50 protein-coding genes and 1 other RNA gene are annotated in these 57,671 nt (G+C 53.0%); 36 read left to right on the top strand and 15 right to left on the bottom strand.

Annotation, left to right across the window (positions count from 1 at the left end):
- From ACZYTD_RS15955 to ACZYTD_RS15965, 3 genes are all read left to right on the top strand, one after another.
- Nucleotides 1-1,853: calcium-binding protein (locus ACZYTD_RS15955; protein ID WP_463893533.1), on the top strand; the 1,853-nt coding region annotated here is incomplete at its 5' end.
- Nucleotides 1,854-2,002: 149 nt separating this feature from the next.
- Nucleotides 2,003-2,590 (top strand): hypothetical protein, encoded by a 588-nt coding sequence (locus ACZYTD_RS15960; protein WP_463893535.1) that lies wholly within the window; start codon nt 2,003-2,005, stop codon nt 2,588-2,590.
- Nucleotides 2,591-2,609: 19 nt separating this feature from the next.
- On the top strand, nt 2,610-3,311 hold the full coding sequence (locus ACZYTD_RS15965) for an SIMPL domain-containing protein (RefSeq protein WP_463893537.1): 702 nt from the start codon (nt 2,610-2,612) through the stop codon (nt 3,309-3,311).
- Between the two features lie 70 nt (nt 3,312-3,381).
- Here ACZYTD_RS15965 and ACZYTD_RS15970 read toward each other — a convergent pair whose 3' ends face one another.
- From ACZYTD_RS15970 to ACZYTD_RS15980, 3 genes are all read right to left on the bottom strand, one after another.
- Nucleotides 3,382-4,224, bottom strand: a complete 843-nt coding sequence (locus ACZYTD_RS15970; protein WP_463893539.1) for a tetratricopeptide repeat protein — start codon at nt 4,222-4,224, stop codon at nt 3,382-3,384.
- Between the two features lie 109 nt (nt 4,225-4,333).
- A complete protein-coding gene (locus tag ACZYTD_RS15975; RefSeq protein ID WP_463893541.1) occupies nt 4,334-6,208 on the bottom strand; it encodes a DUF3413 domain-containing protein in 1,875 nt (624 codons plus the stop codon).
- Between the two features lie 16 nt (nt 6,209-6,224).
- Entirely contained in the window at nt 6,225-6,455 is a 231-nt protein-coding gene (locus tag ACZYTD_RS15980) for a YejL family protein (protein WP_463893542.1), read from the bottom strand.
- A gap of 68 nt (nt 6,456-6,523) precedes the next feature.
- Between ACZYTD_RS15980 and yejK the strand changes: the two genes are divergently transcribed.
- The 5 genes from yejK to ACZYTD_RS16005 all read left to right on the top strand — a co-directional run bounded on the left by yejK (nt 6,524) and on the right by ACZYTD_RS16005 (nt 12,916).
- Nucleotides 6,524-7,549: a nucleoid-associated protein YejK gene (gene yejK / locus ACZYTD_RS15985; protein WP_463893544.1), complete on the top strand. Its 1,026-nt coding sequence runs from the start codon at nt 6,524-6,526 to the stop codon at nt 7,547-7,549.
- 366 nt (nt 7,550-7,915) lie between these two features.
- Nucleotides 7,916-9,097 carry a maltose/maltodextrin ABC transporter substrate-binding protein MalE gene (gene malE / locus ACZYTD_RS15990; protein ID WP_463893546.1) on the top strand — a complete coding sequence of 394 codons (1,182 nt, stop codon included), beginning with the start codon at nt 7,916-7,918 and terminating at the stop codon, nt 9,095-9,097.
- 67 nt (nt 9,098-9,164) lie between these two features.
- Nucleotides 9,165-10,799 carry a maltose ABC transporter permease MalF gene (gene malF / locus ACZYTD_RS15995; RefSeq protein ID WP_463893548.1) on the top strand — a complete coding sequence of 545 codons (1,635 nt, stop codon included), beginning with the start codon at nt 9,165-9,167 and terminating at the stop codon, nt 10,797-10,799.
- Nucleotides 10,800-10,809: 10 nt separating this feature from the next.
- Nucleotides 10,810-11,700 (top strand): maltose ABC transporter permease MalG, encoded by an 891-nt coding sequence (gene malG, locus ACZYTD_RS16000; protein WP_463893549.1) that lies wholly within the window; start codon nt 10,810-10,812, stop codon nt 11,698-11,700.
- A 79-nt stretch (nt 11,701-11,779) separates the two neighbouring features.
- A complete protein-coding gene (locus ACZYTD_RS16005) occupies nt 11,780-12,916 on the top strand; it encodes an ABC transporter ATP-binding protein (RefSeq protein WP_463893551.1) in 1,137 nt (378 codons plus the stop codon).
- Nucleotides 12,917-13,036: 120 nt separating this feature from the next.
- Here the strand turns inward: ACZYTD_RS16005 and ACZYTD_RS16010 are convergent, their stop codons facing one another.
- Nucleotides 13,037-13,639, bottom strand: coding sequence for a peroxiredoxin C (locus ACZYTD_RS16010; RefSeq protein ID WP_463893552.1), 603 nt, complete (start codon nt 13,637-13,639; stop codon nt 13,037-13,039).
- A gap of 132 nt (nt 13,640-13,771) precedes the next feature.
- Between ACZYTD_RS16010 and ACZYTD_RS16015 the strand changes: the two genes are divergently transcribed.
- The 11 genes from ACZYTD_RS16015 (at nt 13,772) to ACZYTD_RS16065 (ending at nt 27,387) form a co-directional block, all read left to right on the top strand.
- Nucleotides 13,772-14,695 (top strand): LysR substrate-binding domain-containing protein, encoded by a 924-nt coding sequence (locus ACZYTD_RS16015; RefSeq protein WP_463893554.1) that lies wholly within the window; start codon nt 13,772-13,774, stop codon nt 14,693-14,695.
- A 332-nt stretch (nt 14,696-15,027) separates the two neighbouring features.
- Nucleotides 15,028-16,074 (top strand): tRNA preQ1(34) S-adenosylmethionine ribosyltransferase-isomerase QueA, encoded by a 1,047-nt coding sequence (gene queA, locus ACZYTD_RS16020; RefSeq protein ID WP_463893556.1) that lies wholly within the window; start codon nt 15,028-15,030, stop codon nt 16,072-16,074.
- Nucleotides 16,075-16,120: 46 nt separating this feature from the next.
- On the top strand, nt 16,121-17,245 hold the full coding sequence (gene tgt / locus ACZYTD_RS16025; protein ID WP_463893558.1) for a tRNA guanosine(34) transglycosylase Tgt: 1,125 nt from the start codon (nt 16,121-16,123) through the stop codon (nt 17,243-17,245).
- Nucleotides 17,246-17,280: 35 nt separating this feature from the next.
- Nucleotides 17,281-17,616: a preprotein translocase subunit YajC gene (gene yajC, locus ACZYTD_RS16030; protein ID WP_463893560.1), complete on the top strand. Its 336-nt coding sequence runs from the start codon at nt 17,281-17,283 to the stop codon at nt 17,614-17,616.
- 21 nt (nt 17,617-17,637) lie between these two features.
- Complete coding sequence (gene secD, locus ACZYTD_RS16035; protein ID WP_463893562.1) at nt 17,638-19,491, top strand: protein translocase subunit SecD; 1,854 nt, start codon at nt 17,638-17,640, stop codon at nt 19,489-19,491.
- 9 nt (nt 19,492-19,500) lie between these two features.
- Entirely contained in the window at nt 19,501-20,451 is a 951-nt protein-coding gene (secF, locus tag ACZYTD_RS16040) for a protein translocase subunit SecF (RefSeq protein ID WP_463893564.1), read from the top strand.
- Nucleotides 20,452-20,737: 286 nt separating this feature from the next.
- Nucleotides 20,738-21,652 carry a lipoprotein NlpI gene (nlpI, locus tag ACZYTD_RS16045; protein WP_463893566.1) on the top strand — a complete coding sequence of 305 codons (915 nt, stop codon included), beginning with the start codon at nt 20,738-20,740 and terminating at the stop codon, nt 21,650-21,652.
- Between the two features lie 201 nt (nt 21,653-21,853).
- Nucleotides 21,854-22,438 carry an HAD family hydrolase gene (locus ACZYTD_RS16050; protein WP_463893567.1) on the top strand — a complete coding sequence of 195 codons (585 nt, stop codon included), beginning with the start codon at nt 21,854-21,856 and terminating at the stop codon, nt 22,436-22,438.
- 416 nt (nt 22,439-22,854) lie between these two features.
- On the top strand, nt 22,855-24,066 hold the full coding sequence (locus tag ACZYTD_RS16055; protein WP_463893569.1) for an acetate kinase: 1,212 nt from the start codon (nt 22,855-22,857) through the stop codon (nt 24,064-24,066).
- A 491-nt stretch (nt 24,067-24,557) separates the two neighbouring features.
- Nucleotides 24,558-26,228, top strand: a complete 1,671-nt coding sequence (locus ACZYTD_RS16060) for a PglL family O-oligosaccharyltransferase (protein WP_463893570.1) — start codon at nt 24,558-24,560, stop codon at nt 26,226-26,228.
- Between the two features lie 148 nt (nt 26,229-26,376).
- Nucleotides 26,377-27,387, top strand: a complete 1,011-nt coding sequence (locus ACZYTD_RS16065) for an MraY family glycosyltransferase (protein ID WP_463893572.1) — start codon at nt 26,377-26,379, stop codon at nt 27,385-27,387.
- A 60-nt stretch (nt 27,388-27,447) separates the two neighbouring features.
- Here the strand turns inward: ACZYTD_RS16065 and rpiA are convergent, their stop codons facing one another.
- From rpiA to zapA, 4 genes are all read right to left on the bottom strand, one after another.
- Nucleotides 27,448-28,107, bottom strand: a complete 660-nt coding sequence (rpiA, locus tag ACZYTD_RS16070) for a ribose-5-phosphate isomerase RpiA (RefSeq protein WP_463893573.1) — start codon at nt 28,105-28,107, stop codon at nt 27,448-27,450.
- Nucleotides 28,108-28,174: 67 nt separating this feature from the next.
- On the bottom strand, nt 28,175-28,762 hold the full coding sequence (locus tag ACZYTD_RS16075; RefSeq protein WP_463893575.1) for a 5-formyltetrahydrofolate cyclo-ligase: 588 nt from the start codon (nt 28,760-28,762) through the stop codon (nt 28,175-28,177).
- Nucleotides 28,763-28,764: 2 nt separating this feature from the next.
- A non-coding RNA gene (gene ssrS, locus ACZYTD_RS16080) (6S RNA) lies at nt 28,765-28,947 on the bottom strand.
- Nucleotides 28,948-28,971: 24 nt separating this feature from the next.
- Complete coding sequence (zapA, locus tag ACZYTD_RS16085; RefSeq protein WP_463893576.1) at nt 28,972-29,289, bottom strand: cell division protein ZapA; 318 nt, start codon at nt 29,287-29,289, stop codon at nt 28,972-28,974.
- Nucleotides 29,290-29,464: 175 nt separating this feature from the next.
- On the opposite strand from zapA, the gene ACZYTD_RS16090 reads away from it, so the two are divergent.
- The 3 genes from ACZYTD_RS16090 (at nt 29,465) to ACZYTD_RS16100 (ending at nt 32,512) form a co-directional block, all read left to right on the top strand.
- A complete protein-coding gene (locus ACZYTD_RS16090) occupies nt 29,465-30,028 on the top strand; it encodes a UPF0149 family protein (protein ID WP_463893577.1) in 564 nt (187 codons plus the stop codon).
- 103 nt (nt 30,029-30,131) lie between these two features.
- Nucleotides 30,132-31,325: a 2-octaprenyl-6-methoxyphenyl hydroxylase gene (gene ubiH, locus ACZYTD_RS16095; RefSeq protein ID WP_463893579.1), complete on the top strand. Its 1,194-nt coding sequence runs from the start codon at nt 30,132-30,134 to the stop codon at nt 31,323-31,325.
- Nucleotides 31,322-32,512: an FAD-dependent monooxygenase gene (locus ACZYTD_RS16100; RefSeq protein WP_463893580.1), complete on the top strand. Its 1,191-nt coding sequence runs from the start codon at nt 31,322-31,324 to the stop codon at nt 32,510-32,512. Before ubiH ends, ACZYTD_RS16100 begins: the two co-directional genes overlap by 4 nt.
- Before the next feature lie 19 nt (nt 32,513-32,531).
- Here the strand turns inward: ACZYTD_RS16100 and ACZYTD_RS16105 are convergent, their stop codons facing one another.
- A complete protein-coding gene (locus tag ACZYTD_RS16105; RefSeq protein WP_463893582.1) occupies nt 32,532-34,922 on the bottom strand; it encodes a putative bifunctional diguanylate cyclase/phosphodiesterase in 2,391 nt (796 codons plus the stop codon).
- 263 nt (nt 34,923-35,185) lie between these two features.
- On the opposite strand from ACZYTD_RS16105, the gene gcvH reads away from it, so the two are divergent.
- Nucleotides 35,186-35,578 (top strand): glycine cleavage system protein GcvH, encoded by a 393-nt coding sequence (gene gcvH, locus ACZYTD_RS16110; RefSeq protein ID WP_463893583.1) that lies wholly within the window; start codon nt 35,186-35,188, stop codon nt 35,576-35,578.
- A 263-nt stretch (nt 35,579-35,841) separates the two neighbouring features.
- Here gcvH and ACZYTD_RS16115 read toward each other — a convergent pair whose 3' ends face one another.
- The gene (locus tag ACZYTD_RS16115; RefSeq protein WP_463893584.1) at nt 35,842-35,976 is read right to left on the bottom strand and encodes a hypothetical protein; all 135 of its coding nucleotides are present in this window, start codon (nt 35,974-35,976) and stop codon (nt 35,842-35,844) included.
- A gap of 433 nt (nt 35,977-36,409) precedes the next feature.
- Between ACZYTD_RS16115 and purL the strand changes: the two genes are divergently transcribed.
- Complete coding sequence (gene purL, locus ACZYTD_RS16120; RefSeq protein WP_463893586.1) at nt 36,410-40,300, top strand: phosphoribosylformylglycinamidine synthase; 3,891 nt, start codon at nt 36,410-36,412, stop codon at nt 40,298-40,300.
- Between the two features lie 86 nt (nt 40,301-40,386).
- On the opposite strand, the gene ACZYTD_RS16125 is transcribed toward purL, so the two are convergent.
- A complete protein-coding gene (locus ACZYTD_RS16125; RefSeq protein WP_463893587.1) occupies nt 40,387-40,869 on the bottom strand; it encodes an NlpC/P60 family protein in 483 nt (160 codons plus the stop codon).
- A 23-nt stretch (nt 40,870-40,892) separates the two neighbouring features.
- Nucleotides 40,893-41,441 carry a YceB family lipoprotein gene (locus ACZYTD_RS16130; RefSeq protein WP_463893588.1) on the bottom strand — a complete coding sequence of 183 codons (549 nt, stop codon included), beginning with the start codon at nt 41,439-41,441 and terminating at the stop codon, nt 40,893-40,895.
- Between the two features lie 110 nt (nt 41,442-41,551).
- Here ACZYTD_RS16130 and cls point away from each other — a divergent pair, with 110 nt between their 5' ends.
- Both cls and ACZYTD_RS16140 read left to right on the top strand, forming a co-directional pair.
- A complete protein-coding gene (cls, locus tag ACZYTD_RS16135) occupies nt 41,552-43,027 on the top strand; it encodes a cardiolipin synthase (RefSeq protein WP_463893590.1) in 1,476 nt (491 codons plus the stop codon).
- Between the two features lie 184 nt (nt 43,028-43,211).
- On the top strand, nt 43,212-44,489 hold the full coding sequence (locus tag ACZYTD_RS16140; RefSeq protein ID WP_463893591.1) for a DUF945 family protein: 1,278 nt from the start codon (nt 43,212-43,214) through the stop codon (nt 44,487-44,489).
- 70 nt (nt 44,490-44,559) lie between these two features.
- Here the strand turns inward: ACZYTD_RS16140 and ACZYTD_RS16145 are convergent, their stop codons facing one another.
- From ACZYTD_RS16145 to ACZYTD_RS16155, 3 genes are all read right to left on the bottom strand, one after another.
- Nucleotides 44,560-45,279 carry an SIMPL domain-containing protein gene (locus ACZYTD_RS16145; protein WP_463893593.1) on the bottom strand — a complete coding sequence of 240 codons (720 nt, stop codon included), beginning with the start codon at nt 45,277-45,279 and terminating at the stop codon, nt 44,560-44,562.
- 205 nt (nt 45,280-45,484) lie between these two features.
- Nucleotides 45,485-46,321 carry a formyltetrahydrofolate deformylase gene (gene purU / locus ACZYTD_RS16150; protein ID WP_463893594.1) on the bottom strand — a complete coding sequence of 279 codons (837 nt, stop codon included), beginning with the start codon at nt 46,319-46,321 and terminating at the stop codon, nt 45,485-45,487.
- 232 nt (nt 46,322-46,553) lie between these two features.
- Nucleotides 46,554-46,877: a hypothetical protein gene (locus ACZYTD_RS16155; RefSeq protein WP_463893595.1), complete on the bottom strand. Its 324-nt coding sequence runs from the start codon at nt 46,875-46,877 to the stop codon at nt 46,554-46,556.
- A gap of 481 nt (nt 46,878-47,358) precedes the next feature.
- On the opposite strand from ACZYTD_RS16155, the gene nifH reads away from it, so the two are divergent.
- The 10 genes from nifH (at nt 47,359) to ACZYTD_RS16205 (ending at nt 57,371) form a co-directional block, all read left to right on the top strand.
- Nucleotides 47,359-48,240 carry a nitrogenase iron protein gene (gene nifH / locus ACZYTD_RS16160; RefSeq protein WP_463893597.1) on the top strand — a complete coding sequence of 294 codons (882 nt, stop codon included), beginning with the start codon at nt 47,359-47,361 and terminating at the stop codon, nt 48,238-48,240.
- Between the two features lie 60 nt (nt 48,241-48,300).
- Nucleotides 48,301-49,749 (top strand): nitrogenase molybdenum-iron protein alpha chain, encoded by a 1,449-nt coding sequence (gene nifD / locus ACZYTD_RS16165; RefSeq protein ID WP_463893599.1) that lies wholly within the window; start codon nt 48,301-48,303, stop codon nt 49,747-49,749.
- Between the two features lie 71 nt (nt 49,750-49,820).
- Entirely contained in the window at nt 49,821-51,389 is a 1,569-nt protein-coding gene (nifK, locus tag ACZYTD_RS16170; protein WP_463893601.1) for a nitrogenase molybdenum-iron protein subunit beta, read from the top strand.
- A 107-nt stretch (nt 51,390-51,496) separates the two neighbouring features.
- Nucleotides 51,497-51,718: a putative nitrogen fixation protein NifT gene (nifT, locus tag ACZYTD_RS16175; protein WP_463893602.1), complete on the top strand. Its 222-nt coding sequence runs from the start codon at nt 51,497-51,499 to the stop codon at nt 51,716-51,718.
- A gap of 16 nt (nt 51,719-51,734) precedes the next feature.
- Nucleotides 51,735-52,421, top strand: a complete 687-nt coding sequence (locus ACZYTD_RS16180) for a NifB/NifX family molybdenum-iron cluster-binding protein (RefSeq protein ID WP_463893603.1) — start codon at nt 51,735-51,737, stop codon at nt 52,419-52,421.
- Between the two features lie 433 nt (nt 52,422-52,854).
- Nucleotides 52,855-54,228: a nitrogenase iron-molybdenum cofactor biosynthesis protein NifE gene (gene nifE / locus ACZYTD_RS16185; protein ID WP_463893604.1), complete on the top strand. Its 1,374-nt coding sequence runs from the start codon at nt 52,855-52,857 to the stop codon at nt 54,226-54,228.
- Between the two features lie 11 nt (nt 54,229-54,239).
- The gene (nifN, locus tag ACZYTD_RS16190; protein WP_463893605.1) at nt 54,240-55,610 is read left to right on the top strand and encodes a nitrogenase iron-molybdenum cofactor biosynthesis protein NifN; all 1,371 of its coding nucleotides are present in this window, start codon (nt 54,240-54,242) and stop codon (nt 55,608-55,610) included.
- Entirely contained in the window at nt 55,607-56,059 is a 453-nt protein-coding gene (locus tag ACZYTD_RS16195; RefSeq protein WP_463893606.1) for a NifB/NifX family molybdenum-iron cluster-binding protein, read from the top strand. Before nifN ends, ACZYTD_RS16195 begins: the two co-directional genes overlap by 4 nt.
- 80 nt (nt 56,060-56,139) lie before the next feature.
- Nucleotides 56,140-56,436: a ferredoxin III, nif-specific gene (gene fdxB, locus ACZYTD_RS16200; protein ID WP_463893608.1), complete on the top strand. Its 297-nt coding sequence runs from the start codon at nt 56,140-56,142 to the stop codon at nt 56,434-56,436.
- A 185-nt stretch (nt 56,437-56,621) separates the two neighbouring features.
- On the top strand, nt 56,622-57,371 hold the full coding sequence (locus ACZYTD_RS16205) for a substrate-binding periplasmic protein (protein ID WP_463893609.1): 750 nt from the start codon (nt 56,622-56,624) through the stop codon (nt 57,369-57,371).
- Nucleotides 57,372-57,671 lie beyond the last annotated feature (300 nt).

The following is a 57,671-nucleotide window of genomic DNA, read 5'->3' on the forward strand; positions in this document are numbered from 1 at the left end:
TGACGATTGCCGGCACCACGTTGACCGTGGCAGCTGGCGACACAGTGGCCGACCTGGTTGGTAGTGTGGTGGATACCCAGTATGGTCAGTTGACGCTGGACAGCTTCGATGCCGCAACGGGCACCTTCACTTACGGCTATCAACTGCTGCACAACGTGGACAACGACTCACAACCGGGTGCGGATACTTACGGCTTCACCGAGACTATCAGCCTGTCTGTGTCTGATGGTACCAGCAGTGCCGATACCAGCTTCGGCGTCTACATTGCTGATGACACCCCTGTCGACATACAGCCCATGTCTGCCGTAGTGGCTAATTCAGGTGAGGCTCTGGGTAGTGGTGCGCTGGATCTGTTTGGCCATAGTGGGGCCGATAAGTTGGGTTCAGTGGTCTTTGTTGGTTCAGATGGCAGCCCATTAACCGGATTCTTTGAAGGTGTGACGAAGAACATAACTTCAGGAGGGGCGAACATTATTTTGACCGGCTTTGGGACCAGCACGCTTGTTGGAACCTCTGCGAAAACTCTCGAGACTGTCCTGACTGTCACGCTTAATCCCGATGCGGATATTCAGAGTTCAGATCGCTATACCATTGAGTTTAAGCATCCCTTGGATGATGGCTCAAAAATGGCATTTGATAACTTCAGTACGGCCCCGGCAGGCCAAAACTACTGGATCGGACTTGACTCTGATGGCAATGCGATAGGGGCAGATGCCAACGACAGTACGGATCTGCTGATCACCGCAGCCGGTGGGGCCGCCAAGGTTAATACCTCAAGCAGTGACTTGGGCGCCGATAATCAGCATATTGATGGTGGTGAGGGGGTTCGTCTTGACTTGGTGATCGATGTTGATCGGGCGCCTGGTAAGGATGAAAAAGATAGCGGAGGCTTTGTATACGATCAGCATTACAGCACTCACGATTTCACCTTCAAGTTGATACAGGTGATCCAGGCGCCGTGCGTGGTGCAGTTGGCGGCTTATAACTTTGATGATCTGGCTAACAAGACTGATCTGGCTGCAGGTAGCACAGCTGTGGGCATTGTGGCTTCAAGCATTGAAGTCAAAGATGCGTATGGTGACCCACTAACATTGGGAACGGACTATCAAGTGTTTGAGGATGCAAGCGGCAAGGTGTTCCTTACTAACATGAATGCAGGTTATGAGGTGAGCTTTGCTGGTCAGGATATGTTTGAGGCTGTGGTTATCACTAACGCCGATGGCATGACGAACCCAGCGACTCACGATACCTTTGTCGGCGGTTCGTTTGATATTGGTGGGTTTAGCTATGATGCCTCTGAGGCTGGTAGCAACATTGACTTGAGTTTTGCACTGCAGGTTACAGATGCGGATGGTGATACATCGAGCGGGCAATTGGACATGACGGTTGTGCCGAATGGTAATGTTCTGCTAGGCGATGGCGACGCCAATTTGCTGGTTGGCGATACCAGAGATGAGCGTCTGGAAGGCGCAAACGGTGCCGATACCCTGCTGGGTGGTGAAGGCGATGATACTCTGCTCGGTGGGCAAGGTAATGACATCCTGGTCGGTGGTGACAACAATGACTTATTCGTCTGGAAGAGCGGTGATGCTGATGGTTCAACGGATAGGGTGAGTGACTTCCAGTTGGGGGTCGACCAGTTGGATTTCGCTGATGTACTCGATGGTGGTGTGAGTGCGAGCAATCTGGCCAACTATCTGCAGGTTACCCCCGATGGCAGTGATACCGTGATCAATGTATTCAGTAATGGTGTGGTGGGATCGGTTCCTGATTTGATCGTGGTGTTGGAAGGTTGCTCTGCCGATATTCAGCAGTTAGATGACCTACTGACTAACAATGGGGTGATTTATTGATCGTGTACTGAGTGAGAGGGGCCTCTTATGGGCTCCTCTTTTCTGTGTGTGATCTTCGGCACTATCGGTGGTCAAAAAGGTTTGCTTGTGAGAGCAGATGTTGATTCACTACCATCAATCGGGCTGGATTATTTGATAATGGAGGGGCTATGTCGGCTATTACATGGCTTGAGGTGGAAGGGGTTCGCTATGAAGGTCAGGGGGATACTATCCTGTGCCGGACTGCGATCGGCTTTCACTCCCAACTCCCTGGGCATAGTCTCGAAAATCTGGAGGTTTCTGATAGCCAAGGGCGTTCATTAGGCTTTCTCTCGGTCAACTTTGACTCCGGCGAGATGGTCTTATCTCCTCTGGTAGCTCATCGCGAATTGACCGGCACCGAGCTTGTGTTAGGGGATAGGCAGGGAGTCCATATCCTGGGGCTGGATGAGTTACCGCTTGCAATGGCCGGTGATACTGCTTTGTTAGACGCTGAGCCAGAGTTAATGTATCCAGATAGTTTTAGTGGCTATGTTCATGCCCCCGTTGGTGCGGCTTTACCGTTAGATTGCCTAGTGTCATCGGCTGATGAAACCTTGGATGCTTTTTTCGGTGAAAGTGCACTACCTGCGATATTACCTATTGCGGGTATGGATGAGCTATCTGTCAGCCTCTCTACGCTTTATCTTGAACATGGTACTGAGCCTGGTCTAATGCCCATGCTCCCTGAGCCTATTGATTTACCTCACATCATCTAAGTCACATTAAAGGCGGGTTATGAAGAAAATTTGGTTATGTTTTGCTCTGATTTTCAGTGGCTATCTTCATGCTCAAGAACCCGGAGTGCCGGTAGCTCCCCACCTCATCACCACTGGTAATGCGGAGCTCACGGCTCAGGCCGACATGGCCACACTCCATTTTTCTATTACGGCGCAGGATAAAGACAGCCTGAGGGTGAGACAGGAGGTTGATGTCAAGGTTGCGGCTTTTGTCAACGCTCTGAATAAGGTCGGAATAAAAGCACAGGATTTGGAGGCAGGAAATTTACAATTATCGCCAGAATACCAATATATGACCGATCAAGCCCCAAAATTGAGTGGATATCGGGCCTTGCGGGATGTATCAGTTCGGCTTTACCAATTGGAGCGGGTTAATCAGGTCATTGATAGTGCATTGAAGGCCGGACTAAATGCGGTGAACGATATTTCTTATGGGGTTCGCGAGGAGCAACGCTATGTCGCCAAGGTCCGGCAGTTGGCCATAGAGGATTCCAAGCTGAAGGCCAGTGAGTTGGCCAAATCCTATGGCATGACGCTGGGTAAACTCTATGCGGTTAGCTACGAAGATAAATCCCCCCCTCCTGTGGTGATGGCCAAGATGATTGCCCCTGCATCCCCCAGCGAGGTTGACCCGAATCACTATATAGCGAATCAACTGCGGTTTACCGATAGTATCCGAGTGGTATTTTCGCTGGAATAAAAGAGCGGAGAGATCAGGAGCTGGGGCCTTATGGCCCCAGCTTTTTACCAATTGGATTTAGTTTTCTCAATCAATACAGCAGAGTGTAGAGATGGCGGCGATAGGTGGATGCTTGGGGATCCCCTGCCATGGTAGCCAGTATGTCCAGAAAAATTTTCTTAGCATCCCCAAATGCTAAATCTTGCCGCAGAATAGTCAGTAACAGTTCCAGCGCCTCCTGTTTTCTTCCTGCCTGGCTGTATTGGATGGCCAATTCCTGCTTCAGCATTCCATCCTCTGGAGCTAGGAGCAGCTTGGCTTCGAGAGCCTTGATCTCCGGAGAGTCGGCTGCTTGTTCGGCCAACTGTAATGCGGCGAGCAATCGTTGGTAGTCACCGTCTTGATCGACCATCGGAATAGAGGCAAGTAGTTGGCTGGCCTGAGATAGTTTTTGCAATTCAAGGCAGGCGGTTATCAGGATGAATTTGATATCGCTGCGATTGGGTGCGGCCGTAAGGGCCTGCTGGGCCGTGTCATAAGCTTGTTGGAACGCTTGCTGCTGAAGATGTTGATGAGCTGTCTCCAGCAATAGGTCTTCTTCTTTAGGCAGGTAGGGCGCTAAAAACTGTTGGGCTCCTGCTAACTGCTGTGACCCCATGATGGCATCGACAGGGCGCCCTTCCTTGAATATGACTAGCGCTGGCAGAGCTTGCAGGCCTATCTGTATCGCCAAACTCTGCAACTGAGGGTCGGTTACATCGACCAGAGCAAGGGTAACGGCTGGATTATTATCGCCAACCAACGCCATAACCACTGGGGTGATGGGTTGGCATTCGGGGAGCGCTTCAGCGTAAAAATAAACAGCCACACATTTGTTAAATGAGGCATCGATCAGTTCTGCGCGAACATTTTCCGGTGTGATTTTGATGATCATGGCATGAATGTCTGATGAGGGAATGCGAGTAACGAGTAATATGGTGGCAGTGGATCGTCTTTGCAAGAGGACTGCGACGCTACGAGGTGCAGCGTCGCAGTCAGTGCACTCAGTGTTGAGCGCCCCGAAAGCGATTTAGATCGCTTATTACCTGCAGTAACATAGGCATATTGGCTTTGCCATCCTCTAATTCCTGATAACTATTGCTGTCAAATAACCGGAAATTGCCTTGGCGATCGAACAGCGTAGTCTCTTTGTCGGAATAGATGACAAATTGCCTGTTATCGCCGATGACTAACCAGTCTCGGTGACGTAGATCGAACAGCGATGCTCCGGTAGAAAAATCATGCTCAGGTGAGCTAGCCCCGAGTAGATTCCGCAGTAATGTGGGGACTAGGTCGATGTGCCCTGTCAGTTGCGAACTCTGTAATTGGGATTTACCAGGCCAAGCCAATATCATGGGTACCGCAAGTTGAGGGCGGGAGTAGTTGGAACCAGCTCCCCAACTGCCTCGATTGCTTTCATTAAATTCGAAGCCATGATCGGCTGTGATGACCACCACTGTATCATCCATGTGTCCACTCTGATAAAGCTGATCAAGCAGTAAGCCTAGCTGCTGATCGGCAAAAAATGCCGCGTTTTTATAGCGGTTGATCAGTAACTCCTGCTGGGCTGGGGTGATGCTGGAGAAGGGATCCAGCTGTTTTAGTTCAGGTTGAAATGGCCCAGTAGCATTGGTGGGTAACACCAGATTTCCCGGTGCCGTTAGATTGATATAAGAAAACCAGGGCCTATCCGTCGTCAAAGCATGGAACCACTGACTCCAGGCTTTGACTACGGTGGCGTCATCAGCCAAGTTGATGAGTAGCCGCTTTTTATCCCGGACACCGCTGAAAATGCCGTCATGGTAGAGAGTAGATGCTTGCTGGCTGGCTATAAATGAAGTGATCAAGTAATCCTGCCGTTGTAATTCATCAATCAGCAAGGGAGCCCGTTTGTCGGCCAGCATATCATCAGCGTATTGGCCTGGCAGACCATAAAATAGAGAAAATAGGCTGGTGTCTGACTGATTGTCACCCGCTATATGGTGGGTGAATTGTTGGTGTTGAGCGGCGAATCGGACCAAGTTAGGCATGATGATATTGTTAACCGCATCCTGGCGCAGCCCTCTAAGAGTGATGAGCAATAGGTTCATCTTGGGTTCAATGGGTTGAACCTGCAGCGGTGCCAAGGGATATTGCAGCCTACTATGGGGTTGATGCTCTTGCGTCATGGCTTTTTGCTTGAAGGCCTCGAGATCAAGCCAGCCGTGTTTGGCGAGGAAGGTTCGAGCCGTCATGGGATATGACAATGGAAAGTTGGATTTTTGTGCCGTGATTGGTCCATAGAAGATGGCATCAGCCCAGATATGGGCCAAGTGGGTAATTAAAAAACAGCTTACAAATAGCCCTACGACTACACGGCCTACCCAAGATGGACGACGCTTGAATTGCATGCGCCAAGCTTGAGTTGAAAACAGCAGCTCCAAGAAAAAAATAACGGGGATGGCAATGAACAGAAAACCCCAGTTAATATCCGTATTTTTTTGTGTATGAGCAAAAAGAACATCCCAGACAAACGGGGTGATATGGAACTTCAATAGTTGATAGATCTGAGTATCGATCAACAACAGGGTTAATATGGTGGTGGCGAGAAGAACGGCCAAACCTCGCATCACCTTTTCATTACTGAAGACAAAGGTGAGGGGAAAAATAGTCAATAAGAAGCAGATGAAGCCAATATAGCCAAAGTGGCCAATCCAGCTGACCAGGAGATAGAGTTGCCCAAGTCCTGTGGCTGGCCAGGGATTTGCCATGACGTAGCGTATGGCTATCGCCATAGCCAGCACTATGTTGAATAGTACGAACCAGTGCCCCCAACTGATGAGCCGGGAGACATTCTCTTTGTATCGAGTACTGGTCTGTATTGAAAAAGCATTCACCATCAAGGGGCTCCAGAATCTAGTGTGAAAGCTTGCTCTGCTTGATGGATTGCAGCAATGCAGTCGCAAATGAATTCGCGATAGATTCTTGTTGCGCCACCGGGATCCGCTCAACGATGAGATGAGTAGCCAGGTTGCCAATGGCAAGCAGCGACAGGTCAACAGGCGCCTTGTGCTGTTTCAATACGGCCAGCATCTGCTCAATGAGTTCTTCTATCTGCTGGTTGCTATATTTTGAGACGAGAGGCATGAGTGGGATCCTTTGTGAGTTAAAGCGCTCTATAATACTGCACATTCATTCCTGAAACCACGGCTGCTATGAGTGTACAAACGCAAACCATTATCTTACATACCTTACGTTACACTGAGGGGGAGGGGGTTTCGGCCCTGTTGAGCGGTACAGAATTGGCCGTATCTGAATCTGTGGAGCAGTTAACTGCCGCGCTACATCAGAATTTTCAACTGAAATCCAATCGGAGTTATGCACATTTTTCCGATGAGCCTGATCAATCAGTTGAGTCTGGGTCAGAAGCGTTTGTCAGTTTACTCGAGTCCGCGTTGCTGCAAAAACTGCCCTATCTTGAGTTTTCCAATAAAGCAACTCAACTGTTGGTCGAACAGGTAAATAAATACTCGCTAGTGTGCCAAGGATATCTCTATTTCATCAAGTATAAATATGTTGGTGCTGATTATTTACTGGTTGGTTTATTAGAGCCGCAGGAAAGTGTTAACTTCACCGATGGATTAGATATTCAACGGGTGAGTTATATTGATCTGGAAAAAATGAGTCTGGTTGCTAGGGTAGATATTACTGATTATCAAAAGTCTCCAGAATTACAGCGTTACCTCTCGTTTTTGAAGGGGCGCGCTGGTCGAAAAGTTGCGGATTTTTTCTTGGACTTTTTGTCGGCCAAAGAAGGGGTGAGTCAAAAAGTACAAAACGAGGCGTTGGTTAAGGCGGTCTGCACCTATGCTCAAGCACATGAATTGCCTGCCGATCAACTGCAGGGAGCTAAAAAAGAAATTCTTGGATACTGCAAAGAGCAGATTAAATCGGGAGAAGAGCTCGATACCAAGGCACTAGCCAGCTTTATGCCAGATGCGGACGGCATGGATTTCTACTCATTTTTAACAACGGATGTTGGTTTGCCTGAAAGCTTTCCTCCCAGTCAAACGGCGTTACGTGCACTGACCAAATATGTGGGGTCGGGAGGCGGTTTGACGATCAGTTTTGATGAGAAGTTGCTCGGTGAGCGAATTCACTTCGATGCCGCTGCCGATACCCTGACGGTAGTCGGATTACCGCCCAATCTGAGAGATCAGCTGCTGCGCAACAATCGCTGATATTTATGTAAGCTGTCGGTTGACATACCAATGCTGGAATGCTGTTTCCGACAGCTCAATTTTTAGTTAGCTCATTTTCTCTTCAAAAATGTAGTTAATATAGGATAGACACTCAGTGAAAGCCTTTTCTCGGGGTTGGTTTTCTCTCCTGTTCAATTTAGCAGATAGACATTTGGCTTCTGATAAAATGAAACCGATACCAGAAACTGTTTTCAATGGTTGGTCTAGATGGTTTCTAGCTTAACTTTGCAAAAATGCGAGATCCGTCATAGGAGCAATAGGGGGCTTGCTCTAATATGCACACCGCACACAGGCTTATTACAGCGTGTTCAGCGTGGGACTAACAAACTTAGTAAGGAAAGGCTAATGAAAAAGAAAATTCTCGCGTCTTTTATCGGGCTGGCTACCTTGGGTATGGCTTCTGCTGCTAGCGCAGCGATTGAAGAAGGTCAGCTGACGATCTGGATCAACGGCGACAAGGGCTATAACGGCCTGGCCGAAGTGGGTAAGAAATTTGAAGCAGCTACCGGTGTTAAGGTTACTGTTGCTCACCCTGATCAGGTTGAAGTTAAGTTCCAACAAACCGCTGCTACCGGCAACGGCCCAGACATTTTCATGTGGCCTCATGACCGTTACGGTGAGTGGGCTAAGTCAGGTTTGCTGGTTCCGGTGACCCCGAATGCCGCGACCAAGGCTAAGTTTGTAGACCTGGCATGGGATGCCATGCAGGTTGACGGTAAGTATTTCGGTTACCCGATTGCTGTAGAAGCTGTGGGCCTGATCTACAACAAGAAGCTGATCTCCACTCCGCCGAAGACTTTCGAAGAATTGGCTGCTCTGGATGACAAGCTGAAGGCTGACGGCAAGCGCGCCATCATGTGGGCTTACACCACTCCGTATTTCAGCTACCCACTGGTTGCTGCCAACGGTGGTTATGCGTTCAAGAAAACCGCCGCTGGTTATGATGTGAAAGATACCGGCGTTAACAACGCAGGTGCCAAGGCTGGGGTCAAGTTCATTGTTGACCTGGTTAAGGGCGGTCACATGGAAAAGGGTGTTGACTACGGTGTTATGGATGCCAAGTTCTCCAAGGGTGAAGTGGCTGCCATCATCAACGGCCCATGGTCTTGGAGTAACTACCAAGCCGCTAAGGTTGACTATGCTGTAGCTCCGCTGCCGACTCTGAATGGCAAGCCAGCTAAGGCATTTGTTGGTGTGTTGGGTGCGACTATCAACGCCGCTAGCCCGAACAAAGAACTGGCTACTGAGTTCCTGGAAAACTACCTGCTGACCGACGCTGGCCTGAAGGCGATGAACGACGACAAGCCACTGGGCGCTGTTGCTCTGAAGTCCTTCCAAGTCAAGCTGGAAAGCGATCCGCGTATCCAAGCCACCATGCTTAATGCTAAGAATGGCGAGCCGATGCCGAGCGTTCCTGAAATGATCCGCTTCTGGTCTTCTTTCGAGACCGCACTGAAGAATGCAACCACTGGTCGTCAAACTCTTGACGAAGCACTGGATACTGCAGCACGTCGTATCGTGCAATAAGAGCATGGGAGGCCCCTTACGGGGGGCCTCCACTTTTTTATTTTTGGCGTTTTGAAGGTTTTTGGGCATGGAACAAATCCAGTCTGTCGATAGCAAAGCGGCAGCCACCTCCAAGAGCTCTTGGATAAAGTGGTTAGTTGCAAGCTTGGTAGTACTCCTGAACGGTTATGCCATCATCATGATGTATGCCGGTGGAGAGATCGCGTTTGCGCTGTTAGACCTAGTTCTGGTCGGAACCGGCGTTTATGTGTTTTTGAACAAGACGACTTATGCTCATCGTTACATCTTCCCAGGTGTTGCGGGCATGGTCGCTTTTATTATTTTCCCTTTGGCATATACGATCAGTATTGCCTTTACCAACTACTCAGGTGCCAATCTGCTGTCACTTGAAAATGCGATGAACTATCACCTGAAGAAGTTTTACAAGGTTCCAGGTGGTGAGTTTGATTTCACCTTGATTGACCGAGGTGAAAAGCGTTTTCAGTTGGTGCTCAAGCAAAATGATAAAACATTTGCGAGCAACCCGATCCAGCTCTGGACAAATGGTGACCTACAGAAGTCGAAAGGATTGATTGCGAAATCAGCTATCAATCTGGCGCCTCTGGATGGTGACCTCCCTGGTACTCCAGCTGCAATTCGGGAAATCGTAGATCACAAGGGCCATTTGGCTCTAATGTCGTTGGTGTTGCCGGATGGTACACAACTGAGCATGACGGGTTTGCGTAAGTTCGAAGCGCAGAAGTCGATGTTTACTCGGTTACATGATGGTTTCAATTTGAAATCCGGTATCCATCTGAGTGACCCTTATATTCTCCGTAATAATGAAACGGGTGAACTGCTGTTACCTAACCGTGAAACCGGCTACTTCCAGTATATTAACGAAGATGGTCAGTTTGTGGGGGCGTCTCAAGCACCTGGTTTCGTTGTCGGTGTAGGTTGGAAAAACTTCCTCCGTGTGTTGACTGACCCGGGCATTCAGGGACCTTTTATCCAAATCTTTATTTGGACAGTGATCTTCTCTGCTTGTTCTGTTGGTTTTACCCTCATCATCGGTATGGTTCTGGCTAGCTTGGCACAATGGGAAGAGCTCAAGGGGCGTGGTTTCTACCGGATGATGTTGATCCTGCCTTATGCCGTTCCGGCCTTTATCTCTATTCTGGTGTTTAGGGGCTTGTTCAACCAAAACTTTGGTGAAATCAACATGTTCTTGTCACTATTCGGTTTTGAAAAACCAGAGTGGTACACCAGTCCTATGCTGGCACGAAGCATGTTGCTGACCGTCAATACTTGGTTGGGTTATCCCTACATGATGATCCTGTGCCTGGGGATGTTAAAGTCCATTCCAGAGGATCTTTATGAAGCCTCGGCGATGGATGGTGCAGGCCCCCTGCAAAACTTCTTCAAGATCACCGTTCCCTTGTTGATGAAGCCATTGACGCCGCTGTTGATCGCATCCTTCGCGTTCAACTTTAACAACTTCGTGTTGATTCAGTTGTTGACCAATGGTTCACCCGATATTTTGGGTGCCACGACTCCTGCAGGTACCACTGACCTTCTGGTTAGCTATACCTACCGGATTGCCTTCCAAGGCGCGGGTGGACAGGACTATGGTCTGGCTGGTGCGATTGCAACCGTAATCTTCCTGATTGTGGGTGCATTGGCTCTGCTCAACCTGAAGCTTTCCAAAGTTGAGAAGATTTGAGGATTAGAAAATGGCTATCGTACAACCGAAATCCATTAAATATCGGTTACTCGCGACGCACTTGGTGATGTTGTGCTTTATCATAGTGGTTGCTTTTCCGCTGGTGATGGTTGTGGCTATCTCCTTCCGGACGGGTAACTTTGCGGTCGGTGAGATTATTCCCAGTAATCCAACCCTGGATCACTGGCGTCTGGCCTTGGGAATGAGCATTGTCAATCCAGATGGATCTGTGACCCCGCCACCGTTCCCGGTGCTGCGTTGGTTGTGGAACTCCATCAAGGTTGCTGGCATTTCCTCTGTATTCATTGTGGCGCTCTCAACTACCTCGGCCTATGCGTTCGCTCGTCTGCGCTTTCGTGGTAAAGAGACCATTCTGAAAGGAATGCTGGTATTCCAGATGTTTCCTGCCGTGCTGGCATTGGTTGCCATCTATGCGCTGTTTGACAAGATTGGTAACTACATCCCGTGGTTGGGTTTGAATACCCACGGTGGTTTGATCCTCGGCTATATGGGGGGGATTGCACTGCACGTCTGGACCATTAAGGGTTATTTCGAGACAATTGATCCCTCTTTGGAAGAGGCGGCCGCAATTGATGGCGCAACTCCATGGCAGGCGTTTCGTCTCATTCTGTTGCCGCTGTCGGTGCCCATTCTTGCTGTGGTGTTTATCCTCTCCTTTATCGGAGCGGTCACCGAAGTACCAATGGCATCCATCCTGTTGTCTGACGTTGATAACTTGACGTTGGCAGTGGGTGCGCAACAGTATCTCTATCCGCAGAACTATCTGTGGGGTGATTTTGCCGCTGCGGCTGTAATGTCTGGTTTACCTATCACCATAGTATTCCTGCTGGCTCAACGCTGGTTGGTCGGCGGTCTGACTGCCGGTGGTGTTAAGGGTTAATGAATGTGGGTGAAGGCCTCGGTAGGCCTTCACCATAATGGTTTCCTAATAATTTTTGATTTCCACAGCGGAGCGACTCATGGCTGAAGTAGTTCTGGATAATGTTCGCAAAAACTATGATCCTTCTTCTCTGAAAGACACACTGCGTAACATCAATCTAAATATTAAGGAAGGCGAGTTTGTCGTCTTCGTAGGTCCGTCAGGTTGCGGTAAGTCAACCTTGCTGCGTATGGTTGCAGGTCTGGAAGATATCACCAGCGGCGAGTTGCGCATCGGTGGTAAATACATGAATGATATTCCGCCAGTTGAGCGTAATGTCGGCATGGTATTCCAGTCTTACGCTCTGTACCCACACATGAACATCTATGAGAACATGGCCTTCGGTCTGAAGCTCAAGAAGTTTGACAAAGAGACAGTCCATAAGCGTGTTTCTCGTGCGGCTGAGATCCTCGGTCTGGAGCCGTTGCTGGAGCGTAAGCCCAAGGCGCTGTCTGGTGGTCAACGTCAACGTGTGGCTATCGGTCGTTCTATCGTACAACAACCTTCCGTCTTCTTGTTCGACGAGCCTTTGTCAAACCTGGATGCGGCGTTGCGCGTTAAGATGCGTATCGAAATTGCCAAGCTGCACAAAGAGCTGAACTCTACCATTATCTATGTGACTCATGACCAGGTTGAGGCCATGACGTTGGCTGACAAGATCGTGGTATTGAGTCCATTGAAGGACACTGCTGAGACTAACCTTGAGCAGTATGGTTCACCTCTTGATCTGTATCACAACCCGTCTAACAAGTTTGTTGCTGGTTTTATCGGCTCTCCGAAGATGAACTTCCTGCCTGGTGAGTTGATCGAAATTGGGGAAGACAAGTGTAAGATCAAGCTGAATACTGGCGATATCATCACCGCTTGCGTTGATGCCCGTCGCGGTAAGATCGGTGACAAGGTTGAGTTCGGTATTCGTCCTGAGCATTTGGTACCGGTTGATCACCCGGATGCCGCCGGCCGTCTTTCTGGCCATGTTCAAGTTGCTGAACATTTGGGCGCTGAGTCTTTCGTCTATATGGAAGTGGATGGTCACGACTTCACCGTCAAAGCGGCCAGTGAAATCCCAGTGGATACTGGTGATACTCTGGAAGTGGGTGTACCAGCTCAGGCTTGTTACTTGTTTGATGCCAAAGAACAAGCTTTCCCGCGTACTAGCAAGTACAACCGTACTTAATTAGTGGCGCCGGGTAGACACAAAGCGGGGAATTCCCCGCTTTTTTTATTCCGGGCTCGGATGACGTAAAAACAAAAAACGCCGCATATAGCGGCGTTTTTATTGACCCGCTCGGGGTCTTTACAGCTTATCTGCGTTATTAGCCAAGTAGTTGGCAACGCCTTCTGGGGACGCCTGCATGCCTACTTGCCCTTTTTGCCATTGAGCGGGGCAAACTTCGCCATGCTCTTCATGGAATTGCAGGGCATCCACCATGCGCAGCATATCATCGATGTTACGACCTAACGGCAGATCGTTAATCACTTGGTGGCGCACAACGCCCTCTTTATCGATGAGGAATGAACCACGGAATGCGACACCTGCATCGGGGTGTTCAACATCATAAGCTTTGCAGATTTCGTGTTTTACATCAGCAATCAGTGGGTATTGAACGGCACCAATGCCACCATCGGCAATCTTGGTGTTACGCCAGGCATTGTGCGTAAATTGCGAGTCAATAGAGACCCCAATTACCAGTACACCGCGCTTTTGAAACTCTTCAAAGCGGTGGTCAAATGCGATCAGTTCGGAAGGGCAGACAAACGTGAAATCTAAAGGATAGAAGAAAACAACTGCAGGCTTACCCTTGATAAAGGCTTGCAGGTTGAAGCTGTCGATAATTTCACCATTACCCAGCACTGCAGCTGCTGTAAAGTCGGGAGCAGGACGTCCTACCAGTACCATATGATTCACCTCAGTGTATAAGTGTTGTGCCGTTAAGGCATTACGCCTCTATATATTAGACAAGACTCAGTGTAGAGAGTGTGCTAATTTTGTTAAATTAAAATTAATAGATAAGTGTAATCGTATTTTTCTATGAGCAGATGGCCGAGTTTGAAGCAACTGCACTATTTGGTCGCACTGGCCGAGCATAAGAATTTTAATCGTGCCGCTAAAAGCTGTTTCGTCAGTCAATCAACCCTGAGCACAGGGATCCAGACCCTCGAAGAGTTACTCTCACTGCAGCTTATCGAACGCGATAATAAATCCTTCATCATGACAGTTGCGGGTCTGGAGGTGGTTGAACGGGCCAAACTGATCTTGGCGCAAACCAGAGATTTAATGGAGTTGGCAAGCGCGCAAGCGGGGGGGCGGAATGGGTGTTTACGCTTGGGCTGTATACCCACCATAGCGCCTTTTTTACTGAGTGCCTTAGTTAATCGCTGCAGTGAACGTTTTCCTCACTTGGAGCTGTTGCTACGTGAGGATACATCGGCCAATCTTATCAAACAGCTAGAGGCGGGTGAGCTAGACTTGCTGGTCTTGGCGCTACCTTATGAGATTGGTTTGTTGCACTCCAGGGTGATCAGCCAGGACCCGTTTAAACTTGTTCTGCATCGAAATTTAGCCGCTAGGATGAGTTCTCCGATCGATTATCGCCAGTTACCTGCCCACTCGATTTTTTTGCTGGAGCAGGAGCATTGCTTGACCGGTCATGCACTGGCCGCTTGCCATATGGCCGATAAGAGCAAAATTAATCCCTTCTCAGCCACAACGCTGTATACCTTAGTGCAGATGGTTGTCGCGCGCTGTGGTGCTACTTTTTTACCGCAGATGGCGATCGATGCGGGCATATTGACGCAAACCGATCTACGCGCCATACAGCCCTATGGCGAACATTCATTGCGCGATATTGGCATGGTTTGGCGCCCGAGTTCCACACGGGTAGAGACATTTTATCTCATAGGGGACTTGGTGGCGGAGTGTTTAGATCATGGAAATAAAAGGCTGCCGACTTAAGATCGGATTGTGGGTATGACGCGTCAAACTAACGGAGTTACCAATTTCTAACTGCATGGTTGGTCGCCCCAGGTAGACGAACGATATGTGTTGACGCCGTGTTGGCACGTTATATTGAAAGTTAACTACATTATTTGTGTTTATTGCCGACCAAAGCGAGTGAACAGTCGGCTTTTGATCTGCTTTTATTACTAATTCCTGCTCGGCGTTACAACCTATTTGAATCCGCATTTCATCACATCTTCCGATAACTGAATTGGGCCTGTGTTGGGCGGCTTGATCCCTGACTCAGGGCTCACTAGACTGTTGCCCTTCTTGCTCTAGGGGGATGTATGCAGGTCTCGGATTTTAATTTTGCGTTGCCAGATGAGCTGATAGCTCGCTACCCGATGGCGAGTCGAACGGCCAGTCGTCTGCTGCAGTTAGATGGCAGATCAGGAGAAGTCTCTCATGGCTCATTTCTCGACATCCTGGCCCTGGTGAATCCTGGTGATCTGCTGGTGTTTAACAATACCCGCGTCATCCCCGCCCGCATCTTCGGTCAGAAGGCGAGTGGCGGCCGAGTTGAGGTGTTGATCGAGCGAGTACTGGATCAACACAGGGTGCTGGCTCATGTGCGTGCCTCTAAGGCGCCTAAACCAGGATGTGAGCTGATTTTCGAGCGCGGCATATCGGCCCAGATGGTGGCCCGGCATGATGCCCTATTTGAGCTGGTATTTGCAGGCGAGGAGGGAGTGCTGACCATTCTCGAGCAGATTGGTCATATGCCTTTGCCTCCCTATATCGATCGTCCGGACGACGATGCGGATAAAGAGCGTTACCAGACGGTTTACAATGCCAAACCGGGTGCTGTCGCGGCGCCCACTGCGGGCTTGCACTTCGACGAGTCTTTGCTGAGCGCTTTGCGTGGCAAGGGGGTCGAATTTGCATTTGTTACCCTGCATGTAGGGGCTGGTACGTTTCAGCCTGTGCGTGTGGCGCAGATAGATGATCACCACATGCATCGGGAATATGTTGAGGTATCCGATGAGGTGGTGGCGGCAATTGCTGCTACGCGAGCGCGTGGCGGTCGAGTCATTGCCGTGGGGACCACCTCGGTGCGATCCCTGGAGAGTGCGGCCAGAGTTACTATGGCACAGGGCTTGTCATTGCAGCCTTTCTACGGCGATACCGATATATTCATCTTTCCGGGTTATCACTTTCAGGTGGTGGATGCCTTGATCACCAATTTTCACCTGCCTGAGTCGACCCTCATCATGCTGGTTTCTGCTTTTGCGGGATATGAGCATGTGATGGCTGCTTACCAGGAGGCGATCGATCAGCAATATCGTTTCTTCAGCTATGGCGATGCCATGTTTGTCACGCGCCAAACTAATTGATGGCGTAACTAGAGTCAGACTGTTTCTCTGACAACTTGAGGTACTCATGAAATTTGAACTGAAAAAGCAAGTTGGGCGGGCCCGTCGGGGCCAGTTGGTATTTGAGCGCGGCACGGTAGAGACGCCGGCCTTTATGCCTGTTGGCACTTACGGTACGGTCAAGGGGATGACGCCAGAAGAGGTCAAGGCCACAGGCGCGCAGATCTTGCTGGGCAACACGTTTCACCTTTGGATCCGACCAGGTCAGGAGGTCATCAAAAAGCATGGTGATCTTCATGACTTCATGAACTGGCAAGGACCGATCCTGACTGACTCGGGGGGGTTTCAAGTATTCAGCCTGGGCGATATTCGCAAGATCACCGAAGAGGGGGTCCATTTCCGGAATCCGGTTAATGGCGAGAAGATCTTTCTGTCACCAGAAAAATCCATGGAGATCCAATACGATCTCGGATCAGATGTGGTCATGATCTTTGATGAGTGCACGCCTTATCCGGCTACTTGGGAGGTGGCCAAGAAGTCCATGGAGATGTCGCTGCGTTGGGCTGCCCGCTCACGACAGCACTTCGATCTTCAGGAGAACCCTAATGCTCTGTTCGGGATTATTCAGGGCAGCGTGTATGAAGATCTGCGCGATATCTCTTTGCAGGAGTTAGTGAATATTGGCTTTGATGGTTATGCCATCGGCGGTCTGGCCGTTGGTGAGCCCAAAGAGGATATGCACCGCGTTCTGGAACATGTCTGCCCCCAAATCCCGGCAGATAAACCCCGTTACCTGATGGGCGTAGGCAAGCCTGAAGATCTGGTTGAGGGGGTGCGTCGTGGTGTGGATATGTTTGATTGCGTCATGCCAACGCGTAATGCCAGAAATGGTCATCTCTTTACCACGAATGGTGTAGTAAAAATTCGGAATGCTCAGCATAGAGATGATACATCTCCCTTAGATGCAGAGTGCGATTGTTACACCTGTCAAAATTACACGCGTTCCTACTTGCACCATTTGGACCGCTGTAATGAGATCCTCGGCGCTCGCCTCAATACCATACATAACTTGCGTTATTATCAGCGCCTGATGCAAGGTTTGCGGGACGCGATCGATGCGGGTACATTAGACGCCTTTGTTGAGGATTTTTATCTTCGACAAGGCAAGCCGATGCCGAGTCTGGCGGATTAATACAACATCAACATAAGTAATAATGAGGAAAAAGAATGGATATTATCTCCAAGGCCTATGCTGAAGGCGCGGCGCCAGGTCCAGCGGGTGGTGGTTTGGAAATGATCATCATGCTGGCCGTGTTCGGTCTGATTTTCTACTTCATGATCTATCGTCCTCAAGCTAAGCGCGCTAAAGAGCATAAGAATCTGATGTCATCCCTGAGCAAGGGTGATGAAGTGCTGACCTCAGGTGGTCTGGTTGGCAAGATTAGCAAGATCACGGCAGATAGCGATTATCTGGTGCTGGCTCTCAATGACCAGGCCACTATCACTATCAAGCGCGATTTCATTACGGCTGTGCTGCCCAAGGGCACAATCCAGTCCCTCTAAATATCCACTCAGGAGTTAGCCGTGTTGAATCGGTTTCCGCTGTGGAAGAACCTGATGGTGGCCTTGGTGGTCATCATCGGTATCCTCTATTCAGCTCCCAATCTATATGGTGAAGATCCCGCTCTGCAGGTTTCAGCCGCGCGCGGGATGGATATCAAGGCGTCCAGCCTTGACGATATCAAAAAAATCCTTGATCAGAATGGTATCAAGTTCAAATCAGCGGTCCTGGAGAAGGGGCAGGTCCTGGTTCGTTTCAACAACACCGAAGACCAGCTCAAATCCAAGGAGTTGGTAGCCGAGAAGTTGAGCGAGCAGTATGTGGTTGCGCTTAATCTGGCGCCCGCGACTCCCGCCTGGTTGACGGCCATTGGTGCCGGTCCGCTTAAGCTCGGGTTGGATTTGCGCGGCGGTGTCCATTTCCTGATGGAAGTGGATATGGCTGAGGCAATCAATAAAGCCCAGGATCAACTGGTGCAAGATTTCCGCTCTGAGCTGCGTGAACAAAATATTCGCTATGCGGGTGTCCGTCGTGAGGGGGGCAGTGTGCTGGTGTTGTTCCGTGATGGAGAACAACAGCAGGCGGCTATGGCAGAACTGCGTAAGCGCCACAAAGATCTGCAGTTGAGTGATTCTGAACTCAACGGTCAGTATCGCATCCAGGCCAGTCTCACTGAGGCCAAGCTCAAGGAAATCAAAAGCTACGCCCTTGAGCAAAACATCACCATTATCCGTAATCGGGTAAATGAGTTGGGTGTTGCTGAGCCCTTGGTACAGCGCCAGGGTGCCGAGCGGATTGTGGTTGAGTTGCCTGGTATTCAGGATACCGCCCGTGCCAAGGAAATTCTGGGGGCTACTGCGACTCTGGAATTCCGTCAGGTGGATGATTCGGCTGATCTGGCTAGTGCTGCTGCAGGGCGTGTTCCGCCGAACTCCCAGCTCTACTCGGATCGCAATGGTCGGCCTGTCGTGCTGCAGAAGCGCGTTATCTTGACTGGTAACCATATTGTCGATGCTCAATCTGGTATGGATGAATATAGTCGCCCACAGGTAAGCATCAAGCTGGATAGCCAAGGCGGCAATAAAATTTCAAGCTTCAGTAAAGACAACGTGGGTAAATCAATGGCCACCGTCTTTATTGAGTTCAAGCCAGTTGGTGAACCAGGGCCAGACGGTAAGCGTAAGTTCCGTAAAAATGAGGAAGTGATTAACGTTGCCACCATCCAGTCTCGCCTGGGTAGCAACTTCCGCATCACGGGTATTGATAATGTCCAAGAGGCACACAACCTCTCGCTATTGCTGCGCGCAGGTGCCTTGATTGCCCCTATCCAGATTGTGGAAGAGCGCACCATAGGCCCAAGTCTGGGTCAGCAGAACATCGACAGTGGCTTGCATGCCATGGCGCTGGGGATGGGGATTCTGGTGTTCTTCATGGCGATCTACTACCGGAAATTTGGCCTGGTTGCCAACCTGGCGTTGATTTTCAACGTGGTGTTGCTGATTGGTATCATGTCTCTCATTCCTGGGGCGACCATGACACTGCCCGGGATTGCCGGTATCGTCCTGACTCTGGGGATGGCGGTGGATGCTAATGTGCTTATCTATGAGCGCATTCGTGAAGAGCTACGCGCAGGCCGGAGCCCACAACAAGCCATCAGCATGGGGTACGAGCGTGCATTCGGCACCATTGCTGACTCCAACATTACCACCTTCATCACGGCCTTTATCCTCTTCTCTGTGGGTACTGGCGCGGTGCGCGGTTTTGCCTTGGTGCTGATGATAGGCATTGCTAGTTCCATGTTTACGGCCATCACTGGTAGCCGTGCCGTGGTTAACCTGTTGTGGGGTGGAAAACGCCTCAACGACCTCTCGATCTGAGGTGATCAAATGTTCCAACTATTAAAACCGGGTCATGTTATCCCCTTCATGCGGATGGCTTTCCCTGCAACAGTCATGTCGCTGTGTATCATTGCCTTTTGCATATTTAGCCTGGCGACCCGAGGCCTCAACTGGGGTCTGGATTTTACCGGGGGGACCATAGCTGAAGTAAGTTTTGAGCAACCGGCAGATCTGGATCTGGTGCGTGGGGCCTTGACCAAAGAGGGGATAGATGGCGCGGTTGTGCAGCATTTTGGTTCAACTCGCGATGTTTTGATCCGTCTGGCGCCCAAAGGCGAAGTGGATCAGCAACAGTTGGCTTCTAAGGTAACCCTGGCGGCACAGGCGGTGTCAGCAACGGCCAAACTTAGTCGCCTTGAGTTTGTCGGGCCTGCAGTGGGTGAGGAGTTGGCCCAGAATGGTTTCCTGGCGATAGTGGCTTCATTGGGCTGTATTTTGGCCTATATCGGTTTTCGCTTTGAGTGGCGTATGGCGACTGGGGCTGTTATGTCCTTGGCTCACGACGTGATTGTAACTCTGGGGGCCTTTTCATGGTTCCAAATGGAGTTTGACCTCACAGTGCTGGCTGCTGTCTTGACGGTAGTGGGTTATTCACTCAACGATACGATAGTGGTGTTTGATCGGGTGCGGGAAAATGCGCGGAGACTACGCAAGGGCGATATGCGAGAGATCATTGATATCTCCATGACCGAAACCTTAAGCCGGACCCTGATCACCTCGGGTACGACCCTTGTTACCGTTATTGCGTTGTTTGTCATGGGTGGCCCGTTGATCCACGGGTTCTCTACCGCGCTGCTCATAGGTATCGGTTTTGGTACCTACTCTTCTATCTATGTGGCCAGTGCCTGGGCTATGTACTTGAAGGTGCGCCGCGAACATTTGCTGCCTGCCGAAGTGGAGAAGGAAGGGGCTGAAGAGCAGTACGAGGAGTCCTTATAGCAAGCCCTGTTTGCTTGGGTTCTGTAATTCTTAGGTTGGGTGCCAATGGGCGCCCTATTTTTTTGCATCTTGCGCTATCAGCGGTATTGTTACTGATCACAATCAGTCGTGAACTATGAAGTGGGAGGCGAATTGGGCCCTCGTTGGAGTTGAATTAGAACTGAATGCGAGTTGGCGATATTTAGAGTGACACAATTGCAAATAACTGCGGCAACAGCACATGACAAATGGCACCATCCCCCTTAACATAGCAAAATCAAACCTGTATGGGGTTTTGGAGTTTTCTTTGGATTTCAGGAATCAAGTTACATCTCTGATTGGCACCTTGGTGTTTTTTTCTTTGGTTGGCTGCAGCAGCATGGATGGGCAGGCTAACCTCGGATCTTCCGTGGATAAGCCTGCCGTGGTGTTGGCCACACCGCTCCAGGTTTCATATCAAAATGAGTTGGCCTTGGCCCGCCTTGGGCAACTGCTCTCTACCCGGGATTTGAATCCAGATCAGCGCGCTGAGCTCTATTACGAACGTGGTGTGGTATTCGATCGGGTTGGCTTGCAAACCATGGCTCGGATTGATTTCAATCGTGCCCTGCGTGAGCGTCCTGATTTTGCCGAAGCCTATAATTTTATTGGTGTCTATCTCACGCAGCAGCAGAACTTTGACGAAGCCTATGAGGCGTTTGATTCCGCGCTGGAGTTGGCGCCAGATTATGATTATGCCTATCTGAACCGTGGCATTGCGCTCTATTACGGCCAGCGACCTGGTTTGGCCGCGCAGGATTTGGCGGAGTTTTATCGCCGTCATCCCGAAGATCCCTATCGTGTGCTGTGGCTATTTTTGGCTGAAAGTCAGCTGAATAAAGCGCAAGCGATTAAAGATTTAGAGCGACGTTATAAGCAGCATTCAGGTAAGGAGTGGGGCTGGACCATTGTCTCCACCTATGCCGGCTTGCAGTCAGGCGATGAGTTTCTTGCGGCCGTTGCCAAGCAATCCACCACAAATCGGGAACTAGCCGAACGCTTGTGTGAAGCCTATTTCTATCTCGGTAAGTTAGCTCAAGCCGAGGGTAAACCCGCATTGGCCGAAAGTTATTTCAAGCTCTCTTTAGCCAGCAATGTGTATGACTTCATTGAACATCGCTATGCGCGGCTGGAATTAAGCTTGCTCGCACCAGAGCCGGAAGAGGACGTACCCTCCATCTGATGTTCTTTACTGGGGCCGTTATCCTCTGTTACATCCAACACCGCCACCTAATGTGGCGGTTTTTGTTCTCTGACTTTTGTCTGGGCCTTTTCTATGGTTCTGGCCTCGTTAGGATTAGGATAAGAGAGTTATTCTTTGCGCTGCTAGCAAGACAGCAGAACATTTATCGACAGGGATCCCTTGTCTATTGGAGTATGAAGCGTGAATGTTATTTTTGATCTTGGAAATGTAATAGTTACCTGGGATCCGGTAGCCATAGTACGGTCAGTGATCGAAGGGCCTGGCGCGGTAAGGCTTGCGGAACAGCTGTTTGCGCATGCTGATTGGGTAGAAGTCGACCGCGGTACTTTGACGCTGGATGAGGCGGCTCTGCGTGCTATCGAGAGAACTGATGTTGACGCTGATATTATTCATGCCATCTATCGGGCTGTGGCTCCTTCCCTGCAGCCGCTCCCCCAGAGTGTTGAATTACTGCATAGTCTGAAAAAGCAGGGCCATGAGCTCTATGCTTTATCTAACATGGGGCATGTGAGTGCGGATTATCTGCAGCAACATGGTGCTTTTTGGCCGTTATTTAACGACGTGGTTATTTCCGCGCGAGTGGGGCTGGTCAAACCCGAATTAGCTATCTATCGCCATATGTTGCAGCAGTTTGGCTTGCGCGCAGAAGAGGTGGTTTTTATTGATGACTCATTACCTAATGTTCTGGCGGCTCGAGAGTTAGGTTTACGTGCTATTCACTATCTCTCCCATGCCCAATGCTTGGCTGAGTTGCTGGTCGAATAAGCAAGGATTCATCTCGGATGGGGTGGGCTGATAGCGCTTTCATTTTGTGGTGCTTGGTTCAGCACACTGATCCTAATCAATATAGCCCCATTTCCCTACTATTGCGTGTTTGCTCACTTGGCTGATCTAGTGGTAATTTTACTACGCTTATTTTTACTAGGGCCTTCCCGTGACCCTGGCAAGATATCTCAGTCCACGGACAAACGACTACGCATATCCGGTGCTTAAAGATGAGTCGAATGGCGGAGCATAGACCTTCTCTTATTTTGGTTCATTGTCTGATATGTCAGATGGGTGTCTCTGAACTGTTTTGGGACGCATATATTTAGTGGCCATCGCAGAATGCTCCGGGGGAGCTTCGCCCTGACCTTGAACAGCGCGGTGCCGCCTGAGCACCACAGCAAAGCGAGGAGAGAATGGATACAAGTAACAACCAGACTGTACTGGTACTCAATTGCGGCAGCTCTTCACTGAAGTTTGCCATCATCAATCCGGAAAGTGGTCAACAGTTCCTGTCTGGTTTGGCTGAGGCGCTGACCCTGCCGGAGGCGCAGATCAGTTGGCGTTTTGGTGAGGATGGTGAGAAACAAAAAGCAATGCTGGCCGCTGGGGCAGATCACACAGCGGCTTTGACCTTCCTGGAAGAGCAGGTATTGCACGGGCGGCACGATCTGCTGGAATCGCTGATTGCTGTCGGTCACCGGGTGGTGAATGGCGGTGAGTATTATTCTGAACCTGTGCTGGTTGATGATGAAGTCGAAAAAGTCATCGAGAAGTGCATTCCTTTAGCACCGCTGCACAATCCAGCTCACCTGCTGGGTATTCGTGCTGCGCGCCGCCTGTTCGCATCCTTACCTCATGTGCTGGTGTTCGATACCGCTTTCCATCAGACCATGGCGCCGGCGGCTTTCCGTTACGCTTTGCCGGATGAGCTGTATAAAAAACACGGCGTGCGTCGTTATGGTATGCACGGCACCAGCCACTACTACGTGGCGCTTAAGGCGGCCGAGCAGCTTGGGCAGCCGCTGGAGCAGACCAATGTCATTACGGCTCACCTGGGCAATGGTGCCTCTGTCTGCGCAGTCAAGAATGGCCAGAGCATAGATACCAGCATGGGCATGACCCCGCTCGAAGGGTTGATGATGGGTACTCGATGCGGCAATGTGGACCCATCCATCGTTTTCTTCATGGTCGATGAGCTGGGTTATACCTTGGAGCAGGTCAAGGATGTGCTGAACAAGCAATCCGGGCTGCTTGGCATTTCCGGCAAAACCAGTGATTTCCGCGGCATCACCCAGGGCGTGGAAGAGGGCGATGAGAATTCCATACTGGCGTTTGATATGTTCTGTTATCGTCTGGCCAAGTTCATTGCCTCCTACTATGTGTCGTTGGGACGAGTCGATGCTCTGGTGTTTACCGGCGGGATTGGTGAAAACTCCCTAATGATGCGTAGCCGAGTATTAGAACTGTTGGCTCCCTTTGGCTATGTTGAAGATGTAAAGGGTAATGAGGCGGCGCGCTTTGGTCAGGCTGGTTTGATCACCACCCCCACATCAGCCAAGGCATATGTCATTCCCACCAATGAAGAGTTGGTGATAGCCCGAGGGGCGGCTAAGTTTGCGGGTTGAGCCCGCTTGATCTGCTATTAATGGCTTAGCTAAAACGCCACCTCAAAGCCTGTCGATAGACAGGCTTTGTTTTTGTGCATCAGGCATGGCGCGTTGCGACAGGCGCTTTCGGCTATACGGCAGACGTTGCATTGTAGTCACAGAATCAAGATGAGCCGCCGTGAGCGTCCTTCCTACTCAATACCCGTCGCGTTTGAGTCAGATAGTCGTTATGATCTTTGCACTTTAATTTAAGTAGCAATACATTGCGCTTGTTGTTGTAGGCCTGTTGGCTCGTTATCAGTTGTCGTGCTAACGGTAGTGACGGTGAGTCTGCCGAAGAGTCACCGATATGATGCGCAATGAAGGTTGACGGTTGACGGTAGCACTACGCTATATTCACAACCAATGAATGCAGGGATGGTAAAAGTTCAATGGGTTCCTCGAATCGCTTAACTCAGTTTTTTGTGATTGTCTTTGCACTGTATGTTCTGCTGGGTGCGCATTTTTTCATGCATAACCCAGGCGGTTCGGGGTTATCCCTGCCGTTTAATATGGTGGGCTGGATCTTCGTCGCCATATTGATTGCGACAGGATTTTGGTTGGTGACGCAGCAGGGAGCCTTACGGCTCAGCCACAGCCATCTGCTGCTCTGGGCTGGTGCTTTGCTGCTGATCTTGCCGGTCCTCTATACCCAGCCCCAGTGGCGAGATCTGGCCTTGCCTAAGTTGTTTGCACTGGTTGGTGGCTTGTTATTTTATTTTGCTCTGCTGCAGTGTCGCTTTAGTCGGCAGCAGCGGTATGTCTTGCTCTATCTGGTCGTGGGCTCAGTGTTTATCGAGGCACTCTTTGCCTTGACCCAGTACTACCTGCTGGCAGCCGGGAACTGGATTGGCTACAACACGACAGTAAATCGTCCCTATGGCATATTCCAGCAATTCAATGTGTTGGCCAGTTTCTTGGCTACTGGGGTGGCATTGGCGCTTTATTTGCTGCGTCATGACCCCTTGGTTGAGCGCCATAGCTGGCGATTGTGGCTCTGTCTGGCAACTCTGGTCAGCTGCTCGTTGCTTCTGTTGGTAATTGCTTCGCGGATAGGTCATCTGGGGGCGGTGCTGGCTGCTTTGATACTCTGGCCCATGTTGTGGCGCCACTCTAGCCGGTTGGCTGGTTGGGCGTTGGCTGCGCTGCTGGCCGGAATTATCGTGGCCGTGGTCAGTCAGCATTGGATGGGGGGAGGCCGGGATTTGGCCGCGTATCAGCAGGCGGGGATGCGCTGGGTATATTGGCCGAAGGCTATTGAGATGTTCTTACTCAAACCCTGGCTGGGCTGGGGATATGGTGGCTTTGAATATACGTTCGTACACCATTTCTATGCGCCTGGAAATTGGCATGATGGCATGCCGATTATGGAGCAAAATCTGGATCACCCTCATAACGAGACCCTCTATTGGGCCGTGGAGGGGGGCGTTGTGGCCCTCTTGGGCTTGGTCACCTTGCTCTGTGGTTATGGTCGCTCCCTTTATGTGGCCGGCAGAGGCAAATGGCTGGCGTTGTTGGCCTTGGCGCTACCTATCTTACTGCATACCCAGACCGAGTACCCGCTCTACCACTCGCTGCTTCATTGGGTGGTATTGATGCTTGTGTTTTGGTTTGCCGATGAAGAGGCTGAGGTCGGCATATGCAGTTATCCTTTTCCCTACTGGTTACTGCTCCGGAGTATAGCCATAGGGGTTGTTGTCTTGGTGGTTGGTTATATGGCGACTGGCCTGCAGACAGCTTGGTTGGTGACCAAGTATGAGCGCAGCCAAACGCCCCAACCCCAACTGCTGATGGATGTTCTTAACCCGCTGCCTTGGCTTACTCGAGTTGAATTCGATGTGATGACATTGCGCTTGATACTGGCATTGCAAAGCAACGCAGGCCATGAGCTCGAGGCCTATGTGAATTGGGGGACCGCATTTATCCATACGACACCCAGAGCCAATGTGTATCACAATATGAGGCTGGCGTTGGAGCGGTTAGGGCGCCATGCGGAGGCGGAGCAGTTGTTGATTGAAGCCAAGCGGCTGTATCCTGGCGATCCATTTTTCTACCCTGTTATCCAGCCTAAAACTGGACAGGAGCAGAGTGAGCATGGCTCATCTGGCGCTATCTCAGCTAGCAAGGCAAGTACCCGTTAATAGGATCACCGGCATGGCTGAAGTGGAGGCCATGCCGTTAGCAAGCTTGCGGGTGCAGTCGGCGGTTAAATCACGTAGTATGCAGCTACTTGGCGTTGGTCTGTTATTAATGCTGTTTGTTGAGGCGTGGTGAGTCGATCTTGTTATGATGACCTATTTTCTCTCTTTTTTTGTATTCTGTTTTGCCCTGACGGGGATCGCCCGTCGCTATGCCTTATGGCGCCATGCGTTGGCAATCCCTGAATTTCGGCATCACCATCTTGAACCTGTGCCTCGAGGGGGGGGGATAGCGCTGGCAATTGCCACCATTACCCTGAATCTCGTGATGTATCGCTATCACTTAATTGATATTGCGGTGGCTCGGAGCCTCTGTTTTTCGGGGTTATTTTTACTGCTGGCTAGTTTGGCGAATGATCTTCGTCCCCAGTCTCTATGGGTTCGACTTGGCTTGCAGGTTATTGCCGCCGTATTGGCATTAACTTGGTACAATCGGGACCTGATTGTCATTATCTTTGACGGCTATGTCTATCTCACCGGCTGGTGGTTACCGCTGCTGGTATTATTGCTGGTTGGCTCAATCAATCTGAGCACAGTAATGAATGAGGTGGATGGTTTGGTGGCCTGCCAAGCTTTCATCATGGTATTTGCTGCCGCTTGTCTCTTGGCCATTTCTGACGAATTACAGTGGAGTGTGCCGCTGATTCTCGTTTGTGCGCCTATTTTGGGGTTTCTAGCTTGGAATTGGCCTCCAGCTCGGATCCTGATGGGGGATGGCGGGAGCAGTTTTCTCGGGTTATTTATCAGTGTGTTGGGGTTGTATCTTGCTGCGGATACCCCGATCAATCTGTGGGTCTGGTTAATCTTGATGGGCGTTTTTGTGGTAGATAGTGGCTGGACACTGGTTACCCGTGTTGTCTGTGGCCTATCCATTCTGCCTTCATCCCATAAGAGTCATGCTTACCAGATCCTGGCCAGGCGTTGGGATAGCCACTTCTATGTAACTTTGTTGCTGTGTGCCATCAACTGGTTGTGGCTGTTCCCAATAGCTTATTTGGCGATGGAGAGTGAGAGCTGGGGTTTGCCTCTATTACTACTGGCGTACGCACCCGTCATGGTGGGGTGTGCGTTTTTGAAGGCGGGAATAGCACAAGATTCATGAGTGCTTTCACTGAATGGAATTGAAGATGGCCCACATAAAACGTGGGCCATCTTTTTTCGGTTAGTTTGTGGTGGTTTGAACACCCGTACTTGAGCCAACGAGCAGCACATCGGCGCCGCGTTGCGCAAACAGCCCTACGGTGACAACCCCAACAATGTTATTGATTTTAGTTTCGAGGGCTTTGGCTTCTGTGATGTGCAGACCATGAACATCCAGGATCTGATTGCCATTATCAGTGGTGATGCCAACACGAAATACGGGATTTCCCCCTAGGCTACGCAGCTCTCTTGCCACATACTCACGAGCCATGGGGATCACCTCTACAGGTAAGGGAAAGTTACCCAAGACATCGACTACCTTGCTCTGATCGGCAATACAGATGAATTTTGTGGCGACGGCAGCAACAATTTTTTCTCTGGTTAGTGCCGCGCCCCCCCCTTTGATCATCTCCATCTGGCCATTTATTTCATCTGCACCATCGACGTAGACATCTAGTTGCTCAATATCGTTGAGATCAACAACAGGGATACCTATGGCTTTAAGACGCTCGGTTGAGGCGACTGAGCTGGATACAGCAGCCTTGATTTGATCCTTGATACTGGCCAAGGCATCGATAAAGTGGTTGACTGTTGAACCTGTCCCAACTCCCACAACTGTATTCGCTTCTACATAAGCCAACGCGGCCCAACCGACTGCTTTTTTCATCTCATCTTGAGTCACATGCATCTCCTGCTGTTTTGCTGTGCGCAGATTATAGCGAAGATGGCGAGCGCAGACAGCTGCAGTTTCAGCTTGGCCAGTGTAGACGGCGGGTAGGCGTCAAGATTTCCGGTAAGGGTACATCCCAATGTTCGGTTGGAACCGCGTCCACTTCTTGGCAGTCATGCGCCAGTCCTATGGGATAGGGGCCCAAGCGCTGGTGGTGCCATTGAGTGAGGGTGCGGTCATAGAAGCCTCCCCCCATACCTAAACGGTTTCCCTGCTGATCAAAGGCGACCAGTGGTGTACAGATGATATCTATGGTGGATAGGGGAACGATCTGCTGACAATTTAGCTGAGGTTCGATAATCCCAAACCGATTGGTACTCATGGGACTATCTGCGGTGAAGTGTAAGAAGAGCAGGTGTCCTTTACTGAAGGGGTGTAACACGGGTAAGCAGACTGCAATATGCTGTTGCCAACACCATTCGATGACTGGGCTGGTATCGAGTTCACCATCTGTTGCCAGATAGAGTGCGATGCGCTCGGCTCGAGAGATGAGTGGGTGTTGCTTGAATTGTTCTATCAGGATTTGGCTGGCGGAGGTTTGTTGCTCTGGCGATATCTGTTGCCTGCGGCTTCGGATAACTTGCCGTATTTGCTGACGGTTTTGCATGGTGGAACCCCGGTGATGCCGTTACAGGTCGTGGCCCTTGAACCCTAAGGTCCAAGGCGGAAATCTGACTCCAACCGCAGGCTTCTCGGTACAAGCCGAGCATGCACAATAGTCGGAAGGCGACTTCCTAAGGTGTAAATATCGGCTCAGGGACTTAAACCCGCTGACGCACACCCCAGGGTAATTACCATAATCTAATCTGTGCTTGGTTAGCGCCGCAACAGTCTGCCTTGCTCTTGCAGTGCCTCTTCAATTGTAGTCTGCAGCATTCTGATGCGTTGATCCATAGTTTCAGAATATTGCCGATTCTTGTCTTTTTCAAGTGCCAGCTCATGACAAAAATTCAAGGCGGCCATGACTGCCAATTGTTCATTATTACTGCTGCGTGAACGTTGGCGCATTTGCCCCAGCGTATCGTTCAATTCGTCGGCTGCGGTGCGCAACGCGGCACTTTGACCAAGTTGGCAGGAGAGTTTGTAAACACGCCCCATGATGTTGATCTCTACAGCTTCAATCTCGGTGGTCATGCATTCCTCAATGTATCTGGCTGTATCTTAGGTGGCCTGCCTCAATAAGGGGGGACTATATAGCGCAGATCTGCAACTTTCAAGGGGCTGCTGGTTGTAAGCGGAGGCAAGTGCTAGGATCTGAGTTTTTACAGGCAGTTATTGCTGATTTCTTGTACTGGATAAGGTCGCCGGAATGAGTAGCGAAGTATTGAATCAATATATTACAGCTAGTGATTTGCTTGACGCCCATGAAGTCATGGCAACACCAGCAGAAATACATGGGGTCCTGACGGGGCTGTTATGTGGTGGCTGCAGTGTGCAGCGCGATGAGTGGTTGTCTGAGTTTTTCGAATTGGTTAATGATGGCCACCCCATGCCTGCAGCGGTAACTGAGTGGTTACTCGAGCTGTTCAATGCCACGTTGGCTGGGCTCATTGATCAAGCGGGTATTGAATTACTGTTGCCCGAAGAGGATGTGACCCTGGAGGAGCAGTTGATTGCGGTATGTGATTGGGCCCAGGCTTTTTTAGCCGGATTTGCGGTCATGCAACAGGATTTAAGTAAAGCGTCTGAAGAGTTGCAAGAGATGTTGGGTGATATCAGTAACATCACTCAGCTGGAAGTTGAACTCGAAGAGGATAGTGAAAACGAGGCCTCATTTTATGTTTTGTATGAGCATATGAAGCTGGGGGTCATGATGGCGTTTGAAGAGTTTGGGCAGCATCCGCAGCCCGATAAGAAGCCCACGCTGCACTAGCAAGTAGTTAGGGCTCTTTGTTGTGCTATGAGTGAATGCGGTGACTCTGTTGTGCTGTCAGACATAGGGTTGTGTGTCTCAACATCTGGCTGGGCTGCGCTGAATGCAACAATATGATTTTGCAATTGTTGGTGGGGGCATGGTGGGCGCTACATTGGCTCTGGCCTTGGCTACCTTGAACGCAACGGGTGGACGAGCACCGCGCATCTTGTTATTGGAGGCCCAAACGCCCAATTTTGGCCACCATCCTGGTTTTGATGCCAGGTCGATAGCCCTGTCATATGGCAGCGAGCGTGTTCTTACCTCTTTAGGGTTATGGCCGGCATTTAGTCACGCCTTCTCTCCGATCACCTCCATTCATGTTAGTGACCAAACTCATTTTGGACGTGTCGAGTTGAGCTCGGAAGAGTATCAGCTACCGCATCTGGGGTGTGTGGTTGAGTTGCAACAGGTCGGTCTGGCGCTCTATCGTCGAATTCAGCAGTGTCCGGCCATTGACCTGGTTGCGCCATCGCGCCTGGCGCAATTGACGCTACGTTCTGAGTGTGTGGAGCTGTCCACGCCTGAGCAACAGTATCAGGCGCGCCTCCTGTTGTTAGCGGATGGGGGGCACTCGCAATGGCGCGAGCAATTGCAGATACCTGTGCATGAGGAGCCCTATGAACAGAGTGCCGTGGTCGCGAATGTGCGGGCTTCTGCTCTGCCGATCGGAAGGGCTTGGGAACGATTTACCGCAGGAGGCCCCATCGCCTTATTGCCGATGACAGATCGGCGTCTTTCTCTGGTATGGAGTCAGCCTCACGCCGCCGCGCGTGAGTGCCAACAACTGAGCGACGAGGCCTTCATTGCGCGTTTACAACGGGAATTTGGTTTTCGTGCGGGGCGTTTTAGCGAAGTGGGTGAGCGTCATCTCTATCCCCTGGTCCTGCGACATGCTCAAGAGATTTATCGGCATCGTACGCTGTTGATTGGTAATGCGGCTCATCTGTTACATCCTGTGGCGGGGCAGGGATTTAACCTGGCGGTTCGCGATATCGCTCAACTAGTATGCACTCTGCAAGCAGGCTGGTGTGTTGAACAAGATCCAGGTGCATTAGCATTGTTGCAAACCTATGCCCATGGGCGGGAGGCGGACGTGTTGCGAACTATCAGTATGACCTCGAGTTTAGCGCGCTTGTTTGCCACCTCGATTCCCTCGGTGAGCATGGGGCGGTCTCTGTTGCTGGGGGCCATGAATCGTTCTTCCTTTTTCAAGCAGTGGTTCGCCGAGCAGGCGCTGGGAATGCGAGCGTCATGAAAATAGTTGATATTGCGATCGTCGGTGGTGGCATGGTTGGTTTGGCCGTGGCCGTCGGATTGAAACAGAGTGGGTTAAAGGTTGCCCTGATTGCACAAGAGGATCCATCCCACCTTACACCATCGGCTCCTCTTCGCGTCAGTGCCCTGAACATGGCCAGCGAGCGATTCTTGCGCCAGCTGGGAGCGTGGCAGAATATCAGTCGTAAGCAAGCCTATGATCGAATGCAGGTGTGGGAGCAGGATAGTTTTGCGCACCTTGAGATGCAGGCCGGTATGGTCTTACAGCCACATCTGGGCCACATAGTGGACAACCAGGCGGTAATTGCCGCGCTTTGGCAGCAGTTGGCGGGGAGCGAGGTCACTGTGATAGCTCCCTCGACCCTGACTCAGTGTGTCAGGGGTGACCAGGGGACCGTGCTGCAGCTAACGGGAGAACAACAACTATTGGCAAGTTGGGTGATTGCGGCAGATGGCGCTCACTCTGCTCTACGCCACCATTTTGATTTTCCGATGAGTAGCTGGGACTACGGGCATACCGCGGTTGTGGCGACCGTAACAACGGGTGAGCCGCACCAGAATTGCGCGCGGCAAATCTTTACCCCTGAGGGACCGCTGGCTTTTCTACCCTTGTGGATGCCAAATTTGTGCTCTGTGGTTTGGTCGGTGAGACCTGAACGCGCAGCCGAGTTACTGGCGGCACCGGCCACACAGTTTGCTCATCAGTTGACCGCCGCGTTTGATTCCCGTTTAGGGCCTGTTGAGTTACAGGGGGAGCGGGCTGCATTTACGCTACAGGCTCGATATGCTAGAGAAGTGGTGAAAGAGGGATGCATTCTGGTAGGGGATGCGGCCCATACCATCCATCCTCTGGCAGGCCAAGGCGTTAATCTGGGCTTGATGGATGCCGCGGCCTTGTTAGAAACGATACTGACCTTGCAGCAACAGGGGCGGTTAGCTCGTTCCACTCAGGTTTTCGACCGCTATGCTCGTTGGCGAAAGAGTGAGGCACTGCAAATGTTGGCTTTGATGGAGGGTTTCAAACATCTATTTGCAGGGGCGGCGCCCTGGCAAAAACTACTCAGAGGCCTGGCGTTGCAAGGGGCTGATACCATGGCTCCAGTGAAGCAAGCCTGTATTCGTCGCGCCATGGGATTAACCGGCGAACTACCAAACTTGGCGCGTTAGCCTGCGTTTTTCCCGGACGTTAGGGGTGGTGCCGCGCATGGGACTGCTTACTGAATTTGCATGCCAGGGCCGAAAGTTGGCTAGCTAAATCACATTCACTCAGGGGGTGGCTAATCAGATAGCCCTGTAGTTGGTCGCACCCCAGCTCCTGCAATAAGCTTGATTGCAAGGCATTTTCCACTCGCTCCCCGACGACCTTCTTCCCTTGAGCATGACTCAGCTGCAAGATCGAGCCGACAAGCTGTCGGTCAATATCACTGTCGATCATCTTTAGCGTGAAAGCTGATGCTAACTTGATGTAATCAAATGGCAGGCGATGGAGATAGCTCAAGGCTGAGTAGCCAGTGCCAAAATTGTCCAAGGAGAGAAGGTAGCCAGCCTCATGGAGCGACAGCATCAGGGCATGAGCCTGTTTGTAATCGCAGATCAGGGGGGCTTCGTTCAGTTCGAGAATGATCCGGTTAGGCATGATGTGATAGGCCAGGGTTAGGCGCGCTAACACCTGGGGTAAGCTGGGTGCAAATAGCTGCTGAGTGGTGAGATTGATGGTGATTTGTAGTCCAGCATGACCGATTCTATCCAGTTGATAGAGCTGTCCCAGTGCTTGTTCCAAAACCCAATCCCCCCACGTTAAGGATAACGTGCTCTCCTCCAGAATAGGGATAAATTCACTGGGGGTGATATATCCCTCTTGGGGGTGATGCCAGCGAGTAAAGGCTTCCAGTCCGACTATGCTGCCTCGAGCCAGATCATAGATAGGTTGAAAATGCAGACTAAGTTGGCCACTGAGCAAAGCTTGAGGAAATTGCTTGGCAATAAAACAGTGGCGTACCGATTTTTCCAGCAGGCTGGGTGTGAACAGTTGATAGCGATTATGGCCTTGGCTCTTGGCTTCTTGCAGGGCTATCTCTGCTTGGGTGAGCAATTCGCTGACACTGCTAAAGCATTTTTGGATAAGGACTATGCCTGCCGAAAATTGTAGTCGATGCTGAGTTGCGCCAAGTTCCAGCGGTTGCTGTAGTTGGGAAAGCAACTTGCTCATCAAGATGTGAATATTCTCTTTGTGTTGTATGTCACTGGTCAATATGGCGAATAAATCCCCATTGAAGCGGCAGAGCAGATCGCTTTCCCTGAGTAGATGACGCATCCGTTGGGCCAACTGTTGCAGTAAGAGATCGCCTTGCTGGAGGCCTAGAACCGTATTAATCCGCTTGAATTCATTAACATCCAGCAATATCAAACTCAGTAGTGAACTATTTCGCTGTTGGTTAGCGATGACCCGATTGAGTTCGAACATGAAACACTGGCGATTGTATAAGCCAGTCAGCGGATCAAGCAGCGTCTGTTGTCTTAATTCGCTGGATTGGGTATCCAAAGCGCTCTCTTTTTCTGCCATTTGCAGATTGAGTGTGGTGACATGGCTCTTTATGTTAGTCATCTCATCACCGATACCCCCTGTGGTCGTCGTCTGGGCGGGGGCAGCTGTTCCGAGCAGAGCTTGCAGGTTGCGAACTCGTTTACCCCAAGTGGCATCGATCACCGTAGCCAAGAGCAACAGAAGCAGAGGGAAGATCAGGCTCCAAGAGTGAGTCATGCGCTCAAGCAATTCCCCCATGCTTACCGAGGGTTCAGGCGTAAAAAAAACAGCCCAAGCCGCGGAGTCGGTCGCAGGGGCGAGTGAATGGGGAGAACCGCTCAATTGACGCTCCCAGATCTGATAGCTCTGGCCCTGATAGCTGAGTCGATTGCCATCCTGCACTGGGGGGGCGGGCTGTACTGCAGCCTTCACAGAGGGGGGAATTGCTGAAATCGAGCTATTCTGACCTGAGTCTGGTACAGCTTGGAGGAAGGCAGTCAGGGTTGATTCTAGCTGTTCAGCCATTCTTTTGGGTTGGATGACCGCAATGATTCCTTGCGCTGATAATTGTGCCAGAAGTGGTTCGAGTGAGCTTTGTACGAGCACTTCATCCACTGAGCCACTTTGGTGTTTGAACACGCTGAACCACAAAGCACAAGAGCCCAGGCAAGACAGCCGGGGTGATAGCTCAGGATAGTTGATATTAAGTCCGTCGTTGGTGGCCTGGGTATAGGTATTGGCGTTCCCCTTTGGCTGCTTGCGCCATTCGATCTGGAGCACGTGATGCTGAGACAGCCAAGCTGAACTCGTTTCCTGGTTTTCTCGCCATTCGCTCTCTGGGGTATCCTGCAATAGTTTCTTAATATGCTGCATAGAGTCCCAAGAGAGTTGCGCCAGTGTCTGCTCACTGAGCTCTCTTTGCTGGCGTTCCTTTTGTTGTTTAATTTCCGGATATAGCCAGAGGCCCTGAGTCACCGACCAGGCAATGAGCAGCAACAGGGCGCCCCCTGTAATTTGCGTTCGTAAGCTGATAAAGCATGGTTTATGCAGCATAGGGCTCCCGGCAGATCCAGCTGACGGCCCAGCACCATAGAAGATAGTGATCTGGCTCATCAAGACTCATGCATTAACCATAGAGCAAATGGTGGGATGGGCTCCAGTTAGAGGCGACTTTTTTGCTAGGTTGTAGCCATCGTCTGTTTTTGCCAGCCATCTCAAGAAATGAGTGAAAGCTTTGTATGGGGTGGGGTTGTGCTGTCTACACTGGCTATATGCGTGTATCAGTGGCCATGCCATGGGTGAGAGAGGAATATCAGATGAATCATATCCCTAGCGAGTTGCGTTTTACTACCTCTCATGAATGGGTGCGATTGGAGGGAGAGGGTGAAGCGGTTATTGGTATCACGGCTCATGCTCAGAGGCTGTTGGGTGACATGGTCTTTGTCGAGCTGCCTGAATTAGGGTCTGCCTTGAGCGCAGGAGAGGATTGTGCCGTGGCGGAGTCGGTGAAGACGGCGGTTGATATCTTTGCTCCCGTCTCAGGCGAGGTGGTGGCGGTTAATGATGAACTTGAGGCCGCTCCCGAGATGATAAATCATGATCCTTATGGTGCCGGTTGGCTATTTCGCATCAGGCTCGCCGATTTGGATGAACTGGATGCGCTATTGGATGCGGAAGGTTATCAGCAACTTATTGCCAGTGAGAGTTAGGGGAGCGTGAGAGTGGCTTGCCACAAGGTAGGCCGCTATCTCCGTGGTGATGAACATACTGCTGGATGAGCTGGAATAAGACGGCCCCTGAAACTCGGGTTAGAAAGTTGGGGCTGGTATCGCAGTTGGAATTGGATCGATAGCTCCAGCGTTGACATGAACCACCGTATGCGGAACGGCACGTTCAGTGCGGTGAGAGGATGGCGGGAGTGATCCCGCCACTTACTCTTGGCGCGTGTCGCGCGCAGTGATGACGCTACTATCTAGTGGCTCTGAACGCTAAACAACACATGGTGCCGTTGGCGGATCTTGCGCTTGATGCGGGAGAGGGCGCTGCGGCGGTTAGGTGCCCGGTTGAGTTGACGTTTTTTTGCAATGAATCGCTTTCTACGGATCATAATATCTTCCTCTAGCCAAACTCAATGGCTTACAGCTGGTAACGCTATCATAACCAGTCATTACAGACAACTTGCTAATAATGCAGATAAAATCTCCCTGTCCACCTCAATTATGGCTGATAAAACAGCAGATTTCAGCCCTGGCTGAGCCAGGTTTTCTACCATGCCGCGGGGCGGGATGAACGGGAGGTGGGAAATGAGGGCTGTAGCCTGTGCCAGGTGTGGCATTCATGGTTTGTGTCTGTTGTTAATCAATTGAAAATAAACATTTTGTTCTAAAATCTTATCGCTTGGGTTGCCGCGGCTTGTTCTAGGGCAGCCGGCGGATAAAGCCAATAAAACGTTGCTCTTTGCGGTCGACATCACACGGGGCGATTCCTATAATACGCCCACTTCCACATTCCCCCCCTTCAACATTGTGAGAATTGGCAAAATGGAAATCTTACGAGGAGCGCCCGCGTTATCCGGCTTTCGTGTCAGCAAACTGCTGCGAAGCTTTGAAGATATGGGCTTGCCCATCCGGGACGTGTATGCCGAATTCGTACACTTTGCAGATCTTGATGCGCCGTTGACTGACGAAGCTCGAGTAACTCTGGGCAAACTGCTGACTTATGGTCCGACCATAGCCGAGCATGCTCCCCAAGGCTTGCTCTTCCTCGTGACCCCGCGTCCCGGCACCATCTCGCCTTGGTCCTCCAAGGCGACTGATATTGCCCATAATTGCGGTCTGGAGCAGATACTGCGGCTGGAGCGGGGGATTGCCTACTATATAGATGCCCCCGAGCTTACCGTCGAGCAGCGCAAGCTGGTGTCCGGCCAGCTGCATGATCGCATGATGGAGGTGGTGTTCTCTGAACTGGCTGCCGCAGAAGCTCTTTTCTCTCATCATACTCCAGCACCTCATACCGAGGTGGATGTACTGGGTGGGGGGCGTGAGGCACTGGAAGAGGCCAACATCAAGCTGGGCCTGGCTCTGGCTGATGATGAGATCGACTATCTGGTGGCCAGCTTCAACAAACTGGGACGCAACCCCAACGATATCGAACTCTACATGTTCGCCCAGGCCAACTCCGAGCATTGCCGTCACAAGATCTTCAATGCCGATTGGACCATAGATGGTGTTGAGCAGCCCAAGTCGCTGTTCAAGATGATCAAGAACACCTATGAGTTGCACAGTGACTATGTGCTCTCTGCCTATAAAGATAACGCCGCCGTCATGGTGGGCTCCGAAGCGGGTCGTTTCTTCCCGAGCCCGGAGACTGGCGAATATGAATACCATCAGGAGTCCATCGACATTCTGATGAAGGTGGAGACTCACAACCACCCAACCGCCATTTCTCCCTATCCGGGTGCCGCCACCGGCTCCGGCGGTGAGATCCGTGATGAAGGCGCAACTGGTCGCGGCTCCAAGCCCAAGGCGGGCATGTGCGGTTTCTCTGTCTCCAACTTGCGCATTCCTGGTTATGAGCAGCCTTGGGAAACCAACTTTGGCAAGCCGGGTCGTATCGTCGACGCCTTGGAGATCATGCTGGAAGGGCCGTTGGGGGCCGCGGCATTCAACAACGAGTTTGGTCGTCCGAATATTCTGGGTTACTTCCGTACCTATGAAGAGCAGGTGGCCAGCCACAACGGCGTCGAGATCCGTGGCTATCACAAGCCCATCATGTTGGCGGGTGGCTTGGGTAACATCCGCACTGAACATGTGCAAAAGGGCGAGATCACTGTGGGTGCCAAGCTGATTGTGCTCGGTGGCCCGGCCATGAACATAGGTCTGGGTGGCGGTGCCGCGTCCTCCATGACCTCTGGTCAGTCAGCCGAAGATCTGGATTTTGCCTCCGTCCAGCGGGAAAACCCCGAGATGGAACGCCGCTGCCAGGAGGTGATCGATCGCTGCTGGCAGATGGGTGATGATAACCCCATCCTCTTCATTCACGATGTGGGCGCCGGTGGTCTATCCAACGCCATGCCTGAGCTGGTGAATGATGGTGGTCGCGGTGGTCGCTTCGAGCTGCGTGACGTGCCGAACGATGAGCCAGGGATGAGCCCGCTGGAGATCTGGTGTAACGAGTCTCAGGAGCGCTATGTCCTGGCCGTGGCACCGGGTCAACTGGCCAAGTTTGAAGAGCTGTGCCGTCGTGAACGGGCCCAGTATGCGGTGATTGGTGAAGCGACCGCCGAACGTCAGCTGGTGCTGGCAGATCGTCACTTTGGCAATCAGCCCATCGATCTGCCGCTGGATGTACTGTTGGGCAAGGCGCCCAAGATGCATCGTAACGTTAAGAGCCTCCAGGCCCAGGGTGAGCCCCTGAACCTGGACTCAGTAACGCCTAAGGATGCGGCCGAACGCATCATGCGCCTGCCTACCGTGGCGGAGAAGACGTTCCTCATCACCATAGGTGACCGTACCGTAACCGGTTTGGTGACCCGGGATCAGATGGTGGGCCCCTGGCAGGTGCCAGTTGCCGACTGTGCCGTCACTGCCGCGTCATATGACACCTATGCCGGTGAAGCCATGTCCATGGGCGAGCGCACACCTGTGGCGCTGCTGAACTACGGTGCCTCGGCTCGTCTGGCGGTGGCCGAAGCCCTGACCAACCTGGCTCCTGCTCATATCGGCGATCTCAAACGCGTCAAGCTCTCCGCCAACTGGATGGCCGCCGCCGGTCACCCTGGTGAAGATGCTGGCCTCTATGAGGCGGTGAAAGCGGTGGGTGAAGAACTTTGCCCCGAGCTGGAGCTCACCGTACCCGTCGGTAAGGACTCCATGTCCATGAAGACCCGCTGGGAGCAGGATGGTGAGCAGCGCGAGGTCATTGCCCCCTTGTCACTCATCATCAGTGCCTTCGCCCGCGTGGAAGATGTGCGCAATACCGTCACCCCGCAACTGCGTAGCGATCTGGGCGAAACCGATCTGCTGCTCATTGATCTGGGTAATGGCCAGAATCGCCTCGGCGCCTCTTGCCTGGCTCAGGTTTACAAGCAGCTGGGGCAACAGGCGCCGGATGTGGACAACCCGGCCCAGATCAAGGCCTTCTTCAACGCCATTCAGGCGCTGGTGGCCGATCGCAAGCTGTTGGCCTATCACGACCGCTCCGATGGTGGCTTGTTTGCCACCCTGACCGAGATGGCCTTCGCCGGTAAGACTGGGGTGACCATAGCCCTGGATCAGCTGGGGAGTGACGATCTGGCGGTGCTCTTCACCGAAGAGCTGGGTGCCGTGCTGCAGGTGCGTCGTGAGGACAAGGAAGAGGTGCTTACCCTGCTGGCTGGTCATGGCCTGGCGGCTTGTACTTATGTGATCGGTAAGCTGAATCAGGATGATGCCATTCGCTTCACCCGCAATGGTCAAGACCTGATCAATGAATCTCGCGTCCACTTCCGTACGCTGTGGGCGGAAACCACCCACAAGATGCAGGCACTGCGCGACAATCCTGCCTGTGCTGACAGTGAGTTCAAGGCCAAGTCTGATGTCAAGGATCCGGGTCTGCATGCCCATCTGAGCTTCAACCTGGAGCAGGATGTGGCGGCGCCTTACATCGCCAAGGGCATACACCCCAAGGTGGCTATTCTGCGTGAGCAGGGCGTCAACTCGCAAAACGAGATGGCCGCCGCTTTCGATCGCGCCGGATTCAGCTGTGTCGATGTCCACATGAGCGATATCCTCAGTGGCCGTCTCAACCTGAACGATTTCCAAGGGGTGGCAGCTTGTGGCGGCTTCTCCTACGGTGACGTCTTGGGGGCTGGGGAAGGTTGGGCCAAGTCCGTGCTGTTCAATAACCGGGCACGTGATGAGTTCGAACGCTTCTTCCACCGCAACGACACCTTTGCTCTGGGCGTGTGTAACGGTTGCCAGATGATGTCCAACCTGCGGGATCTGATCCCCGGTGCCGATCTGTGGCCACGTTTCGTGCGCAATGAATCCGAACGTTTCGAGGCGCGCTTCAGCCTGGTCGAGGTACAGGAGTCACCTTCCCTGTTCTTCTCCGGCATGGCGGGATCCCGCATGCCGATCGCCGTCTCCCACGGTGAAGGTCGGGTCGAGGTGCGTGATGTGCAGCACCTGGGGGCCATTCAGGCCAGTGGCACCATAGCGGTTCGCTTCGTGGACAACTACGGAGTGCAGACCGAGCGTTACCCCTTCAACCCGAATGGTTCACCGGCCGGGATCACGGGTCTGACCACCCGTGATGGGCGTGTCACCATCATGATGCCGCACCCTGAGCGAGTGATGCGTACCGTGGCCAACTCCTGGCATCCGGACGAGTGGGGCGAGAACAGCCCCTGGTTGCGGATGTTCCGCAATGCGCGGGTCTGGCTGGGCTAGTCGGTTACAGGCTAAATAAAAAATCCCCCTCGTTTGAGGGGGATTTTTTTATGCATGAGAGAGGCCTGCGGCTCATGGCGTAGCGGTTATTCCCCCAGTCGGCGGGATTGCCAGTAGGTCTGTTGCCAGTAGGGGTTCTCCATGTCGGAGATGATGACCCCCTTGCTGGTGGAGGCATGCAGGAATTGCCCATCCTGAATGAAGATCCCCACGTGCTGACTACGCCGGCCTGTCTTGAAGAAGAGCAGATCCCCCGGTTGCAGGCCACGGTTGGAGATGGGCGCGCCTAGGGTGGATTGGCCGCGGGTGTCGCGGGGTAACTGCAGCCCAAAGCGTTCGCGAAAGGTGAGTTGGACGAAGCCGGAGCAGTCCACGCCGCGCTTGCTCTGCCCTCCCGGGCGATAGGGTACTCCTTGCCACTCATCATATTGGGCAAACAGCGCCGAGCGCACCTCCTCCGCCGAACCGAGGCGGGAGTGGCTGGCCTGGTTGCCGTTGGGGCTTTGACAAGCGCACAAAAGAAGCAGCATGCCGCACAGGAGTAGAGTTTGCTGGAGGGCTAGGCGCATGGTCTTCTCTTTATAGCTTAGATCTAAGGGGTCTGGCTGGTATTAAGTTGTAGCACGCCAGGTTGCATCTGCATACTCACCACATGGGCCTTGAGCCAGGCTTGATCCTTATCCTTTTCATTCAAGCGATAGGCGGGTTGTTTGCGCAGGCGTTGTTCTAAACTGTTGATCAGATAGCCCATCAAGGGGGCAAACTGCTGTTTAAGCGATGAGGGTTCCAGTTCATAGTTTTTCAGCGCAAACTCATCAAAATAGATGGCGCCCTCTTTTACCTCGTAACGAGGTTTGGCCTCAAAATGGGCCTGGATGCGGCCATCCACGGTCGGTTTGTTGGGTAGGGTGAGCGAGAAGTTGCCCAGTCCAGTCACATTGGCCAGGCCGGGCGTTTGACGTCCCAACTGCACCGTCATACGGTCTAGCTTGATGTTGGCATCAAAGAGGCCGGGAAGGCCATATTGCTGTTCATACTTGACCTTGCCATTTACATACTCGGTCAGTTGTTGTTCGGTGATTTTGACGGGCCCAGGGCCTTGAGTATTGATTGCCAGGGCGAGTAGCACAGATATCAGCATGATGGTTTCTGTCTGTTACCGGATGGATGGTCGCATGATAGCACGCAGTCAATTCTCTGCCAGATCTCGCCTTATCCTTGTTGTCTTACCATTGAGTGAGGATGCCTGTTTTGTCATCACAGACGACGTTTTTCCATCTGTTATACGATGTTCTCGGTCTCCTGCTGTTTGCCTTTTATAGTGTGCTGGTGGTGGGGGTGGTCATTCGGGTGGTGATGAAGCGACGGCCCATAGGGGTGTCGTTAGCCTGGCTTGCAACTATCTTCACCATTCCGTTTTTGGGGGTAAGCCTCTATCTGTTGTTTGGTGAGGTCCGTCTTGGTCGCAAACGAGTGGAGCGCGCTCGTGCCATGTATGAGCCCTATGCCAACTGGATCAAGGCGTTGGTGTATCAATTTCCCCATCAGCCTGTGTTGATGAGCAATAAGGCCGAACCGCTGGGGGCGCTGGTTGAAGCGCGTCTGGGTATGCCTATGCTGGGCGGCAATCAGATGCGGCTGCTCACCGAACCCAATGCGATCCTTTTCTCCATAGCCGATGATATCAATCAGGCCCAAGTCTCCTGTTATCTGGAGTTCTATATTTGGCAGGCGGGAGGTTGGGCCGACGAGGTTGCCGAAGCGCTCATGGCGGCCGCGCAGCGAGGGGTGGATTGTCGGGTATTACTCGATTCCGCAGGTAGCTCCACCTTTTTCAAGAGCCCATGGCCAGCACGGTTTGCCGAGGCCGGGATCCGGCTGATTGAAGTATTGCCGGTGGGTGCGTGGCGTATTCCCTTACAGCGCCAGGATTTGCGTATGCACCGCAAGTTGGTGGTGATCGACGATAAGGTGGCCTATACCGGCTCCATGAACCTGGTTGATCCCCGTTTTTTCAAGGCCAAAGCCGGGGTGGGGCAATGGATCGATATCATGTTGCGCTTGCAGGGGCCGATCGTACCGCTGATTTGGGCACTGTTTGTCCAAGATTGGGAGATGGAGAGTGGTGAGCGGTTGCTGGAGCTGCAGCAACACCAGCCGGAATATGATCCCGAGCAGGATCACCATCTACAGCTCATCCCCTCCGGCCCTTTCATTACCGGGGATTGTATCCAGCAGATCTTGCTGTTAGCCCTCTATCAGGCCCGCGAGTCGCTGGTGCTGACGACCCCCTATTTTGTGCCTGATGATTCACTGGTCGCCGCCTTGCGTTCGGCCGCCGATCGGGGGGTGCGGGTACAGCTGATTTTGCCGGCTCGTAATGACTCCATCATGGTCAATTATGCTTGTAACGCTTTTTTCGCCGAGCTACTGGCCTCGGGGGTTGAGATCTACCGCTTTGAGCACGGTCTACTGCATACCAAGAGCGTGCTGGTCGATAACCAAATGGCCCTGGTGGGAACGGTCAACCTGGATAAGCGCAGTCTGTGGCTCAACTTTGAGACCACGTTACTGGTGGATGACCCCCGTTTTTGCGATGAATTGCAGCAACTGCTGCAGGGCTATCTGAGCCAGGCTAGTTGCCTGCAAGCGGCGACTTGGGCCAAACGCCCCTATCACCAGCGGGTATTGGAGAATGTGCTCTATCTGTTTAGTCCCTTGCTCTGATAGGGGATGTGGCCCTGTGTCAGCCGGATAGTTGCGCTAACTCACAGAGTGGAGCGGCTCTGATCTGGACTTTTTGTCGAGGAACAGGGAGAGTAGCGGCAGCAAATGGGATTCATAAATACCTTTTATGTGATGTTAGATACTTGGTAGCCAGGATAGGCTCTAAACGGGATAGGAATTGCAGATGAAGAAGATATTAGTCGGTGCTGTGGGTGTTGCTGTGTTGGCCGGTGCGGCTTATGCCGGTGGTTGCTGGTTTACCGGCTCCCAATACGACAGCAACGTAGCCAAGCAGTTGGTGCAACTCAATCAGCAAAATGGTGTCAAGGCCCAGTGGCTGCCTGGTCAGAGCGGTTTGACTGCTCGTCATGGGGTGTTGCAAGTGACCCTGGCTCCCGAGTTTTTTGCCCAATTTGGTGGCCCGGCCGATGCTAAACCTGTCGAGCTGTTTTTCAACGTGCAGCAGGCGGTGGCTCCGCTCTATTTACGTGGTGAAGCCACGCTGGATCAGTCCAAGGGCAGCATAGCGGGCATCTTGCAACAGCTGAAGCTCAAGGCGATCCCGCATCAGTTGAGCTGGAGCTATAACGCCCTGACTCAGGGCACCACGGCTGATATGAGCGTCGATAGCTGGAAGCTGGATCTGCCCACCGCCAAGGTGGATTTTGCCAAGTTCCAACTTCACTCCCAGGGTAAGGTCGATAGCCAAGCCGATGTGACCTTCAGTTGGGAGGGGATCAATGTCAGCGATGATCAGCACCAACAGTTCTATCTGGCGCCAAGCAAGGGCCAGGCTCACCTGATCCGTGTCGCTAATGCCTGGGTTTCGCCACAGAATAGTTTTGAACTGCAGGGCCTCAAATTTATCGCTCCGGAGAGTAGTGTTACTCTCGATAAGCTGGTTTCCAGTGGCAGCATAGATGAGCAAAGCAAACAGGATGCCAAGCTGGACATGAGTTATCAGACTCAGATCGCCTCGCTAAAGGTAGAAAATCCTAGCTATCCGTTTGTGATTGACAACTTTGCCCTGGGTCTCAAGCTGACCGGTCTGGATAAGAACAGCTATATGAGCCTGGTCGAACAGAGTAGTCAGCAGCATGTGGATGAAGCCAAGGCCATGGCAGCGCTGGAGCAGTTGTTGAAGAAGGGAGCCGGTTTGACACTGTCGGATCTCTCCCTCAACTTCAACAAAGCCAACCTGCAGGCCAAGGGCAAGCTGGATCTGGCGGCTAACGACAAGCTGGAAGTGGCGAATATTCCCTCACTGCTGGCTCAACTCCAGGGGCAGTTGGATCTGGTGGCGGCCAAAGAGTTGGTGGCCATGGTGCCTAATGGTCAGCAGATGCTGGCTCCCATGATGAGCGCTGGCTACATCAAGCAGGGTGCCGATGGCAAGCTCTCGGTCCAGCTCAAGCTGGCGGATAGCAAGGCCACGGCCAATGGCCTGCCTCTGCCGCTGTAACTCGTGCCATAGATAAGCAAACGGCCCTGCGGGGCCGTTTTGTATTTTGGGGTAGCAGGAAACACCGGGCTTAATCGACCAGGTAGTATTCGATGGTGGAGACAATGCGCACCTTCTTGATGTAGGGCGTGCTGCTGTCTCTGTCCTCAATGGTGAATTGCCCCTGCATGGCGCGCTTGATCTTGCCCAGCTTGCTGCCAGAGTCACGGGCAAATTTCTCGGCCACTTCCCGGGCGTTACGGGTGGCTTGTTCAATCATGGCGGGTTTGATGTCGTTCAACTGGGTAAACAGGAACTGAGTCTTGGCATCGTAATCCTGACCACTGATGGCGATTCCGTTTTGCCCCAGTTGCGCCAGGCTGGCCATGGCCTTGCGTACCTTTTCGGTATCCGTGCTATAGACAGTCAGGGTCGAGGTGCCAGCATAGCGGCCATTGCGCACCTGCTCTTCAGAGAAGCCCTGGGCCTGCCGATCTTGAATACCGGGAACCGCCACCGTGATCTCATCGACAGTGAAACCCTGCTGGCGCAAGAAGGCCTGGATCTTCTCATTCTTGCTCTCCATGCTGCCAAATAGCTCACTCAGATCGTTGTTGACCTCGGTGAAGCGAATAGGCCAGATAGCCACATCGGCGGGCATCTCCTTCTCCGACAGTCCCTTGACGGAAACCACCCGATCCGCCTCTCGGAACTTGATGATCCCCTCGGCTACCATGACCCCTAGCAGGGTCAGCCCCACACAGAGTAGGGCTCCGAGTAGAGCCGAGCTGATGATGCTTCGTTCTTGCATAGTGACTCCTCACAACAGTATGGAATGGCATAGTAAAGTCTATTTTTCAGTCTAGCGGAGCCATCCGGCGAAGAACAGCGCAGGGGCGAGGGGAGTCTCAATATAAGCCCAGCGGCTTGATGGCGCGCAAGGTTTGGCAATTGGGTGCTGCGGATACCAAAACAAAGAGGACCCGCAGGTCCCCTTGTGTTGCCAAGGCCATGGCTTATTTGAAGACGACTGTCTTGTTGCCGTAGACAAAGACTTTTTCATCCAGCACATGGGCCAGCGCTCGGGAAAGCACGGAGCGCTCTACATCGCGCCCGGCCTTGGCCATGTCTTCGGCACTGAAGGCATGGGTCACATGGATCACATCCTGCTCTATGATCGGGCCTTCATCCAGATCGTCGGTAACGAAGTGGGCGGTGGCACCAATCAGTTTGACACCACGATCGAACGCTTGCTGATAGGGGCGGGCGCCGATGAAGGCGGGCAGGAAGGAGTGGTGGATGTTGATGATCTTGCGACGATAGGCGCAGACGAAGCCAGGTGTCAGCACACGCATATACTTGGCCAGCACCACATAGTCGGGTTGATATTGATCAACCATGGCCTGCACCTTAGTTTCGTGCTCTTCGCGGGTGAGCCCCTCGTGGCTGACGGTATGGAACGGAATGCCAAATTTCTCGGTCAGCTCTTGCAAGGTGTCATAGTTGCCAACCACGGCGGCTATCTCTACATCCAGGGCGCCAGAGTAGCTCTTCATCAGAATATCACCCAGGCAGTGAGACTCCTTGGTGACCAACAGCACCAGGCGCTTACGCCCAGCCGGAACCAGGCGACGGCTGCTGCCCTCGGGCAGAGCATCGTCCAGATCTTCGAGGAGAGTTTCGTCATTGAACCGCCCTTCCAGGTCGGTGCGCATGAAGAAACGGCCCTGTTCATGATCCACAAACTCATCATTCTTGATGATGTTGAGCTGATGTTTGTAGCAAATATTGGTGATTTTGGCGATTAGCCCCTTGGCATCAGGGCAGTCGGTGAGCAGAATCTTGCGCTCCATCTGGTGTACATCCTCACAAAACCCGGTGGTCGCACACTATGCCACAAAATCCCCTATTTGCCATATGGTCAGCGGGCGCTGGCGGCGAATATGCGATGAAGAGGCAGGTGCGTATCCTGGCGCAAGGCCAGAGTGCCTCTTGCTGCAGTCGTTGTCCGCGGCTAGGTATGGCAAGAGTGGAAGAGGGCTCCAAGCCCCGCTGACGTGGGAGCTTGGGGGGCCGTCGCCCATCCTAGGGCTTAGTCGCTGTCGGCTTACCATTGATATAGAGGCTCTTGATACTGCCTGCGGCCACATAGCGAATCACGGCCCCTGGTGGGGTGTCAGCCACAAACTGCTCATTGATATAGAGCTTCCCCTCCCTGAGTTTCAGCTGATCACCTGCAAGCTTAGCCTGGCCTGTATCGCCTGAGAGGGTGACCTCTTGGGTGCCAAGGCCGGAAGAGGATGAGGCGCTGGCGGACGCACGTTGGCCGCTGGAAGCCGAGAGCGAGGTGCTGTCGCAGGCGCTGAGCAGGCTGGCTGTCAGCATGAGGGGTATGAGCGGTTTTAGCATTGATCTGATCCTGTTGGGGGGAGATAAGCGTGGCCAATATAAATACTCGATCAGGTCTTTTTGTGCCAGCGCTATTGCTGGCCAATGGTGCCTCGTGGCTGCTGTCGGCTGCTGCGCTTGCCTTGGCCGCTCCGCATTCTTAAGGGTGTTAGCGTTTAGTCGCACGGGCTACCCAATCTTCATGGGGCCGCGTCTTCTCCTTAATAGAGAAGGAATCCTGCTTTTTCCCTACGGCTGCGCTCTGCATTTTCGGCTTCGTGCTATTGGCATCTTGGCCAGGCCATTTTGGCATACGACAAAAGCCGACACAGGGCCTGTTCCTTTCCGTACAAATCGTCTGTGTTTGTTTTGTTCTGTTCTGGGGTTTGTCGAGTGACACAAGAAATAGCCATTTAAAATCAATTAGTTATCTGTTTTTCTGAGAGTGGTACGCGAAGTGCAATGTATTAAGCGTCAACTGTCATCACAAGGAGATAACGACATGGCTCTTCGTCAATGTGCAATATATGGAAAGGGTGGTATCGGCAAGTCTACTACCACTCAGAATCTGGTGGCGGCGCTGGCCGAAATGGGCAAGAAGGTGATGATCATCGGCTGTGACCCTAAGGCTGACTCAACTCGTTTGATCCTGCACGCCAAGGCCCAAAACACTATCATGGAAATGGCTGCCGAAGTAGGTTCGGTTGAAGATCTGGAGCTCTCTGATGTGCTGCAGATCGGTTACGGCGATGTGCGCTGTGCCGAATCAGGTGGTCCTGAGCCAGGAGTGGGTTGTGCCGGCCGTGGGGTTATCACCGCCATCAACTTCCTGGAAGAAGAAGGCGCCTACGAAGAAGATCTCGACTTCGTATTCTACGACGTACTGGGTGACGTAGTGTGTGGCGGTTTCGCCATGCCAATCCGTGAAAACAAGGCTCAGGAAATCTACATCGTTTGCTCCGGCGAAATGATGGCCATGTATGCCGCCAACAACATCTCCAAGGGGATCGTGAAGTACGCCAAGTCTGGTAGCGTGCGTCTGGCTGGCCTGATCTGTAACTCCCGTCAAACCGACCGCGAAGATGAGCTCATCATCGCTCTGGCTGAGAAGCTGGGCACCCAGATGATCCACTTCGTACCCCGTGACAACGTAGTGCAACGCGCTGAAATCCGCCGTATGACTGTCATCGAGTATGACCCAAGCGCCAAGCAGGCTAACGAGTACCGTACCCTGGCTCGTAAGGTAGTCGACAACAAGATGTTCGTCGTACCGACTCCGGTCACCATGGATGAGCTTGAAGCTCTGCTGATGGAATTCGGCATCATGGACGAAGAAGACGAGAGCATCATCGGTAAGACTGCTGCCGAAGAAGCTACGGCCTAAGGACCCCTCCGTGGCGGGCTTGCCCGCCCGGAGTTCTGCTCGATATGGAAGGATACTGCTATGACAGACAGAACCCGTGAACAGAATCAGGCGCTGATCCAGGAAGTCCTCGAGGTCTATCCGGAGAAGGCCAAGAAAGATCGCGCCAAGCACCTGACCGTTAACGATCCGACGCTGGAAAAAGCCAGCAAGTGCATCACCTCCAACCGTAAGTCCCTGCCGGGCGTCATGACAGTGCGTGGTTGTGCTTACGCCGGCTCCAAGGGTGTGGTCTTCGGTCCCATCAAGGACATGATCCACATCTCTCATGGCCCGGTTGGCTGTGGCGCTTACTCCCGTGCCGGTCGTCGTAATTACTACACCGGTGTAACCGGGGTAAATACCTTCGGCACCATGAACTTCACCTCGGATTTCCAGGAGAAGGACATCGTCTTCGGTGGCGACAAGAAGCTGACCAAGATGATCGAAGAGATGGAAGTGCTGTTCCCGCTCTCCAAGGGGATCTCCATCCAGTCCGAGTGCCCGGTAGGCCTCATCGGTGATGACATCGAAGCCGTTGCCAAGCAAACCAGCAAGCAAATTGAAAAGCCAGTCGTTCCGGTACGTTGTGAAGGTTTCCGTGGCGTCTCCCAGTCTCTGGGTCACCACATCGCCAACGACGTGATCCGTGACTGGATCCTGCCAAATCGCGACGATCAAGAGTTCGCCGGTACCCCTTACGATGTGGCCATCATTGGTGACTACAACATAGGTGGTGATGCCTGGTCTTCTCGCATCCTGCTCGAAGAGATGGGTCTGCGTGTTGTGGCGCAGTGGTCCGGTGACGGCACCCTGCCAGAAATGGAAAACACCACCAAGGTCAAGCTGAACCTGGTGCACTGCTACCGCTCCATGAACTACATCTCTCGCCATATGGAAGAGAAGTACGGGATACCATGGATGGAGTACAACTTCTTCGGCCCAACCAAGATCGCCGAGTCACTGCGCAAGATTGCTGCCCAGTTTGACGAGACTATCCAGAAGAATGCTGAAGCGGTTATCGCCAAGTACGAAGCTCAGACTGCGGCTGTTATCGCCAAGTACAAGCCTCGCCTGGCTGGCAAGCGCGTCATGCTCTACGTCGGTGGCCTGCGTCCCCGTCACGTCATCGGTGCCTATGAAGATCTGGGCATGGAGATTGTCGGTGCCGGTTACGAGTTTGCCCACAACGACGATTACGACCGTACCTTGCCGGAATTGAAAGAAGCGACCCTGCTGTTCGATGACGTCACCGGTTATGAGTTCGAAGAGTTCGTCAAGGCTGTCAAGCCTGACCTTATTGGCTCCGGCATCAAGGAAAAGTACATCTTCCAGAAGATGGGTATTCCATTCCGCCAGATGCACTCCTGGGATTACTCCGGCCCTTATCACGGCTATGACGGCTTTGCCATCTTCGCCCGTGACATGGATATGACCCTGAACAATCCGTGCTGGTCACAACTGATCGCACCCTGGAAGAAGTCTGCCTGAGTCAGGTAGGTTTTTTTGGACCGTCATTAACCCGTTAGTTCACAGATGAGTGGCGCGGGAGGAGACAGCATATGAGCCAGAACGTAGATAAAATCGAGTCCTGCTACCCCCTGTTCGAACAGGAAGAGTATCAATCTCTGTGGGCCGGCAAGAAGAACAACTGGGAAGAAGCTCACGACGATGCCAAAGTGCGCGAAGTCTTCGAGTGGACCACCTCTGCCGAATACAAAGAGCTGAACTTCAAGCGCGAAGCGCTGACCGTTGACCCGGCCAAAGCCTGTCAGCCCCTGGGTGCCGTGCTTTGCTCCCTGGGTTTCGAGAAGACTCTGCCGTATGTGCATGGCTCTCAAGGTTGTGTGGCCTATTTCCGCTCTTACTTCAACCGTCATTTCAAAGAGCCAGTCGCTTGCGTCTCTGACTCCATGACTGAAGATGCGGCCGTATTCGGTGGTCACAACAACATGAACGAAGGTCTGCAGAACGCCAATGCGCTCTACAAGCCCGAGATCATTGCCATCTCTACCACCTGTATGGCGGAAGTTATCGGTGATGACTTGCAAGCCTTCACCAACAACGCCAAGAAAGATGGTTTCATCCCTAACGAGATGCCGTTGCCTTACGCTCATACTCCGAGCTTCGTCGGCAGCCATATCACGGGTTGGGACAACATGTTCGAAGGTTTCTGCAACAGCTTCACCAGCGATGCGGCAGAGTACAAGGTCGGCAGCAATGGCAAGCTGAACCTGGTAACCGGTTTCGACTGCTATCTGGGCAACTACCGTGTGCTCAAGCGCATGATGACCGAGATGGAAGTGGGCTACAGCCTGCTGTCTGACCCGTCAGAAGTGCTGGACACCCCGGCCGATGGTGAATACCGCATGTACTCAGGTGGTACCACTCAGGCTGAGATGAAGGATGCGCCTAACGCCATCGACACTCTGCTGCTGCAACCTTGGCAACTGGTCAAGACCAAGAAAATGGTGCAGGACAAGTGGAGCCAACCCGGTAGCGAACTGAACATCCCTATGGGTGTTGAGTGGACCGATGAGTTTTTGATGAAGGTAAGCGAGCTGACTGGCAAGCCGATCCCTGACTCACTGGCCAAGGAACGCGGTCGTCTGGTCGACATGATCACCGACTCCCACACCTGGTTGCACGGCAAGAAGTTCGGTATCTACGGGGATCCTGACTTTGTCATGGGGCTGACCAAGTTCCTGCTGGAACTGGGTTGTGAGCCGAACGTCATCCTGTGCAACAACGGCTCCAAGAAGTGGCAGAAGGCCATGAACAAGTTGTTGGCCGCCTCGCCTTACGGTCAGGGCAGTGAAGTCTTCGTCGGTTGTGACCTGTGGCACTTCCGTTCGCTGATGTTCACCAACAAGCCAGACTTCATGATTGGTAACTCCTACGGTAAGTTCATTCAGCGCGACACCCTGGCCAAGGGCAAGGCGTTTGAAGTTCCGCTTATCCGCCTGGGCTTCCCCATCTTCGATCGTCACCATCTGCACCGCATGACCACTTGGGGTTACGAAGGCGGGATGTACATCCTGACCACCCTGGTGAATGCCGTACTGGAGCGTCTGGACGAAGAGACCATGGAACTCGGCAAGACTGATTATAACTTCGACCTGGTGCGTTAAGCGCCCTTGGGCCGACCTGCTACGGCGGGTCGGCCTTTTTTGGGTGAGCGCCGGTGTCGTGGAGATGCAATGCTCACCCATTTTTCCCAATCAGCAAGGAGCGCGTTATGCCCAATGTCATGTTTCGTCAGCAGGCCGATGGCCTCTACTGCTACATCGCCAAGCGCGATCTGGAAGCCAAGGTGAGTTTCCTGGAGTTTGCCAGTGAAGAGAGCTGGGGGGGGCGCATCGATCTGGATGATGGTCAAAGCTTCTACCTGACACCGTTGGACAAGATGCCCAAGCTGCCTGCGACCTTGCGGGTGACTAAAGCGGCCACTGTGGATTAGGGTGAAGGAGTCGCGTATGAGCACACTGCTGGAAAGCCAAGTTTACTGGCGCTTGATTGCTCTGGCCCAGATAGTTCCCGATCTGGCCCAGGAAACCCTGTTTGATTGGGTGAGTGATGCCCTGCAGGGGCCGCTCAATACCGCCCATCTGGATAAACTGACGCTGGATCAGTTGCAGGCCAAGCTGCCTGCGGAACTCTCACTGGATGCCAGCCGCTGGCAAGCCCTGCTGGCCTGTCTGCATGGCCAGTTACCCACCCATCTTAACCCCATTCCGGCACCCAATGAGCCTGGTGCCCTGCGCGTGGCCTTTACCAGCACAGACGGCATCAATATCAACGGTCACTTCGGCTCTTGTCCGCTCTTCTTCATCTATCAGGTGACCCCTGGCCATAGCCAGCTCATCGATATTCGCCGTTATGTGCAAAGTGGCAAGGGGGCCGAGGTCAATGAAGAGAAGGCGCTGATGCTGGCCGGTTGCCATCTGCTGTTTTGCGAGGCCATTGGTGGCCCGGCTGCGGCCCGGGTGATCCGTCACGGCCTGCATCCGGTGAAGGTGAAGAAGGATCCGGTGATTGCCCTTCAGGTGGCCGAGCTCGGCACGCTGTTGGGCGGCGTATTGCCCCCTTGGCTCGCCAAGGCGCTGGGGCGCCAGGATGATCTCAGCCGTCGCTTTGATTTGCTCAGCGAGCTGGATGAGTAGCCAGCGCTGAGTTTGAGTTTGGGTTTTGGAGGCCGAAGAGGGTTTCGCTTCGGGGGGAATGGACCCTCTTCGCGCCTTCAGCTCATTAGCTTGTCGCTCTACCCTCTGCTGTCGTCCGATCCTCTCTCCCCTGTGTTCCAGGGGAGGCGGGGGTGACGCCGCGGGGTGCGGTTGAGCCTTGGCCATGCCAGGCTGCTCCCGCCCAAGAGCGGTGACCGGATGGGATGTGATCCTGGATAGAGCCAGGGTGATTGTCGGATTACTGCCGCCCATGTGGGTTTGTCACGCGTCCCCTTGTGGCGCTTGTCACTAAGCCTACAATCACAATTGCTTTATAAACATATAGTTAGGTTTGGTTTGTTCTTTGCAGTACTCCCCTCAGGTACAAGGTACTTGAGTTCTCAAGCATCGACAGGACGTTGAAGGAGTCGATATGAAGGGTAGTGAAATTGCAGCGTTAAAGGATGAACCGGCCTGTAGCCATAACAGCAAGGCCAAATCCGGGTGTAGCGCGCCCAAGCCTGGCGCGACGGCCGGGGGGTGCGCCTTCGATGGCGCCCAGATCACCCTGTTGCCGGTGGCCGATGTGGCCCACCTGGTGCACGGCCCTATTGGCTGCACCGGGAGCTCCTGGGACAACCGGGGCACTCGCAGTTCTGGCCCTGAGCTGTATCGCATGGGTTTTACCACCGACTTGAGCGAACAGGATGTGATCATGGGGCGGGGTGAGCGCCGTCTCTATCACTCGGTCAAACACATAGTCGATCGTTATCAACCCGCCGCGGTCTTCATCTACAACACCTGTGTGCCCGCCATGGAAGGGGACGACATCGAAGCCATCTGCAAGGCCGCCGAGGCCAAGGTGGGGGTGCCGGTCATCGCCGTGGACGCGGCCGGTTTCTACGGCAGCAAGAATTTGGGCAACCGCATCGCCGGTGAAGTGATGGTGAACAAGGTGGTGGGCACAGGCGAACCGGCCCCCTGGCCTGTCGATGCCCTTATTCCGGCCGAGCGGGGCCACAGCATAGGGCTGATTGGCGAGTTCAACATAGCCGGCGAATTCTGGAATGTGCAACCCCTGCTGGATGAGCTGGGGATCCGGGTGCTCTGCACCCTGGCCGGGGATGCGCGCTTTCACGAGATCCAGACCCTGCACCGCAGCGAGCTCAACATGCTGGTCTGCTCCCGGGCCATGATCAATGTGGCGCGCAAGCTGGAAACGCAATACGCCACCCCCTGGTTTGAGGGCAGCTTCTATGGGGTGCGTGACATGTCTGACTCCCTGCGCACCATTGCCAATATGCTGGGTGACGCGGATCTGCAGGCGCGCACCGAAGCGGTGATCGCCCGGGAGGAGGCGGAGGCGGAGGCACTGCTGGCCCCTTACCGTGAGCGGCTGACCGGCAAGCGGGTGCTGCTCTATACCGGCGGGGTCAAATCCTGGTCCGTGGTTTCGGCCCTGCAGGATCTGGGGATGCAAGTGGTGGCGACCGGCACCCGCAAATCGACCGAAGAGGACAAGGCGCGCATCCGCGAGCTGATGGGGGAGGATGCCATCATGCTGGATGAGGGCAATCCGCGGCTGTTGCTGGATGTGGTCTATCAGCAGAAGGCGGACATGATGATAGCGGGCGGGCGCAACATGTTTACCGCCTATAAAGGCAAGGTGCCGTTTCTGGATATCAATCAGGAGCGGGAACACGCCTTCGCCGGTTACAAGGGCATGGTAGAGCTGGCACACCAGATCTGCCTGACACTGGAAAGTCCCATCTGGTCCCAGGCGCGTAGCCGGGCTCCGTGGCAATAAGGGGAACCACTATGGCGCATATCATCAAGGCCAGTAAGCCATTGGCCACCCAGCCCATCAAGAGTGGTCAACCCTTGGGGGCCATACTGGGCGCTTTGGGGCTGGATCGCTGCATTCCGCTCATTCATGGCGCCCAGGGCTGCAGTGCCTTTGCCAAGATCTTCTTCATTCAACACTTTCATGAGCCGGTGCCGATCCAGTCCACGGCTATGGATCCCATCACCACTGTCATGGGGTCGGACGATAACATCATCCAGGCACTGACCACGCTGTGTGAGCGCAGTAATCCGCGCCTGATCGTGCTGATGAGCTCCGGCCTCTCCGAGGCTCAGGGCGCCGATATGAGCCGGGCGCTCAAGGAGTTTCGCCGCCAGCAGCCTAAATTTGAACGGGTCGAAGTGGTGACTGTGTCCACTCCTGACTTCTATGGCTCCATGGAGAATGGCCATGCCGCCCTCATCGAGAGCCTCATAGTACAGCTGGTGCCCCAGCAGGCCCTGCGCAGTGTGCGCAAGAAGCGGGTCAATCTGCTGCTCAGTCATATGCTGACGCCGGGCGATGTGGAGATGCTGCGTACCACGATCGAGGCCTTTGGTCTGCAACCCATACTGGTGCCCGATCTCTCTCGTTCCATGGATGGCCACCTGGTGCGCCAGGATTATCTCTCGGTCTCTCAAGGGGGGAGTGAGGTGACGCAGATCAAGCAGTTGGGGCAGAGTGCCCTGACCCTGGTGATCGGCCCCTCCCTGACTCGCGCCGGCCAATTGCTGGAGCAGCGGACCGGAGTCGAGAGCCGTGCTTTCCCGCACCTGATGACCCTGGAGCAGATGGACAAGTTCGTGGATACATTGCGTTTGCTGGCTGATCGCAATGTGCCCGAGTGGCTGGAGCGGCAACGGGGCCAGCTGCAGGATGCCATGATCGACACCCACACCTGGGTGAATGACCGCAAGCTGGCTATCGGCGCCGAAGCCGATCTGCTCTGTGCCTGGCTCGACTTTGCGCGCTCGGTGGGTCTGCAACCCATCAGCGTGGTGGCGCCGGTCAATCAGCCGCAACTGGGTAATTTACCGGTGGAGCAGGTGGTGATCGGTGACATGGAAGATCTGGTCCAGGGGTGTCACGGGGAGGCGGATCTGATGTTGGCTAACTCCCATGGTGCCTTGCTGGCCGAGCAGATGGGGGTGCCTCTGGTGCGTATCGGTTTTCCCATCTTCGATCGCTTCGGCGAGTTCCGGCGGGTGCGCCAGGGTTATGCCGGCATGCGCGATACCCTGTTCGAGGTGGCTAATGCCATGCAGCAGGCTCACCACCAACTACCGGCCTATCACTCCCCACTCAAACAGCCGACGCCGGTGCGCGTCGTCAAGGAGGTTGCATGACTCCGCATTTGCAGCGTCATCTAAAAGTCAGCGATGAGGCGGCGCCAGCCTTGCAGGTGGCCTTCGCCAGCTCGGATATGAAGACGGTAGATCAGCACTTTGGCTCCTGTCAGAGCCTGTTGATCTACGGGGTCGAGCCCGGACGTCATGAACTGCTCCAGGTGGCCCGTTTTACTGTGGTGGAAGGGCACAACCAGGACAAGCTCCTGAGCCGGATTGATGTGCTCAAGGATTGTTTTGCCCTGTTCTGTGTGGCGGTGGGCGAGGCGGTATTTCGTCAACTGCTGGCCGCTGGGGTGCGCGCCATCCGGGTGGAGAGTGGAACCCCCATACCTCAGTTGCTGACCCAGTTTGAGAGTCAGTCGCTGGAGCAGGTCGCCAAGCGACCGGCCAAGGACAAGAGTCCGGATCGCTTTGCCGAGCTGGAGAGTGCTGGCTGGGAGGAGTGAACCCAGCAACAGGATCCGCATTCGCCGCTACCCAAGGGTGGCAGGGATGCCAACTTGCAACACACAAGGAGGAGAACGCCATGTCTGGCACCTTAATTACTGGTCTTACTGCGGGTGGCGAAAGCTGGACCCCAAAATATGTCACCGCTCTGGATGCACACCGCTGCATCGGCTGTGGTCGTTGTTTCAAGGTCTGCTCACGGGATGTTTTTAATCTGGTGGATAAAGCCGATCTGCTGGGCGATGACGATGATGACGAGCAGGATGACATGATGATGGTGATGACCATCCAGAATGCCGCCGACTGTATCGGCTGTGAAGCCTGCTCTAAGGTCTGTCCCAAGGCCTGTCACACCCACAGCACCCTGTCGGCCTGATAGCGCGAGCCGTTGGTATTTTAAGGAGTTGCTCCAGGCGACTCCAACCCTGTCCTTTGCTGGTGGGAAACCACCACTTTGCTCTGTTGCCCGGCTAGTCCGGGCTTTTTTTTAAAATTTTATCCAGCGGGATCATCCCTCCTCCGACACACTTACAAGGTGGTTCTCCCGTCGGGTTGAAGATTATGATGCGTGCCAACATGTGGTGCCTGTGCTTGGGGCTCAGTAGCTGTCTTGCTCTGGCTATGGCCGCCGAACCAGTACGTCTGGGTTATGCCGATCGCTCCTTTCCTCCCTTGCAGCTTGGGGAGGGGCCCTTGCCTGCCGAGCCTCCTGGCCGGGCGGTAACCAGCGTGCTCAAGAGCGCGGCCAGTTTGGAGTTGCGCACCGAGTTGCAGCGCCTGCCCATCAAACGGTTACTGTTGATGCTCGAACGAGGCGAGCTGGACGGCGCTTTCTCCTTCTCTTATCTACCGGAGCGCGTCCGCAGCATGGTGTTCCCCATGACGTCATCTGGGCCCGACAGCGAACGCAGCCTTGGGGTGCTGGAGTACTATCTCTATACCCGGAGCGATTTTGTACCCCATGGGCTGGATGGTTCCGTGCCGGCGTTGGCCGCTTATCGGATAGGCGTGCTCAAGGATACCGCCATCGCCAGTCTGCTCAAGGCGCAGTCTGTACCCTATGAAGCGACTAAAACCATAGAGCAAAATCTGCAGAAGCTGTTGTTGGGGCGGATCGATATTTTCATTGGCCAGAAGGAGTCCACGCAACAGCAGTTGAGCAAACGTACTGAGTTTAAAACCCTGCGCCGATCGGGCCAGCCCCTATTTAGCCGACACTACTATCTGGTTTTTAGTCATCCATTTTACCGGCAACACCACCAGTGGTGCGAGGCATGGTGGCGGGTGTTGGCCCAGCAGAGCCAAGAGTGAGCAAACCTGGCGGCTTTGGTCGCGGTGTACCCTCGCGCCGTGTGCTGAGACGGAAAGGGGGCGTCCACGCAGGGGACGGGGTCATTTGTATCAAGGGATATATGTGATGCCGTACCTACTACTTATGCAATTAATAATAAATTAGCACTTTAATGTGAGTGAAAAAAATTCCTGCCATGTCATCTGGCTAATATTAGCAGTTGCATCAGGTTTTCATTGGCAGCGCTTATTTTCGATTCTTCCTATATTCCCTATAAAAATGTTCACATCAACTAATGCTTAAGTGCTGTTCGCATTGCA

It is taken from the genome of Pseudaeromonas sp. HNCC25DJ180, from assembly GCF_055413345.1.

What these genes read in the sequence shown, in the direction of transcription:
- ACZYTD_RS15960 (WP_463893535.1), top strand. Translation starts at nt 2,003, where the DNA reads ATGTCGGCTATTACATGGCTTGAGGTGGAAGGGGTTCGCTATGAAGGT.
- ACZYTD_RS15965 (WP_463893537.1), top strand. Translation starts at nt 2,610, where the DNA reads ATGAAGAAAATTTGGTTATGTTTTGCTCTGATTTTCAGTGGCTATCTT.
- ACZYTD_RS15970 (WP_463893539.1), bottom strand. Translation starts at nt 4,224, where the DNA reads ATGATCATCAAAATCACACCGGAAAATGTTCGCGCAGAACTGATCGAT.
- ACZYTD_RS15975 (WP_463893541.1), bottom strand. Translation starts at nt 6,208, where the DNA reads ATGGTGAATGCTTTTTCAATACAGACCAGTACTCGATACAAAGAGAAT.
- ACZYTD_RS15980 (WP_463893542.1), bottom strand. Translation starts at nt 6,455, where the DNA reads ATGCCTCTCGTCTCAAAATATAGCAACCAGCAGATAGAAGAACTCATT.
- yejK (WP_463893544.1), top strand. Translation starts at nt 6,524, where the DNA reads ATGAGTGTACAAACGCAAACCATTATCTTACATACCTTACGTTACACT.
- malE (WP_463893546.1), top strand. Translation starts at nt 7,916, where the DNA reads ATGAAAAAGAAAATTCTCGCGTCTTTTATCGGGCTGGCTACCTTGGGT.
- malF (WP_463893548.1), top strand. Translation starts at nt 9,165, where the DNA reads ATGGAACAAATCCAGTCTGTCGATAGCAAAGCGGCAGCCACCTCCAAG.
- malG (WP_463893549.1), top strand. Translation starts at nt 10,810, where the DNA reads ATGGCTATCGTACAACCGAAATCCATTAAATATCGGTTACTCGCGACG.
- ACZYTD_RS16005 (WP_463893551.1), top strand. Translation starts at nt 11,780, where the DNA reads ATGGCTGAAGTAGTTCTGGATAATGTTCGCAAAAACTATGATCCTTCT.
- ACZYTD_RS16010 (WP_463893552.1), bottom strand. Translation starts at nt 13,639, where the DNA reads ATGGTACTGGTAGGACGTCCTGCTCCCGACTTTACAGCAGCTGCAGTG.
- ACZYTD_RS16015 (WP_463893554.1), top strand. Translation starts at nt 13,772, where the DNA reads ATGAGCAGATGGCCGAGTTTGAAGCAACTGCACTATTTGGTCGCACTG.
- queA (WP_463893556.1), top strand. Translation starts at nt 15,028, where the DNA reads ATGCAGGTCTCGGATTTTAATTTTGCGTTGCCAGATGAGCTGATAGCT.
- tgt (WP_463893558.1), top strand. Translation starts at nt 16,121, where the DNA reads ATGAAATTTGAACTGAAAAAGCAAGTTGGGCGGGCCCGTCGGGGCCAG.
- yajC (WP_463893560.1), top strand. Translation starts at nt 17,281, where the DNA reads ATGGATATTATCTCCAAGGCCTATGCTGAAGGCGCGGCGCCAGGTCCA.
- secF (WP_463893564.1), top strand. Translation starts at nt 19,501, where the DNA reads ATGTTCCAACTATTAAAACCGGGTCATGTTATCCCCTTCATGCGGATG.
- ACZYTD_RS16055 (WP_463893569.1), top strand. Translation starts at nt 22,855, where the DNA reads ATGGATACAAGTAACAACCAGACTGTACTGGTACTCAATTGCGGCAGC.
- ACZYTD_RS16060 (WP_463893570.1), top strand. Translation starts at nt 24,558, where the DNA reads ATGCATAACCCAGGCGGTTCGGGGTTATCCCTGCCGTTTAATATGGTG.
- ACZYTD_RS16065 (WP_463893572.1), top strand. Translation starts at nt 26,377, where the DNA reads ATGACCTATTTTCTCTCTTTTTTTGTATTCTGTTTTGCCCTGACGGGG.
- ACZYTD_RS16075 (WP_463893575.1), bottom strand. Translation starts at nt 28,762, where the DNA reads ATGCAAAACCGTCAGCAAATACGGCAAGTTATCCGAAGCCGCAGGCAA.
- zapA (WP_463893576.1), bottom strand. Translation starts at nt 29,289, where the DNA reads ATGACCACCGAGATTGAAGCTGTAGAGATCAACATCATGGGGCGTGTT.
- ACZYTD_RS16090 (WP_463893577.1), top strand. Translation starts at nt 29,465, where the DNA reads ATGAGTAGCGAAGTATTGAATCAATATATTACAGCTAGTGATTTGCTT.
- ubiH (WP_463893579.1), top strand. Translation starts at nt 30,132, where the DNA reads ATGCAACAATATGATTTTGCAATTGTTGGTGGGGGCATGGTGGGCGCT.
- ACZYTD_RS16100 (WP_463893580.1), top strand. Translation starts at nt 31,322, where the DNA reads ATGAAAATAGTTGATATTGCGATCGTCGGTGGTGGCATGGTTGGTTTG.
- ACZYTD_RS16105 (WP_463893582.1), bottom strand. Translation starts at nt 34,922, where the DNA reads ATGCTGCATAAACCATGCTTTATCAGCTTACGAACGCAAATTACAGGG.
- gcvH (WP_463893583.1), top strand. Translation starts at nt 35,186, where the DNA reads ATGAATCATATCCCTAGCGAGTTGCGTTTTACTACCTCTCATGAATGG.
- ACZYTD_RS16115 (WP_463893584.1), bottom strand. Translation starts at nt 35,976, where the DNA reads ATGATCCGTAGAAAGCGATTCATTGCAAAAAAACGTCAACTCAACCGG.
- purL (WP_463893586.1), top strand. Translation starts at nt 36,410, where the DNA reads ATGGAAATCTTACGAGGAGCGCCCGCGTTATCCGGCTTTCGTGTCAGC.
- ACZYTD_RS16125 (WP_463893587.1), bottom strand. Translation starts at nt 40,869, where the DNA reads ATGCGCCTAGCCCTCCAGCAAACTCTACTCCTGTGCGGCATGCTGCTT.
- ACZYTD_RS16130 (WP_463893588.1), bottom strand. Translation starts at nt 41,441, where the DNA reads ATGCTGATATCTGTGCTACTCGCCCTGGCAATCAATACTCAAGGCCCT.
- ACZYTD_RS16140 (WP_463893591.1), top strand. Translation starts at nt 43,212, where the DNA reads ATGAAGAAGATATTAGTCGGTGCTGTGGGTGTTGCTGTGTTGGCCGGT.
- ACZYTD_RS16145 (WP_463893593.1), bottom strand. Translation starts at nt 45,279, where the DNA reads ATGCAAGAACGAAGCATCATCAGCTCGGCTCTACTCGGAGCCCTACTC.
- purU (WP_463893594.1), bottom strand. Translation starts at nt 46,321, where the DNA reads ATGGAGCGCAAGATTCTGCTCACCGACTGCCCTGATGCCAAGGGGCTA.
- ACZYTD_RS16155 (WP_463893595.1), bottom strand. Translation starts at nt 46,877, where the DNA reads ATGCTAAAACCGCTCATACCCCTCATGCTGACAGCCAGCCTGCTCAGC.
- nifH (WP_463893597.1), top strand. Translation starts at nt 47,359, where the DNA reads ATGGCTCTTCGTCAATGTGCAATATATGGAAAGGGTGGTATCGGCAAG.
- nifD (WP_463893599.1), top strand. Translation starts at nt 48,301, where the DNA reads ATGACAGACAGAACCCGTGAACAGAATCAGGCGCTGATCCAGGAAGTC.
- nifK (WP_463893601.1), top strand. Translation starts at nt 49,821, where the DNA reads ATGAGCCAGAACGTAGATAAAATCGAGTCCTGCTACCCCCTGTTCGAA.
- nifT (WP_463893602.1), top strand. Translation starts at nt 51,497, where the DNA reads ATGCCCAATGTCATGTTTCGTCAGCAGGCCGATGGCCTCTACTGCTAC.
- ACZYTD_RS16180 (WP_463893603.1), top strand. Translation starts at nt 51,735, where the DNA reads ATGAGCACACTGCTGGAAAGCCAAGTTTACTGGCGCTTGATTGCTCTG.
- nifE (WP_463893604.1), top strand. Translation starts at nt 52,855, where the DNA reads ATGAAGGGTAGTGAAATTGCAGCGTTAAAGGATGAACCGGCCTGTAGC.
- nifN (WP_463893605.1), top strand. Translation starts at nt 54,240, where the DNA reads ATGGCGCATATCATCAAGGCCAGTAAGCCATTGGCCACCCAGCCCATC.
- ACZYTD_RS16195 (WP_463893606.1), top strand. Translation starts at nt 55,607, where the DNA reads ATGACTCCGCATTTGCAGCGTCATCTAAAAGTCAGCGATGAGGCGGCG.
- fdxB (WP_463893608.1), top strand. Translation starts at nt 56,140, where the DNA reads ATGTCTGGCACCTTAATTACTGGTCTTACTGCGGGTGGCGAAAGCTGG.
- ACZYTD_RS16205 (WP_463893609.1), top strand. Translation starts at nt 56,622, where the DNA reads ATGATGCGTGCCAACATGTGGTGCCTGTGCTTGGGGCTCAGTAGCTGT.